Genomic DNA, 53,607 nt, shown 5'->3' with positions numbered 1-53,607 from the left:
GAAGAACACCGCCAGGCTCGGCCACTTCAGCCGGCTCAGCGCCGCCGCCGGGGCCAGCAGCAGCGGGAAGACGGGCAGCAGATACCGGCCCGTGTTGCCGAACATCTGCTGGGTGCCCAGGACCGTCATGACCGACGCCAGCGCATAGGCGACCAGCACCAGCGGCGGCCTCTTGCGCAGCATCAGCGCGATGAGGAAGGGCAGGGCCAGCACGATCTGCACACAGAGCAGATCGGGGACCGAGAAGGCGAACAGGTAGTTGTTGTGCCCGACCGCCGTGTTGCCGAGCACGTCCAGGGTGTACTTGCCGAAGTCGAAGTAGTGCGCCCAGCCCTCGCGCTGGAGCGTGAAGTAGGCGGTCACGTCGCCCATGCTCAGCCCGACCCAGGCGATGTAGGTGAGCAGTCCCAGCGGCGCGGCGACCATCGCGTACACCGGACCGGCGATCCCGTGCTCCCGCCTGCTCTCCCGCCGGGCCAGCGTCACGATCGCGGCGAGGCCCACGGCCCCTATCAGCGCGGCGGACGTCGGCCGGTTCAGTCCGGCGAGGAAGGCCAGCAGCCCGGCCGCCACCCACCGCTTCCGCATCACGCAGTAGCAGCACCAGGCCGCGATCGCGACGAACACGGACTCCGAGTAGACCGCCCACTCCACGCCCGCGCCCGGCACCACGGCCCACAGCCCGGCCGCGATCGTGCCCGCCCGCACGCCCGCGAGGGCCGCGACCACGGCGTAGATCCCGGCCGCCGCCACGAAGGACGCCACGACGGACACGAGGATCGCGGAGCCGTACAGACCGAGGCCCGTGCCCTCCGAGACGCCCCTGATCAGCCCGGGGTAGAGGGGGAAGAACGCCACCGAGTTCTGCTGGACGGTGAACAGCCCGCCCGGCGCGAGCGGCTCCAGCGGCCGGGGGTCGTACCCCTTCTCGGCGACCTGGAGGTACCACCAGCCGTCCCAGGTGGCCAGGACGTCCCACCAGTGGGCGCCGCCGCCGAAGCGCGGGTTCTTCTTCTGGTAGTCGTCGGCCCACTCCAGCAGCCAGGCGAAGACGGTCAGCCCGACCAGCTTCGTCACGCCGTACAGGAGCAGCGGGGAGAGGTACGGTCGTAGACCGTCCGGCAGCGCGAGCCGACGGCTCCCCGGCGGCCGCTCCCGCCCCTGGTCGGGCGTGGCCGAGTCCGTCTCCGCGTCGCTGCGGGCCGTGCTCATGACTGGGGTCCCCCCTAGGACGATCGACGGACGGACGGACGGCCGGGTCGGGGCCGTGGGGCCGGACGATCGTGAAGCGTGGTCATAAGATCGCACCAGAGTCGCACATGTGCGTCACAGGTGAGGGAGAGGGCGCGTGACGGACGAGCCGGAGGCCGTGAGCGGTGCGACCGTGCTGTCGGTCGTCATACCCATGTACAACGAGGAAGAGGTCCTTCCGGCGCTGGTCAGCCGGTTGCGCCCGGTCCTCGCCGGTCTGGGCGAGGCCTACGAGGTCGTCGCCGTCGACGACGGGTCCACCGACCGCACCGCCGAACTCCTCGCCGCCTTCCGCCTCGGCTGGCCCGAACTGCGGATCATCGGCCTGCGCCGCAACTCCGGCCACCAGGCCGCCCTCACCGCCGGACTGGACCGCGCCCTCGGCGCCTACGTCGTCAGCATCGACGCCGACCTCCAGGACCCGCCGGAGAAGATCCCCGAGATGCTCGCCCTCGCACAGGGCGAAGGGCTGGACATCGTCTACGGCATCCGCGCCGACCGGGCCAGCGACACCGGCTTCAAGCGGTGGACGGCGGGGCTGTACTACCGGCTGGTGCGGCGGCTGGCCGGGCCGGCCGTGCCCGCCCAGGCCGGTGACTTCCGGCTGCTCGGCCGGGCCGCCGTGGACGCCCTCAAGGAGCTGCCCGACCAGCAGCGCGTCTACCGGCTCCTGGTGCCCTGGCTCGGCTTCCCCAGCGGGCAGGTGACGTACGAGCGCGCCCCGCGCCCGGCCGGGCAGAGCAAATACCCGCTGGGCCGGATGATCCGGCTCGCCGTCGACAGCGTCACCGGGTTCTCCGCGGCCCCGCTGCGCATCGCCACCTGGCTCGGCGGCTTCGCGTTCCTGGTCTGCATGGGGCTGATGGCGTACACCCTGAGCGCCCACTTCCTCGACCACACGGTCCCGGGCTGGACCTCCCTGTTCACCGGCGTGCTGTTCATCGGCGCGGTCCAGCTGATCTGCGTGGGCCTGCTCGGCGAGTACGTGGGCCGCATCTATACGGCCGTACAGAACCGTCCGACGTATTTCGTCGGGCATGACACGGCCAGGGAAGCGGAGGGCCGGGAAACTCCGCTACCACAACAGCGATCGGGTTCGCAAACGTAAGCGCCGTGTGTCAGGCGTACGGGTTCTGTTTTGACCGGAGTGATTGCGCTGGGTACGCTCAGACCTTGTGCCTGGGGTGTGCCCTGGCCCTCGTGCGTGCCATCACACCGCATCGGGGCCGAGAGCGGCCACCGTAATCCGAGCTTTCCGCTGCCTCGCGGCGGAAGTCCGCGGGATTCGACACACCCGACCGCGTGGGTCGGAGAAGTTCCAGGTTAGTTGTACCCATCGGCACACAGAAACCGGAGAAGTAGTGCCTACGATCCAGCAGCTGGTCCGCAAGGGCCGGCAGGACAAGGTCGAGAAGAACAAGACGCCCGCACTCGAGGGTTCCCCTCAGCGTCGCGGCGTCTGCACGCGTGTGTTCACGACCACCCCGAAGAAGCCGAACTCGGCCCTGCGTAAGGTCGCGCGTGTGCGTCTGACCAGCGGGATCGAGGTCACCGCTTACATTCCGGGTGAGGGACACAACCTGCAGGAGCACTCCATCGTGCTCGTGCGCGGTGGCCGTGTGAAGGACCTGCCGGGTGTTCGCTACAAGATCATCCGCGGTTCCCTCGACACCCAGGGTGTCAAGAACCGCAAGCAGGCCCGCAGCCGCTACGGCGCCAAGAAGGAGAAGTAAGAAATGCCTCGTAAGGGCCCCGCCCCGAAGCGCCCGGTCATCATCGACCCGGTCTACGGTTCTCCTCTTGTCACGTCGCTCATCAACAAGGTGCTGCTGAACGGCAAGCGCTCCACCGCCGAGCGCATCGTCTACGGCGCCATGGAGGGCCTGCGCGAGAAGACCGGCAACGACCCGGTCATCACGCTGAAGCGCGCTCTCGAGAACATCAAGCCGACCATCGAGGTCAAGTCCCGCCGTGTCGGTGGCGCGACCTACCAGGTCCCGGTCGAGGTCAAGCCCGGCCGCGCGAGCACCCTGGCGCTGCGCTGGCTCGTCGGCTACTCCCGCGCCCGTCGCGAGAAGACCATGACCGAGCGCCTGCTCAACGAGCTTCTCGACGCGTCCAACGGCCTTGGTGCCGCTGTGAAGAAGCGCGAGGACACCCACAAGATGGCCGAGTCCAACAAGGCCTTCGCGCACTACCGCTGGTAGTCGCTACCCACATCGAGACCGAGAGAAGACTGAAGCCTTATGGCTACCACTTCACTTGACCTGGCCAAGGTCCGCAACATCGGGATCATGGCCCACATCGACGCGGGCAAGACGACCACCACCGAGCGGATCCTGTTCTACACCGGCGTTTCGTACAAGATCGGTGAGGTCCACGACGGCGCTGCCACCATGGACTGGATGGAGCAGGAGCAGGAGCGTGGCATCACGATCACCTCTGCTGCCACCACCTGTCACTGGCCGCTCGAGGACGTCGACCACACGATCAACATCATCGACACGCCGGGCCACGTCGACTTCACCGTCGAGGTGGAGCGTTCGCTCCGCGTGCTCGACGGTGCCGTGACGGTGTTCGACGGCGTCGCCGGCGTCGAGCCGCAGTCCGAGACCGTGTGGCGTCAGGCCGACCGCTACGGCGTCCCGCGCATCTGCTTCGTCAACAAGCTCGACCGCACCGGTGCCGAGTTCCACCGCTGCGTCGACATGATCAGCGACCGCCTGGGCGCTCAGCCGCTCGTCATGCAGCTGCCGATCGGTGCCGAGGCCGACTTCAAGGGCGTCGTCGACCTGGTCACGATGAAGGCGTTCGTGTGGTCCGCCGAGGCCACCAAGGGCGAGATGTACGACATCGTCGACATCCCGGACACCCACGCCGAGGCTGCCGAGGAGTACCGGGGCAAGCTGGTCGAGGCCGTCGCCGAGAACGACGAAGAGATCATGGAGCTGTACCTGGAGGGCGAGGAGCCTTCCGTGGAGCAGCTGTACGCCGCGATCCGTCGTATCACCATCGCGTCCGGCAAGTCCAAGGACACCACGGTCACCCCGGTGTTCTGCGGTACCGCGTTCAAGAACAAGGGTGTTCAGCCCCTGCTCGACGCGGTCGTGCGCTACCTGCCCTCCCCGCTCGACGTCGAGGCCATCGAGGGCCACGCCGTGAACGACGCGGAAGAGGTCGTCAAGCGCAAGCCGTCCGAGGACGAGCCGCTGGCCGCCCTCGCGTTCAAGATCATGAGCGACCCGCACCTCGGCAAGCTCACCTTCGTCCGGGTCTACTCGGGCCGCCTGGAGTCCGGCACCGCCGTGCTGAACTCCGTCAAGGGCAAGAAGGAGCGCATCGGCAAGATCTACCGCATGCACGCCAACAAGCGTGAGGAGATCGCCGCGGTCGGCGCCGGCGACATCGTCGCCGTCATGGGCCTGAAGCAGACCACCACCGGTGAGACGCTGTGCGACGACAAGGCCCCGGTGATCCTGGAGTCCATGGACTTCCCGGCGCCGGTCATCCAGGTCGCCATCGAGCCCAAGTCGAAGGGCGACCAGGAGAAGCTGGGCATCGCGATCCAGCGCCTGGCCGAGGAGGACCCGTCGTTCCAGGTCCACTCGGACGAGGAGACCGGCCAGACCATCATCGGTGGTATGGGCGAGCTGCACCTCGAGGTGCTGGTCGACCGTATGCGCCGTGAGTTCAAGGTCGAGGCCAACGTCGGCAAGCCGCAGGTCGCCTACCGCGAGACCATCCGCAAGGCGGTCGACCGGGTCGACTACACGCACAAGAAGCAGACCGGTGGTACCGGCCAGTTCGCCAAGGTGCAGATCGCGATCGAGCCCATCGAGGGCGGCGACGCGTCGTACGAGTTCGTGAACAAGGTCACCGGTGGCCGTATCCCGAAGGAGTACATCCCTTCGGTGGACGCCGGTGCGCAGGAGGCCATGCAGTTCGGCATCCTCGCGGGCTACGAGATGACGGGCGTCCGCGTCACGCTTCTCGACGGTGGCTACCACGAGGTCGACTCCTCCGAGCTCGCCTTCAAGATCGCCGGTTCGCAGGCCTTCAAGGAGGCCGCGCGCAAGGCCAGCCCCGTGCTGCTCGAGCCGATGATGGCCGTCGAGGTCACCACGCCCGAGGACTACATGGGTGAGGTCATCGGCGACATCAACTCCCGCCGTGGTCAGATCCAGGCCATGGAGGAGCGTGCGGGTGCCCGCGTCGTGAAGGGCCTCGTGCCCCTGTCGGAGATGTTCGGCTACGTCGGCGACCTCCGCAGCAAGACGTCGGGTCGCGCAAGCTACTCGATGCAGTTCGACTCCTACGCCGAGGTTCCGCGGAACGTCGCCGAGGAGATCATCGCGAAGGCCAAGGGCGAGTAACGCACCGCGTTTAACGCACCGCGCGCTCACGCTTTAGGCTTGACCCCGGAGCCTCGCGGGTCGTTCCTCCGCATTCGTGGCGGAATGACCCGGGGCCCGGGACTTAACAGCAAAGATCACCTGGCGCCGATGAACCAAGGCGTACAGCACACTCCACAGGAGGACCCCAGTGGCGAAGGCGAAGTTCGAGCGGACTAAGCCGCACGTCAACATCGGCACCATCGGTCACATCGACCACGGTAAGACGACCCTCACGGCCGCCATTACCAAGGTGCTGCACGACGCGTACCCGGACCTGAACGAGGCCACCGCGTTCGACAACATCGACAAGGCGCCCGAAGAGCGTCAGCGCGGTATCACCATCTCCATCGCGCACGTCGAGTACCAGACGGAGACCCGTCACTACGCCCACGTCGACTGCCCGGGTCACGCGGACTACATCAAGAACATGATCACCGGTGCCGCGCAGATGGACGGCGCGATCCTCGTGGTCGCCGCCACCGACGGCCCGATGCCGCAGACCAAGGAGCACGTGCTCCTGGCCCGCCAGGTCGGCGTTCCGTACATCGTGGTCGCCCTGAACAAGGCCGACATGGTGGACGACGAGGAGATCCTGGAGCTCGTCGAGCTCGAGGTCCGTGAGCTCCTCTCCGAGTACGAGTTCCCGGGCGACGACCTGCCGGTCGTCCGCGTCTCCGCGCTGAAGGCGCTCGAGGGCGACTCCGAGTGGACGAACTCCGTCCTCGACCTGATGAAGGCCGTCGACGAGTCCATCCCGCAGCCCGAGCGTGACGTCGACAAGGCGTTCCTCATGCCGATCGAGGACGTCTTCACGATCACCGGTCGCGGTACGGTCGTCACCGGCCGTATCGAGCGTGGTGTCCTGAAGGTCAACGAGACCGTCGACATCATCGGCATCAAGACCGAGAAGACCACCACCACGGTCACCGGTATCGAGATGTTCCGCAAGCTGCTCGACGAGGGCCAGGCCGGTGAGAACGTCGGTCTGCTCCTCCGTGGCATCAAGCGCGAGGACGTCGAGCGCGGCCAGGTCATCATCAAGCCCGGTTCGGTCACCCCGCACACCGAGTTCGAGGCCCAGGCCTACATCCTGTCGAAGGACGAGGGTGGCCGCCACACCCCGTTCTTCAACAACTACCGTCCGCAGTTCTACTTCCGTACGACGGACGTGACCGGCGTCGTGACCCTCCCCGAGGGCACCGAGATGGTCATGCCGGGTGACAACACCGAGATGAAGGTGGAGCTCATCCAGCCCGTCGCCATGGAAGAGGGCCTGAAGTTCGCCATCCGTGAGGGTGGCCGGACGGTCGGCGCCGGCCAGGTCACCAAGATCAACAAGTGATCTTGCGCCTGATCGGTGGCACAGCCTGAGCTGAGCCTCTGAAGGGGCCCGTACGACTCCGGTCGTACGGGCCCTTTCGCGTGGTCGGTCGCGTGGCTCGTCGCGCTGTTTGTCGTACGGGTGTGCGGGGGGTGAATCGTGGACGAACGTTGCCCGGTGTCACCCGTGAGGCGGCTGTGAGCGACCTAGCCTGACGACGATGTCTGCCCTGCCTCTCATACGACCCGCGAAGCCGCAGCCCGCGCCCGCCGCCGCGTCCCCGTCGCCCAGCCGCCGGCACCCGCGTCTCCACGCCCTCGACGGCATCCGGCTCCTCGCCGCGCTGATGGTCGCGGTCCACCACTACGCCGGCACCCGCCGGGTGAACCAGCCCGGCAACGCGATCTGGGGCCGCCCCGTCTCGGACATCATGCCGTCGGTGTTCCATGTGGCGGCGTACGGCTGGATCGGCGTCGAGATCTTCTTCGTGATCAGCGGCTTCGTGATCTGCATGTCCTGCTGGGGCCGTACCCCGCGCCAGTTCTTCGTCTCCCGCGTGATCCGCCTGTACCCGGCGTACTGGTTCGCGGTCCTCTTCACGACGGCCGTCCTCACCGCCGTACCCGGCGTGTGGGAACGCCTCGCCCCGAGGGACGTCCTGCTCAACCTGACCATGCTCCAGTCGGGTTCGGGCGTGCAGAACGTGGACGGCGTGTACTGGACGCTGTGGTCCGAACTCCGCTTCTACCTCCTCTTCCTCGCGGTGGTGTGGGCCGGCCTCACCTACCGCCGTGTGGTGCTGTTCTGCTGCGTCTGGGGCGCGGCGGCGATGCTGGCCCCGGTCGCGCACCTGCCCCTCCTCGAACTGATCGCCGACCCCGAGGCGTCCTGGTACTTCATCGCTGGCCTGGCCCTGTACCTCATGCACCGCTTCGGCCAGGACCTGCTCCTGTGGGGCATCCTCGCGATGGCCTGGCTCATGGGCCAGAAGGAACTGGGCCAGCGGATCGACGAGGTCGAACACGTGGGCAGCTGGCGGGGCGCGGTCGTCGTCTTCACCGTGTTCCTGCTGCTCATGGTCGCCGTGGCCCTCGGCTTCACCGACCGCGTCCAGTGGCGCTGGCTGGTGACGGCGGGCAGCCTGACCTACCCCCTCTACCTGATCCACTACGCGGCCGGCACGACCCTGATCAACCGCCTGCGCGACACGATGGACGCACGGCTGCTGGTGGCGGTGGTGCTGGCGGGGTTCCTGGTGCTCAGCTGGGCGGTGCACCGGTGGGTGGAACGGCCGGTGGCGGGCGCGGTGAAGAAGGGCCTGGACGCGGCGTTCGTGAGGGTGCGCGCACGGGGCTGAGGGTGGGACTCCTCATCCAGCCGGGCAGCGCGTGACCTCCGGCGGCACCGGCGCCCTGAAGGCCACGGTCACCGCCTGAGTCGACGGCCCCTTCCGTTGCGCGACCACGGGCGCGGCCGACGCCATCGACGTGCGCTGACGGGCTCCGGCACCGCTCACACGGGCGTCGGGGTCCGCTCCGGACGCGGGGCCGGGACGGCCGGCTCGGGGGCGACCGGGCGGCGGGTGTCGTGCGCGGCGACCGCCGCCCGCACCCGCCGCAGCAGGGCACCCCGCCCCGTGCCCAGCTCGGGAGCGCGCCCGCCGGGGGCGTCCGCGAGGGCGGCCTCGATCGCGAGGCGCGTCCGCGCGGGGTCACGGCGGTAGCGGACGCCCGAGACGCCGGAGCGATTGCCCACCCGCATCAACGTGGTGTCCTCGCCCAGGTGTCGGACGTGCTCCAGCTTCGAGAAGAGCCATTCGCGCCGCTTCCTGCCGCAGAACAGCACCCGCTGCGCGGTGATCACCAGCGTCCCCGAGTCGCGGACGTCGACCCCCTGGCCGGTGGCGTCGGGCTGCACCAGGTCCGCGTCGGTCACCCACCACACCGACTCGTCCCGCCTGCGCCTGCCCCACTCGGCGAGCCAGCGCCCGGAGGACTCCTCCTCTTCCCCCAACTCCGCCGCGAACTCGGCGAGTTCGACGAGCCGCTCCCGCTCCTGCTCCCAGTCGCGCAGCAGGCCCTCGTAGGCCGCGGCCGCCCGCGCGGCCCGGCGCGCCTCCCGGGCCGGACGGCCGCGGCGGTGGACCCACGCGGCCCCCACCAGGAGGAGGAGCAGGAGGACGGCCTTCAGCAGCAGGGCGAGCCAGTCACCGGCCGTCCAGCGGTCGTCCACGGCGACGGTGAGCCGCCGGGAGGTCGTGTTGCCGTACGCGTCCTCGGCGACGACCGTGACCGTGTAGCTGCCCGGCTCCAGGGCCCGGGTCACGGAGCCCGGCTTCCCGGTGGAGGTGAAGGCCTTGCGGGCGGCGGCCGAGCCGTAGGCCACCCGCACCTCGGCGCCGGCCTCGGTGGTGACCGCCAGGGCCAGCTCCCCGTGGGAGGCGCGCTCGCCGTCGGAGACGACCTTCAGCGCGGGGGCGACCGTGTCGACGGTCAGGGCCTCGCCCGTGGCGCGGCCGGTGCGCCCGTAGGTGTCGGTGACGGTGACGACGGGGGCCGGGTGGTGCCCGTCCGTCAGCCGCAGGTCCACCGTGGCCAGGCCCCCGTCGTCCGCGGTGAAGGCGTGCGCCGTGCCGTCGTCGGCGGTGAGGGTGCCCTTGGCGTGCGGGGGAGCGGTGATCGTGTACCGGACGTCGCCCGAGCCGCGCCGGTGCTCGGCGCCGATCCGGGGGGCCAGCTCGGCCAGCTCCACGTGGAGCTTCCGCTCCGCCCGGCCGACGTTGCCCGTCTCGTCCGTCACCGTCAGCCGGACCGTGTAGTCGCCGTCCGGGAGGGTGAGCAGGGTGTCCGCGCCGTCCCCGACGGTGCCGGTGAACGCCTCCTCGCGGCCGACGACGGTGAGCTCGTACGCCGCTCCGTCCTCCGAGGTGAAGGCCACCGCGGAGCTCGCGGTCGCCGCGTCGGCCGCGCCCACGGTGAAGCCGCTGACCGCCGGTGCCTCCGCGTCCACCTCCAGCGTGAACGCGTCGACCGGGTCACTGGTGTTCTCGGCGGCGTCGGTCGTCGTGACGGTGTAGGTGTGCGAGCCGCTCTCGGCGGTGAAGGCGACGGTCTGGGCGCCGCCGGTCGCGGTGGCCTTCGCGACGACCTCGCCCGGGTCGCCGTACTCGTCGGTCTCGGCGACCTCGATGCGGGACCCCCGCTCCGCCGTGACGGTCAGGCCGACCTTGCCGCCCCGGCCCGCGTGCGGCCGTACGACCTTCGGGCGGCGCGGCGCGGTGACGTCCAGGGACGCGGACGACGACGTACCGCTCTCGCCCGACCCACCGCAGTAGGTGTCATAACCGAGATCGCCGCAGACGTACGAATTCGTGTCCGACGGGCACGAGTGCCAGCGGTGGCAGCCGTCCCGGTGGGCCTGGGCGGGCACCGGCACGAGGGCCAGCAGCAGGGTCGCCGCACCGGCGACCACGGCGGCCCGCGCGGCCCGTCTGCGGGTTCTCCGCGAGGGTGATGTCGAGGTCGATGTCATGATCCAGCCCCCCTGGTCAGAATGTGAGGGGAGTGTAAGGACATCGCCGGGGCTGTCGGCCCGCTTGGTTTGACCTGCGTCACGCTCGGGGTATTCTCTCCGGCTCGATTGGCGGAGGCCCTGCCCCGTATGGCAGACTAGCGGGGTTGCTCGGTCGAGTGTTGATGCTGTGCGCCTCCCGCCGGGAGGACCGGAAGCGAGTCCCACAGTACTCGTCGCCCTAACTGCCTCACGGCAGCGCTGGGGCGGACGTACGGGAATCTTTCGGGAAGCGCGGTGCGGCAGCGGCCAGGCGCCCGGTGGGCCTTTCGCCCCCGGCCTGCGGTACCGGAAGGGCCGTGTGCATTCCCGTAGGGATGTTCGAACAAGGGACATTTTTGTCAGCGGGAGCGCGACACGCCCGACCGCGTGGGTCGGAGGAAAGGGAAGCCGGCGGGCTCCAGAGCGAAGAAGACAAAGGACTACTGAGTAGCCATGGCGGGACAGAAGATCCGCATCCGGCTCAAGGCCTACGACCACGAGGTCATCGACTCCTCGGCGAAGAAGATCGTCGAGACGGTGACCCGCACTGGTGCGTCGGTCGCGGGCCCGGTGCCGCTGCCCACTGAGAAGAACGTGTACTGCGTCATCAAGTCGCCGCACAAGTACAAGGACTCGCGCGAGCACTTCGAGATGCGCACGCACAAGCGCCTGATCGACATCCTCGACCCGACGCCCAAGACCGTTGACTCTCTGATGCGACTCGACCTCCCGGCCGGTGTCGACATCGAGATCAAGCTCTAGGGGCCGGTGATCTGAGAATGGCTAAGCAGATCAAGGGCATCCTGGGCGAGAAGCTCGGCATGACGCAGGTGTGGGACGAGAACAACCGCGTTGTTCCGGTCACCGTCGTCAAGGCCGGCCCCAACGTCGTGACCCAGGTCCGTACGAACGACGTCGACGGCTACGAGTCCGTCCAGATCGCGTTCGGCGAGATCGACCCGCGCAAGGTGAACAAGCCCCTCAAGGGCCACTTCGCCAAGGCCGACGTCACTCCCCGCCGCCACCTCGTCGAGATCCGTACCGCTGACGCCAGCGAGTACACCCTCGGCCAGGAGATCACCGCCGAGGTGTTCGAGGCCGGCATCAAGGTCGACGTGACCGGCAAGAGCAAGGGCAAGGGCTTCGCCGGTGTCATGAAGCGTCACAACTTCAAGGGCCTCGGCGCCGGTCACGGCACCCAGCGCAAGCACCGCTCGCCCGGTTCCATCGGTGGCTGCGCCACCCCGGGCCGCGTGTTCAAGGGCCTCCGCATGGCGGGTCGCATGGGCAACGAGCGTGTCACCACCCAGAACCTGACCGTCCACGCCGTTGACGCGGAGAAGGGTCTGCTGCTCATCAAGGGCGCCGTCCCCGGTCCGAACGGCGGCCTCGTCCTGGTCCGCACCGCGGCCAAGGGGGCCTGAGGTAACCGATGAGCACTGTTGACATCCTTTCGCCTGCCGGCGAGAAGACCGGTAGCGTCGAGCTCCCCGCGGAGATCTTCGGCGTGGAGAAGGTCAGCATCCCGCTGATCCACCAGGTCGTCGTCGCGCAGAACGCGGCTGCCCGCCAGGGCACGCACAAGACCAAGACCCGTGGCGAAGTCCGTGGTGGTGGCAAGAAGCCTTACCGCCAGAAGGGCACCGGCCGCGCCCGTCAGGGCTCGACCCGCGCGCCGCAGTTCGCCGGCGGTGGCGTCGTGCACGGCCCCCAGCCGCGTGACTACTCGCAGCGGACCCCCAAGAAGATGAAGGCTGCCGCCCTGCGTCACGCCCTCACCGACCGGGCCCGCCACAACCGCATCCACGTCGTCACCGGCGTGGTCGACGGCGACATCTCCACCAAGGCCGCGAAGACGCTGTTCGGCAAGATCAGCGAGCGCAAGAACCTGCTGCTCGTCGTCGAGCGCAGCGACGAGGCCGCGTGGCTGTCCGCCCGCAACCTGCCCCAGGTGCACATCCTGGAGCCGGGCCAGCTGAACACGTACGACGTGATCGTCTCGGACGACGTGGTCTTCACCCAGGCCGCTCTCGAGTCCTTCGTCGCCGGCCCGAAGGCCAACGACACCGAAGGGACTGAGGTCTGATGGCCACCCGTCACCCCTCCATCGCCTCGAAGGCCGCCAAGGCCGCGAAGGCCGCGCGCGTCGCCAAGGCGCGCCGCCACGAGGCCGAGGGCAAGAACACCGTCGTCACCGCGCCCAGCAAGGCGTACACGGACCCCCGTGACGTGCTGCTGAAGCCGGTCGTGTCGGAGAAGAGCTACGCGCTCCTCGACGAGAACAAGTACACGTTCATCGTCGACCCGAACGCCAACAAGACCCAGATCAAGCAGGCCGTCCAGGCGGTCTTCTCGGTCAAGGTCACCGGGGTCAACACGATCAACCGCATCGGCAAGCGCAAGCGCACCAAGACCGGCTTCGGTCAGCGCGCCGCCACCAAGCGCGCGATCGTGACCCTTGCCGAGGGCGACCGTATCGACATCTTCGGCGGTCCGACCGCGTAAGCGGGTCGGATCGTCCGATATCGGACGAGGACTGAAAAATGGGAATCCGCAAGTACAAGCCGACTACGCCGGGCCGTCGTGGCTCCAGCGTCGCCGACTTCGTCGAGGTCACGCGGTCCACGCCGGAGAAGTCGCTGGTCCGCCCCCTGCACAGCAAGGGCGGCCGTAACAACGCCGGTCGTGTGACCGTTCGCCACCAGGGTGGCGGACACAAGCGCGCCTACCGCGTGATCGACTTCCGTCGTCACGACAAGGACGGCGTGCCGGCGAAGGTCGCGCACATCGAGTACGACCCCAACCGCACCGCGCGCATCGCGCTGCTGCACTACGCCGACGGCGAGAAGCGCTACATCCTCGCCCCGCGCAACCTGCAGCAGGGTGACCGCGTCGAGAACGGTCCCGGGGCCGACATCAAGCCGGGCAACAACCTGGCGCTCCGCAACATCCCGGTCGGTACCACGATCCACGCGATCGAGATCCGTCCCGGTGGCGGCGCCAAGTTCGCCCGCTCCGCCGGTGCCTCGGTGCAGCTGCTCGCGAAGGAGGGCACCATGGCCCACCTCCGCATGCCTTCCGGTGAGATCCGCCTGGTCGACCAGCGCTGCCGCGCCACGGTCGGCGAGGTCGGCAACGCCGAGCAGAGCAACATCAACTGGGGCAAGGCCGGCCGCAAGCGCTGGCTGGGCGTCCGTCCGACCGTTCGCGGTGTGGCGATGAACCCGGTTGACCACCCGCACGGTGGTGGTGAGGGCAAGACCTCCGGTGGTCGCCACCCGGTCTCGCCGTGGGGTCAGAAGGAGGGTCGTACTCGTTCGCCGAAGAAGGCTTCGAACAAGTACATCGTCCGCCGCCGCAAGACGAACAAGAAGCGCTAGGAGCGGGTTTAGATGCCGCGCAGTCTCAAGAAGGGGCCCTTCGTCGACGACCACCTGATCAAGAAGGTGGACGCCCAGAACGAAGCAGGCACCAAGAACGTCATCAAGACCTGGTCCCGTCGCTCCATGATCGTGCCGGCCATGCTCGGCCACACGCTCGCGGTGCACAACGGCAAGACCCACATCCCGGTGTTCGTCACCGAGTCGATGGTCGGTCACAAGCTCGGCGAGTTCTCGCCGACGCGTACCTTCCGGGGTCACGTCAAGGACGACCGGAAGTCGAAGCGCCGCTAGTAGCGGATCGCATTCAGACACGTAAGTAACTGAGAGGGACAACCATGGAAGCCAGGGCCCAGGCGCGGTACATCCGCGTCACGCCCATGAAGGCCCGCCGCGTGGTGGACCTGATCCGTGGCATGGACGCCACGGAGGCTCAGGCTGTTCTGCGATTCGCTCCGCAGGCAGCCTCCGTGCCCGTCGGCAAGGTGCTCGACAGCGCCATCGCCAACGCCGCGCACAACTACGACCACACGGACGCCACCTCGCTGGTCATCAGCGAGGCGTACGTCGACGAGGGCCCGACCCTGAAGCGGTTCCGGCCGCGCGCCCAGGGCCGTGCCTACCGGATCCGCAAGCGGACCAGCCACATCACCGTGGTCGTCAGCAGCAAGGAAGGGACCCGGTAATGGGCCAGAAGGTTAACCCGCATGGGTTCCGGCTCGGTATCACCACGGACTTCAAGTCCCGCTGGTACGCCGACAAGTCGTACAAGGAGTACGTCGGGGAAGACGTCGCCATCCGTCGGATGATGACGTCCGGCATGGAGCGCGCCGGCATCTCGAAGGTGGAGATCGAGCGCACCCGTGACCGTGTCCGCGTCGACATCCACACCGCCCGGCCGGGCATCGTCATCGGCCGTCGCGGCGCGGAGGCCGACCGTATCCGCGGCGACCTGGAGAAGCTGACCAAGAAGCAGGTCCAGCTCAACATCCTCGAGGTCAAGAGCCCCGAGACGGACGCTCAGCTGGTGGCCCAGGCCGTCGCCGAGCAGCTCTCCTCCCGTGTCTCCTTCCGTCGCGCCATGCGTAAGAGCATGCAGGGCACGATGAAGGCCGGCGCCAAGGGCATCAAGATCCAGTGCGGTGGCCGTCTCGGCGGCGCCGAGATGTCCCGCTCGGAGTTCTACCGCGAGGGCCGTGTGCCCCTGCACACGCTCCGCGCGAACGTGGACTACGGCTTCTTCGAGGCCAAGACGACCTTCGGCCGCATCGGTGTGAAGGTCTGGATCTACAAGGGCGACGTCAAGAACATCGCCGAGGTCCGCGCCGAGAACGCCGCTGCCCGCGCCGGCAACCGCCCGGCCCGTGGCGGCGCCGACCGTCCCGCCGGCCGTGGTGGCCGCGGTGGCGAGCGTGGCGGTCGCGGTCGTAAGCCGCAGCAGGCTCCCGCTGCCGAGGCCCCCAAGGCCGAGGCTCCGGCGGCTGCCGCTCCGGCTGAGAGCACCGGAACGGAGGCCTGACCGACATGCTGATCCCCCGTAGGGTCAAGCACCGCAAGCAGCACCACCCGAAGCGTCGCGGTGAGGCCAAGGGCGGTACGACGGTCGCGTTCGGCGAGTACGGCATCCAGGCCCTCACGCCGGCGTACGTGACCAACCGCCAGATCGAGGCGGCCCGTATCGCGATGACCCGCCACATCAAGCGTGGCGGCAAGGTCTGGATCAACATCTACCCGGACCGTCCCCTCACCAAGAAGCCTGCCGAGACCCGCATGGGTTCCGGTAAGGGTTCTCCGGAGTGGTGGATCGCGAACGTGCACCCGGGCCGGGTCATGTTCGAGCTGTCCTACCCCAACGAGAAGATCGCCCGTGAGGCCCTGACTCGCGCAGCCCACAAGCTGCCGATGAAGTGCCGGATCGTCAAGCGCGAGGCAGGTGAAGCGTGATGTCGGTCGGTACCAAGGCGTCCGAGCTGCGCGAACTGGGTGACGAGGAGCTGCTCAACAAGCTCCGCGAAGCCAAGGAAGAGCTGTTCAACCTCCGCTTCCAGGCGGCGACGGGTCAGCTCGAGAACCACGGTCGGCTCAAGGCCGTCCGTAAGGACATCGCGCGGATCTACACCCTGATGCGTGAGCGCGAGCTGGGCATCGAGACGGTGGAGAGCGCCTGATGAGTGAGAGCAACGTGACTGAGCAGACTGCAGAAGCCCGCGGCTTCCGCAAGACCCGTGAGGGTCTCGTCGTCAGCGACAAGATGGACAAGACCGTCGTCGTCGCCGTCGAGGACCGCGTCAAGCACGCGCTGTACGGCAAGGTCATCCGCCGTACGAACAAGCTCAAGGCGCACGACGAGCAGAACGCCGCGGGTGTCGGCGACCGCGTCCTCCTGATGGAGACCCGGCCGCTGTCCGCGACGAAGCGCTGGCGCGTCGTCGAGATCCTCGAGAAGGCCAAGTAATCTCCTGCGGGCATCCCCGCAGGACAGTTCCGCCAGGCTCGGCAGGGGTTCCGTAACAGAACCCCTGCCGGGAACCGGCAGACAAACAGGAGATAGACGTGATCCAGCAGGAGTCGCGACTGCGTGTCGCCGACAACACTGGTGCGAAGGAGATCCTTTGCATCCGTGTGCTCGGTGGCTCCGGTCGCCGCTACGCGGGCATCGGTGACGTCATCGTCGCCACCGTCAAGGACGCGATCCCCGGTGGCAACGTGAAGAAGGGTGACGTCGTCAAGGCGGTCATCGTTCGCACCGTCAAGGAGCGCCGCCGTCCGGACGGCTCGTACATCCGCTTCGACGAGAACGCCGCCGTCATTCTGAAGAACGACGGCGACCCTCGCGGCACCCGCATCTTCGGCCCGGTCGGCCGTGAGCTGCGCGAGAAGAAGTTCATGAAGATCATCTCGCTCGCGCCGGAGGTGCTGTAAGCATGAAGATCAAGAAGGGCGACCTGGTCCAGGTCATCACCGGTAAGGACAAGGGCAAGCAGGGCAAGGTCATCGCGGCCTTCCCCCGCGAGGACCGCGTCCTGGTCGAGGGTGTCAACCGGGTCAAGAAGCACACCAAGGCCGGCCCGACCGCCAAGGGCTCGCAGGCCGGTGGCATCGTCACGACCGAGGCCCCGATCCACGTCTCCAACGTCCAGCTGGTCGTGGAGAAGGACGGCAACAAGGTCGTCACGCGTGTCGGTTACCGCTTCGACGACGAGGGCAACAAGATCCGCGTTGCCAAGCGGACGGGTGAGGACATCTGATGGCTACCACCACCACTCCGCGTCTCAAGACGAAGTACCGCGAGGAGATCGCGGGCAAGCTGCGTGACGAGTTCAAGTACGAGAACGTCATGCAGATCCCCGGCCTCGTCAAGATCGTGGTCAACATGGGTGTCGGCGACGCCGCCCGTGACTCGAAGCTGATCGAGGGCGCGATCCGCGACCTGACCCAGATCACCGGTCAGAAGCCGGCCGTCACCAAGGCCCGCAAGTCCATCGCGCAGTTCAAGCTGCGTGAGGGTCAGCCGATCGGTGCCCACGTCACGCTTCGTGGCGACCGCATGTGGGAGTTCCTGGACCGCACCCTGTCGCTCGCGCTGCCGCGCATCCGCGACTTCCGTGGTCTGTCCCCCAAGCAGTTCGACGGCCGTGGCAACTACACCTTCGGTCTCACGGAGCAGGTCATGTTCCACGAGATCGACCAGGACAAGATCGACCGTACCCGGGGTATGGACATCACCGTGGTCACCACGGCGACCAACGACGCTGAGGGCCGCGCCCTCCTTCGTCACCTCGGCTTCCCCTTCAAGGAGGCGTGAGCGAGATGGCGAAGAAGGCTCTGATCGCTAAGGCTGCTCGCAAGCCCAAGTTCGGTGTGCGCGCGTACACCCGCTGCCAGCGCTGCGGCCGTCCGCACTCCGTGTACCGCAAGTTCGGCCTCTGCCGCGTGTGCCTTCGTGAGATGGCTCACCGTGGCGAGCTGCCGGGCGTGACCAAGAGCTCCTGGTAATCCCCTTATTTAGGGGTTCCAGAGGCTCTCGGTAAGCAATGGGCGTGTCAGGCGCCCACCTCTTCATGGCTTAGGCTTGGAGGGTTGGGCGCCTGACGGTCGCCCGTACGACTTACTACGCCGTAGGTCCACCGCGCCGCACCCGTCCCGTCTCGGATCGGGGAGAGGGATGGCGCACCAGGAAACCCCGGCGAGAGAGGCCACAGGCCAATTCATGACCATGACTGATCCGATCGCAGACATGCTGACGCGTCTGCGGAACGCGAACTCGGCGTACCACGACTCCGTGACGATGCCGGCGTCCAAGATCAAGTCTCACATCGCGGAGATCCTCCAGCAGGAGGGCTTCATCACCGGCTGGAGCGTCGAGGACGCCGAGGTCGGCAAGAACCTCACCCTCGAGCTGAAGTTCGGCCCGAACCGTGAGCGCTCCATCGCGGGCATCAAGCGGATCTCCAAGCCCGGTCTCCGGGTGTACGCGAAGTCCACCTCCCTGCCGAAGGTGCTGGGCGGCCTCGGCGTGGCGATCATCTCCACGTCGCACGGGCTCCTCACCGACAAGCAGGCCGGCAAGAAGGGCGTGGGTGGGGAAGTCCTCGCCTACGTCTGGTAGCAGAAGGGAACGGAGGAAACAGCTATGTCGCGCATCGGCAAGCTCCCCATCGCGGTTCCCGCCGGCGTGGACGTCACCATCGACGGCCGGACCGTGTCGGTCAAGGGCCCCAAGGGTTCGCTGACTCACACCGTCGTGGCTCCGATCGACATCGCCAAGGGCGAGGACGGCACTCTCCAGGTGACCCGCCCCAACGACGAGCGTCAGAGCAAGGCCCTGCACGGCCTGTCCCGCACGCTGGTGGCGAACATGATCACCGGCGTGACCCAGGGTTACGTGAAGAAGCTCGAGATCAGCGGTGTCGGTTACCGCGTGACCGCCAAGGGCTCGAACCTCGAGTTCGCGCTCGGTTACAGCCACCCGATCCTGGTCGAGGCCCCCGAGGGCATCACCTTCAAGGTCGAGGCTCCGACCCGTTTCTCGGTCGAGGGCATCGACAAGCAGAAGGTCGGCGAGGTCGCGGCCAACATCCGCAAGCTGCGCAAGCCCGACCCGTACAAGGCCAAGGGCGTCAAGTACGAGGGCGAAGTCATCCGCCGCAAGGTCGGAAAGGCGGGTAAGTAAGCCATGGCATACGGGCAGAAGATCCTGAAGGGCGACGCCTACAAGCGCGCCGCGATCAAGCGCCGTCACATCCGGATCCGCAAGCGGATCTCCGGTACGGCGGAGCGTCCCCGTCTGGTCGTTACCCGCTCGAACCGCCACATCGTGGCCCAGGTGATCGACGACATCAAGGGTCACACCCTGGCGTCGGCGTCCACCCTGGACACGTCGGTCCGCGGCGGCGAGGGCGACAAGTCCGCGCAGGCCAAGCAGGTCGGCGCCCTGGTCGCCGAGCGTGCCAAGGCCGCCGGTGTCGAGGCTGTCGTATTCGACCGTGGTGGCAACCAGTACGCCGGGCGCATCGCCGCCCTGGCGGACGCCGCCCGCGAAGCCGGGCTCAAGTTCTGAGCCTGCCGTAGCTAGCGGAAACAGAGAGAGGTAATTCCAATGGCTGGACCCCAGCGCCGCGGTGGCGGTGCCGGTGGCGGCGAGCGGCGGGACCGGAAGGGCCGTGACGGCGGCGCTGCTGCCGCCGAGAAGACCGCGTACGTTGAGCGCGTTGTCGCGATCAACCGCGTCGCCAAGGTTGTGAAGGGTGGTCGTCGCTTCAGCTTCACCGCGCTGGTCGTGGTGGGCGACGGTGACGGCACCGTGGGTGTCGGTTACGGCAAGGCCAAGGAGGTGCCGGCCGCCATCGCCAAGGGCGTTGAGGAGGCCAAGAAGCACTTCTTCAAGGTCCCCCGTATCCAGGGCACCATCCCGCACCCGATCACGGGTGAGAAGGCTGCCGGCGTCGTGCTGCTCAAGCCCGCGTCCCCCGGTACCGGCGTTATCGCCGGTGGTCCGGTGCGCGCCGTGCTCGAGTGCGCCGGTATCCACGACGTGCTGTCGAAGTCGCTCGGCTCGTCCAACGCGATCAACATCGTGCACGCGACCGTGGAGGCCCTCAAGGGCCTGCAGCGTCCCGAGGAGATCGCGGCCCGCCGCGGTCTGCCGCTCGAGGACGTCGCCCCCGCGGCTCTGCTTCGTGCGCGTGCCGGGGCGGGTGTGTAATGGCCCGCCTCAAGATCACGCAGACGAAGTCGTACATCGGCAGCAAGCAGAACCACCGTGAGACCCTGCGTTCGCTCGGGCTGAAGCGCCTGAACGATGTGGTCGTCAAGGAGGACCGCCCCGAGTTCCGCGGCATGGTGCACACCGTCCGCCACCTCGTGACGGTCGAGGAGGTCGACTGATCATGGCGGAGAACAACCCGCTCAAGATCCACAACCTCCGTCCCGCCCCGGGCGCCAAGACCGCCAAGACCCGTGTCGGTCGTGGTGAGGCGTCGAAGGGTAAGACGGCCGGTCGTGGTACCAAGGGCACGAAGGCCCGTTACCAGGTTCCGGAGCGCTTCGAGGGTGGCCAGATGCCGCTCCACATGCGTCTCCCGAAGCTGAAGGGCTTCAAGAACCCGTTCAAGACCGAGTTCCAGGTCGTGAACCTCGACAAGCTGGCCGCGCTGTACCCGGAGGGTGGCGAGGTCACCGTCGAGGGTCTCGTCGCCAAGGGTGCCGTTCGCAAGAACAGCCTCGTCAAGGTGCTCGGCCAGGGCGAGATCTCCGTGGCGCTGCAGGTGACGGTCGACGCCGTCTCCGGCTCCGCCAAGGAGAAGATCACCGCCGCCGGCGGTACCGTCACCGAGCTCGTCTGACCACATCAGGCGTCTCGATGACTTGAGCGATCCCGACCGGGGATACCCCACAAATGGGGTATCCCCGGTTGGTCGTTCCTAGGGCGGCTGTGTCGCGGGTAAGGTGACCAGCACTGCCCACTTTTCACAAGGTTCTCCCAAGGGGGCACCTTGAGCGGCAGTCGGCCGTTACTCATGTCGTTGTCGTTTGTCGTTGTTCTTATTCGACCTTCAAGACCGTCACCCTTGACGCAGATGCGCGGGGGTCGCAGGAGGCACCGTGCTCACCGCGTTCGCCCGGGCGTTCAGGACGCCCGACCTGCGCAAGAAGCTGCTCTTCACGCTCGCCATCATCGTGGTCTACCGGGTCGGTACGCACATTCCGATCCCCGGCGTGGACTACACGTCCGTTCAGCGCTGCGTCGACGAGGCGTCCGGCAACCAGGGCCTGTTCGGTCTGGTGAACATGTTCAGCGGCGGTGCGCTGCTGCAGATCACGGTCTTCGCCCTCGGCATCATGCCGTACATCACGGCGAGCATCATTCTTCAGCTGCTGACCGTGGTCATCCCGCGCCTGGAAGCCCTCAAGAAGGAGGGCTCGGCCGGTACGGCGAAGATCACGCAGTACACGCGTTACCTGACCGTGGCGCTGGCCATCCTCCAGGGCACCGGCCTGGTGGCCACCGCCCGCAGCGGCGCCCTCTTCTCCGGCTGCACCGTCGCCAGCCAGATCGTCCCGGACCGTGCGATCTTCACCACCGTCACCATGGTGATCTGCATGACCGCCGGTACGGCCGTCGTCATGTGGCTCGGTGAGCTCATCACCGACCGCGGCATCGGCAACGGCATGTCGATCCTGATGTTCATCTCGATCGCCGCGACCTTCCCCTCCGCGCTGTGGTCCATCAAGAAGTCGGGCACCCTGGCCGACGGCTGGATCGAGTTCGGCACGGTCATCGCGGTCGGCCTGGTGATGGTCGCCCTGGTCGTCTTCGTCGAGCAGGCCCAGCGTCGGATCCCCGTGCAGTACGCCAAGCGCATGATCGGCCGCCGGTCCTACGGCGGTACCTCGACGTACATCCCGCTCAAGGTGAACCAGGCCGGTGTGATCCCGGTCATCTTCGCCTCGTCGCTGCTCTACATCCCGGCCCTCGTCGCTCAGTTCTCCAGCGGGACCTCCAGCTGGAAGACCTGGATCGAGACGAACCTGACCAAGGGTGACCACCCGATCTACATCAGCGTGTACTTCCTGCTGATCGTTTTCTTCGCCTTCTTCTATGTCGCGATCTCCTTCAACCCCGAGGAAGTCGCCGACAACATGAAGAAGTATGGTGGCTTCATCCCGGGCATCCGGGCTGGCCGACCGACCGCTGAGTACCTGTCCTACGTGCTCAACCGGATCACCTGGCCGGGTTCGCTGTATCTGGGCCTGATCGCTCTCGTCCCGACGATGGCGTTGGTTGGTTTCAATGCAAACCAGAACTTCCCGTTCGGCGGGACCAGCATCCTGATCATCGTGGGTGTCGGACTCGAGACGGTGAAGCAGATCGAGAGCCAGCTCCAGCAGCGCAATTACGAAGGGTTCCTCCGCTGATGCGAATCGTCCTCGTTGGGCCGCCGGGCGCCGGCAAGGGAACGCAGGCCGCGTTCCTGGCCAAGAACCTGTCGATCCCGCACATCTCCACGGGCGACCTGTTCCGCGCCAACATCAGCCGGCAGACGGAGCTCGGAAAGCTCGCGAAGTCCTACATGGACGCGGGCAACCTGGTGCCGGACGAGGTCACGATCGGCATGGCCAAGGACCGCATGGAGCAGCCGGACGCCGAGGGCGGTTTCCTGCTGGACGGCTTCCCCCGCAACGTGTCCCAGGCCGAGGCGCTCGACGAGGTGCTCCAGGCCGAGAGCATGAAGCTGGACGCGGTCCTGGACCTCGAGGTCCCGGAGGAAGAGGTCGTCAAGCGGATCGCCGGGCGGCGGATCTGCCGCAAGGACTCCAGTCACGTCTTCCACGTCACGTACAGCGCGCCGCAGCAGGAGGGCGTCTGCGACGTCTGCGGCGGCGAGCTGTACCAGCGGGACGACGACTCCGAGGAGACCGTCCGCAAGCGGCTCGAGGTCTACCACACTCAGACCGAACCGATCATCGACTACTACAAGGCGCAGGGGCTGGTCGTCACCATCTCCGCGCTGGGCAAGGTCGAAGAGGTCACGGGGCGCGCCATGGGCGCGCTGCAGCGTGACGAGGACGGTCGGTAGAGCCGTTCGAAGTCTCCGGGAAGCCCCCGTCGTCCACCTGGGACGACGGGGGCTTCTCCGTGTCGGGCGGGATGCCACGGCCGTCTCGGCGTACGTCTGTGCGTACGCGTATCCTGGAGCGCCGCGATACCAGTGGCCAGGAGGCGCAACCCATCATGGTGCAGATCAAGACCCCCGAGCAGATCGCGAAGATGCGGGCGGCGGGGTTGGTCGTCGCCGCCATCCACGCGGCGACGCGGGAAGCGGCGGTGCCGGGGGCGACCACCAAGGACCTGGACGAGGTGGCGCGCAAGGTGCTCGCCGAGCACGGGGCGAAGTCGAACTTCCTCGGATACGGCGGTTTCCCCGCGACGATCTGCACCTCGGCGAACGACGTGGTCGTGCATGGCATCCCGTCCGACGAGGTGGTCCTCAAGGACGGCGACATCATCTCGATCGACTGCGGCGCGATCGTGGACGGCTGGCACGGCGACGCGGCGTACACCGCGTTTGTGGGCTCCGGTCACGCCCCGGAGCTGATCGAGCTCTCCCGGGTGACGGAGGAGTCGATGTGGGCCGGCATCGCCGCGATGAAGCTCGGCAACCGGCTCGTCGACGTCTCCCGCGCCATCGAGACGTACATCCGCCGTCAGCCCAAGCCGGGTGGCGGCCGCTACGGCATCATCGAGGACTACGGCGGCCACGGCATCGGCACCGAGATGCACATGGACCCGCATCTGCTGAACTACGTCGACCGGCGCCGCGGCAAGGGACCCAAGCTGGTGCCCGGCTTCTGCCTCGCGATCGAGCCGATGGTGTCCCTGGGCACGCCCCGCACCGAGGTCCTCGAGGACGACTGGACGGTCATCACGACCGACGGCACGTGGTCCTCGCACTGGGAGCACTCCGTCGCCCTGACGGAGGAGGGCCCGCTGGTGCTCACCGCCCCGGACGGCGGCAAGGCAAAGCTGGCCGAGCACGGGGTCGTGGCCGCGCCGGATCCGTTGGGGTGAGGGTGTCGGGTGGCTGTCCTTTGCGGATGTTTGAAGCTTACGGATCTTTCGGGTGGGGCAGACTCTCTCGATTCGTGTTTCTCGGGGCGCTGACGTAGACTGACTCGTCGGCTCTCGTGTACCCGCATGTCCGCATGCAAGCACACAGAGTCGATCAAGGTAGTCGATTCGAAGGGCGAAGCGTGGCCAAGAAGCAAGGTGCCATCGAGATCGAGGGCACTGTCGTCGAGTCTCTGCCGAACGCCATGTTCAAGGTCGAGCTCCAGAACGGCCACCAGGTCCTGGCACACATCAGCGGCAAGATGCGTATGCACTACATCCGCATCCTCCCTGACGACCGGGTCGTGGTGGAGCTGTCTCCGTACGACCTGACGCGTGGCCGGATCGTCTACCGGTACAAGTAGATCTTGCCCACGTCCCGCGTGAGCGGGGCTGCCGGCAACTGACCCGGAGAACCTCACATCCCATGAAGGTCAAGCCGAGCGTCAAGAAGATCTGCGACAAGTGCAGGGTGATCCGCCGTCACGGTCGGGTCATGATCATTTGCGAGAACCCGCGCCACAAGCAGCGCCAGGGCTGATCGCAGCCGATCTCACCCTCTGCATCGAAATCGCAGAGACTTCGCGCGACGCGAGCTGAATATGTTCATACGCAGGACCCAGGCGGGGGTTTTCTCTTGCCTGACACCCCCGGTTCGGAGGCCGGGGACTCAGTTCGTACCTGGTACGGCGGCTGGGATCCGGTTCTGTGGAAGACCTCCGAAGATCACCAGGAGCCATTGAATGGCACGCGTTTCCGGTGTTGACATCCCGCGCGACAAGCGCGTGGAGGTCGCCCTCACCTACGTGTTCGGCATCGGCCGGACCCTCTCGCAGGAGACGCTGGCTGCGACCGGCGTCGACCCGAACACCCGTGTTCGCGATCTGACCGAAGAGCAGCTGGTCGCCATCCGCGAGTACGTGGACAACAACATCAAGACCGAGGGTGACCTCCGTCGTGAGATCCAGGCCGACATCCGCCGCAAGGTCGAGATCGGCTGCTACCAGGGTCTCCGTCACCGTCGTGGTCTGCCCGTCCGCGGTCAGCGCACCAGCACGAACGCTCGTACCCGCAAGGGCCCGCGTCGCGCCATCGCCGGCAAGAAGAAGCCGGGCAAGAAGTAGTCCGCAGCGGACTCGCCGTCCAGCGGTCTTCGCTGTAGGACCGACCACCTCCCGTAGGAGTAATAGATGCCCCCCAAGGGTCGTCAGGGCGCTGCCAAGAAGGTGCGCCGCAAGGAAAAGAAGAACGTCGCCCACGGCCAGGCGCACATCAAGAGCACGTTCAACAACACGATCGTGTCCATCACGGACCCGGCCGGCAACGTGATCTCCTGGGCCTCCGCCGGCCACGTCGGCTTCAAGGGCTCGCGCAAGTCCACGCCGTTCGCCGCGCAGATGGCCGCCGAGTCGGCTGCCCGTCGCGCGCAGGAGCACGGCATGCGCAAGGTCGACGTCTTCGTCAAGGGCCCGGGCGCCGGTCGTGAGACCGCGATCCGTTCCCTGCAGGCCACGGGCCTCGAGGTCGGCTCCATCCAGGACGTCACCCCGACCCCGCACAACGGCTGCCGTCCGCCGAAGCGTCGCCGCGTCTGACGCACGGTTGTTTTCAGGCTACGGGCGGTACGGCTCCCTCAACGGGTCGTATCGCCCGTACCCTTGCAGTACAGAGTCGGGCGTCAAATAGCGGGCGCCCCTGACTGAAGGAACACAACATGCTGATCGCTCAGCGTCCCTCGTTGACCGAAGAGGTCGTCGACGAGTTCCGCTCCCGGTTCGTGATCGAGCCGCTGGAGCCGGGCTTCGGCTACACCCTCGGCAACTCCCTGCGCCGTACGCTCCTGTCGTCGATCCCGGGTGCGGCGGTCACGTCGATCCGTATCGACGGTGTCCTGCACGAGTTCACCACCGTGCCGGGCGTCAAGGAGGACGTCACCGACCTGATCCTCAACATCAAGCAGCTGGTCGTGTCCTCCGAGCACGACGAGCCCGTGGTGATGTACCTGCGCAAGCAGGGCCCGGGTCTGGTCACCGCCGCCGACATCGCGCCCCCGGCCGGTGTCGAGGTGCACAACCCCGACCTCGTCCTCGCCACGCTCAACGGCAAGGGCAAGCTGGAGATGGAGCTGACGGTCGAGCGCGGCCGCGGTTATGTCTCCGCCGTGCAGAACAAGCAGGTGGGCCAGGAGATCGGCCGGATCCCGGTCGACTCGATCTACTCGCCGGTTCTGAAGGTCACGTACAAGGTTGAGGCCACCCGTGTCGAGCAGCGCACCGACTTCGACAAGCTGATCGTCGACGTCGAGACCAAGCAGGCGATGCGTCCCCGTGACGCCATGGCCTCCGCCGGTAAGACCCTGGTCGAGCTGTTCGGTCTCGCCCGCGAGCTGAACATCGACGCCGAGGGCATCGACATGGGTCCGTCCCCGACGGACGCGGCGCTGGCGGCCGATCTCGCGCTTCCGATCGAGGAGCTCGAGCTCACCGTCCGTTCCTACAACTGCCTCAAGCGCGAGGGCATCCACTCCGTGGGTGAGCTCGTCGCCCGTTCCGAGGCGGACCTCCTCGACATCCGCAACTTCGGTGCGAAGTCGATCGACGAGGTCAAGGCGAAGCTGGCCGGCATGGGCCTGGCCCTGAAGGACAGCCCGCCCGGATTCGACCCCACGGCCGCCGCCGACGCCTTCGGCGCCGACGACGACGCGGACGCGGGTTTCGTGGAGACCGAGCAGTACTGATCAGTACGTGATCGGTCGTTGCCGGTGAGCATCCGCTCATCGGGTTCCTGACCCCGGTACCTGACACGGCCGGGGCAGACACACAGGAGAAGAAGATGCCGAAGCCCACCAAGGGTGCCCGTCTGGGCGGCAGTGCCGCGCACGAGAAGCTGCTCCTCGCGAACCTCGCGAAGGCGCTCTTCGAGCACGGCCGTATCACCACCACCGAGGCGAAGGCCCGTCGGCTGCGGCCGTACGCCGAGCGTCTGGTGACCAAGGCGAAGAAGGGCGACCTTCACAACCGCCGTCAGGTGCTCCAGGTCATCACGGACAAGAGCGTCGTCCACACGCTCTTCACCGAGATCGGCCCGCGCTACGAGAACCGCCCGGGTGGCTACACCCGTATCACCAAGATCGGTAACCGCCGTGGCGACAACGCGCCCATGGCTGTCATCGAGCTGGTCGAGGCGCTGACCGTGGCGCAGCAGGCGACCGGTGAGGCCGAGGCCGCGACGAAGCGTGCGGTCAAGGAGGCCGAGGAGGCCAAGGTCGAGGAGACCAAGGCCGACGAGGTCGTCGAGGACGCCGCGCCGGAGTCCGAGGAGTCGAAGGAGGCGTAAGCCGTCCTTGGGCTGCCGGTCCGTTATGGCTGGTCGCGCAGTTCCCCGCACCCCTCTGGGGCGCGTCAGTGGGTCCGTTCCTTTCGAGGGACGGGCCCGCTTTTTTGTGTTGCTGAGAGGATCTCTGTGTGAGTGACGAAGTGCAGCCCGGTTACGTCCGTGTCCGTCTTGATCTGTCCTACGACGGGAGCGAGTTCTCCGGGTGGGCCAAGCAGGCCGGGGGGCGGCGGACCGTGCAGGGGGAGATCGAGGACGCCCTGCGGACCGTCACGCGGTCCCGGGAGACCTATGAGCTGACCGTGGCCGGGCGGACCGATGCCGGGGTGCACGCGCGGGGGCAGGTGGCTCATGTCGATCTGCCGGAGGGGGTCTGGCGTGAGCATCACGAGAAGCTGCTGAAGCGGCTTGCCGGACGGCTGCCGAGGGATGTGCGGGTGTGGGCGCTCAGGGAGGCCCCCCATGGCTTCAACGCCCGGTTCTCGGCCGTCTGGCGGCGGTACGCGTACCGGGTGACGGACAATCCGGGGGGCGTGGACCCGCTGCTGCGGAACCATGTGCTCTGGCACGACTGGCCGCTAGACGTCGACGCCATGAACGAGGCCGCTCGGCGGCTGCTCGGGGAGCATGACTTCGCCGCCTACTGCAAGCGGCGGGAGGGGGCCACCACGATTCGGACCCTTCAGGAGCTGAGTCTGGTGAAGGGCGATGACGGGATCATCACGGCGACCGTGCGGGCCGATGCGTTCTGTCACAACATGGTGCGGTCGCTCATCGGGGCGCTGTTGTTCGTGGGGGACGGGCATCGGGGGGCCGAGTGGCCGGGGAAGGTGCTGGCCGCGGGGGTGCGGGATTCTGCCGTGCATGTGGTGCGGCCGCACGGGCTGACGTTGGAGGAGGTGGGGTATCCGGCCGACGAGTTGCTCGCTGCGCGGAGCAAGGAGGCGCGGAACAAGAGGGTTTTGCCGTCTGCCGGGTGCTGTTGAGTTTTCGGTGCGGGGCCGTTGGGGCTGGTCGCGCAGTTCCTCGCGCCCCTTTGGGGGCGCTGTGGTTTACGCCGGTTCCATGATCAGCCAGGCCACCGTGGAGGCGTCCCCGGCCATACCCTTCACGGTGAACGACGTGCCAGGGGTGCGGGAGGCGACGTAGGCCACGCCTGAGGGGGTCCCGGCGGGGGACTGGACGGTCAGGAAGATGCGGCTGGCGGCGGTGACGGCGGTGGTGGGGACCGTCACCGGGGTCGTGCCGTTCAGGGTGACCGTGCCCATCTTGGCGTTGCTGCCCTCCTTGACCTTGATGCCCTTTCCGGCCCGTCCCACGACGAGGTCGGCGTCGGCGGTGCCGATCTGGGCGGTGCCGAGGCGGCCCCAGCTGGTGTCCCGGGCCGTGCCGTCGCCGGGGCCGAAGGTCTGGGTGCCGTCGATCTCCATCGCGAAGCGGTTGACGGAGTCGCCGCTCACCCGGGACTGGAAGGCGCGGGCGGCCGGGTCGGCGCCGGTGACCGCGTAGCCCCGGCCGGCCGACCGGTGCTGGACGAGGTGGACGCCGGGGCCGGCGCCGGCGTTGACCGTCACCCCGGGGGTGGTGAGGGAGACGCGGCCGCTGGTGCGGCTGACGGTGAGGGGGGTGTCGAGGACGGTGCCGTCGTCGGCGTGCCGGACCAGGGCGAAGTCGGAGCCGTCGCCGGTGCCGGACTCGGCGGCGTCCGTGGCGCGCAGGGTCCACCGGCGGGCCTTGCCGCGGGACCAGAACTCCAGGTCACGGCGGGTTCCGGCGGCCCCGGAGATCATGTGGACGTCATGTGTGTCCCACTCGACGCCGGTGGCCCGGTGGGTGCCGGAGATCACGCCGCTGTGGCGGACGACGACCGCTCCGAGGTCCTGGAAGGGGGCCGTCGTGCCGAGGTACTCGCCGCCGATCACCGAGACGTTGCTCACGGGGTTCAGGGCGGAGGTGGTGATGCCGTACGCGGGGGAGGGGACGTCGGCGGTGTCGGTCGTGTCGTCGGCGCGGCCGGTGGAGGTGGAGCAGCCGGTGAGGACGACGCCCTCGGCGGCCTCGCCGGTGACGGTGAAGCCGGAGTAGGGGATGAGGGAGGTCGCGCTCTCCCTGCCGTCCTGCCGGGCGAGGCAGCCGAGGAGCTGGAGGAAGCGGCCGCCGGCGGAGGTGGCGAGGTGGAAGCCGTCCCGGCCGTTGCGGTCGGTGGTGCAGCCGATCATCACCATCGCGTGGTTGACGCCGGTGATGTGGTAGCCGTGCCGGGTGTTCGCCTCCGAGCGGCAGTCGACCATGGTGACGGCGTCGGGGTTGAGGATGTCGTAGCCGTGTCCCCGGTTGCCCTGGGCGTGGCACTGGAACAGGTCGGCGTCGACCAGGCCGCCGCCGGTGCCCGCCGCGTCGCCCCAGGTGAAGCCGTGGCCGTCGTTGCCGACGGCGTGGACCTGGCTGAGCTGGAAGGCGGTGGCGTTCTGGGCGTTGAGGCCGTGGCCGGTGAAGCGCCAGACGGTCACCTGGTCCATGCCGATGTCCTGGACGCCGGGGGTGATCCGGATGCCGTCGATCGCGGTGCCGGTGGTGTCCTTCTGGCCGCGGCCGTCGAGGGCCAGGCCGTACAGGCGCGGGCCGCCGCCGTACGCCGGGTCGTGGGACGTCCCCCGTGCCGGGGCGGGGTCGACGACGATCAGGGCCTCGCCGGTGAAGGAGCCGGTGCCGGGGTGCAGGGAGGAGGCGGTCATGCCGGTGCGGGCCGGGAGGCGCGGGTTCCAGTCGCCGCGCAGGGTGACGCCCAGCGTGAGGCGGAGCGGGGAGGCGAGCCGGTAGGCGCCGGGCGGGAGGTAGACCGTGCCGCCCTGGCCGGCTTCGTCGATCGCCTTCTGGATGGCGGGCGCGTCGTCGGTCTTGTCGTCGCCGAGGGCCCCGTACGCCGTGTCCTTCACGTTCAGCCAGCCCGCGCCGGTGTCGGCGGCGGAGGCCCTCTGGGCGATGACGACCGAGGTGGCGAGGGCGGCGCCGGTGAGACCGGCGGCGCCGGCGAGGAGGCTGCGGCGGGTCGTGGCGCTCATGGCGTGGTCCCCCCAGGGATCCGTGACCGGATGATCAGATGATCACTTGGGGGGAGTGTCGCACGTCCGTTTGGCCCGTTTGACGGCCGGCCGGGTCAGCCCTCGGCCGCCGCCGAGGCCTGGGCCTGGCCGCGGCGGTTGATCTGCTGGAAGGCGAAGTCGGCGAGGTCGTCACCCATGGTGAAGACCGCCGTGTCCTTCGTGGTCACGTCCTTGCCGTTGGTGAAGCCCGAGATCGTGAAGTAGGCGTACCGGCCGTAGGAGTTGGTCGTCGAGCGGCAGATCGCGGCGTTGCAGAAGGCCTTCACGCCCTTGCCGGTGAGCGCCTTGACGATGCTCTTGCTGTCGGCCTGGCTCTTGACCTTCAGGGCCTGCGCCTCGGTGTCGAAGACGGCCACACCGACGGTCACCGCGGCATCGCCCTTGGTGTACGTCACCCGCATCAGCCGTGTGCAGCCGTTGGCGGCGAGGACCTTGGGCAACGTGCCCTGGACGCCCGTGGCGCAGTCGGTGCTGTCGGCCGTCGGGCCCTTCTTGTAGACGTTGGAGCCCATGGTCAGCTGGGTTCCGGGGAACATCAGCTCCGGGCTGTTCTCCGCCTTGTCCTTGGCCTTGCTGGAGACGAACTCCTTGGGGTTCAGCGCCGGCGGCGCGCTGGTCGGCGCGAAGGACGGGGTGCCGGACGCGCTCGGCAGGCCGGCGGTGGCGGGCAGCGAGGACGTGGGCCGGTTGGCCTCGTCGCTCCCGCCCGTGTTCACCACGGCCATCGTCACGGCGGCACCGACGCCGACCGTGGCCAGCGCGCCCCCCACTATGAAGAACACCTTGCGGCGCCTGTTGCGCTTCTCGGACGCGTCCGCGAGTGCGGCCCAGTCCGGGGACGGGCCGTCACTGCCGCCGGTCCACGGCTGCTGGGAGTTCGGTTTCCACGGATCCCACTGGGACTGAGGTCCCCCCTGCCCATAGCTCATGGGCCGCATCTTAGACGCCGGGACACGCCGTTGTTCCGCCCCAACTGCCTTTGAAACCTTCTCACCCGGAGATGTCGTGTTTGCCGCGTGACCCTCTCGCCCCGGCCTCGTTTTGACCCCACCCTGGCGACGCGGGTATCCTGCATCTTCGTTGTGTATTGGCTTGCTCATTCTCACGGGACGGGCCCTTACACCGGTCCACCGGGCCGATGACCAGCGACCAGCACGCGGTTTGCGTCACCGCAGTGCAGTCAGGGCTGTCGTGATCGTCTTCGGTGACCTTGTCAGGACCACTCACTCGAAGCGAAGGCTACGAACCGTGCGTACGTACAGCCCCAAGCCCGGCGATGTGACGCGCCAGTGGCACGTCATCGACGCTCAGGACATCGTCCTGGGCCGTCTCGCCAGCACCGCCGCCTCCATCCTGCGCGGCAAGCACAAGCCGATCTACGCCCCTCACGTCGACACCGGTGACTTCGTCATCATCATCAACGCCGACAAGGTGCACCTGTCCGGCAACAAGCGGACCCAGAAGATGGCGTACCGCCACTCCGGCTACCCGGGTGGTCTGCGCTCCGTCCGCTACGACGAGCTGCTGGACAAGAACCCGGAGAAGGCCATCGAGAAGGCCGTCAAGGGCATGCTCCCGAAGAACACGCTGGGCCGTCAGATGCTCTCGAAGCTGAAGGTCTACAAGGGTGACCAGCACCCGCACGGCGCGCAGCAGCCGCAGCCGTTCGAGATCACCCAGGTCGCGCAGTAACACCGGCCGCCAGACCACCCCAAGCCAAGAGAATCTGAGGAATCACCGTGGCCGAGACCACTCCCGAGCAGCCGCTCGAAGAGACCGAGCTCGTCGACATCGACAGCTACACCACTGAGTCCGAGGTGCCCGTCGAGGGCGAGTACACCTCGGAGTCCCTCGCCTCCCGCTTCGGCGACCCGCAGCCGGCCGCCGGCCTGGGCCGTCGCAAGAACGCCATCGCCCGCGTCCGGATCGTCCCGGGCTCCGGCAAGTGGAAGATCAACGGTCGCACCCTCGAGGACTACTTCCCGAACAAGGTGCACCAGCAGGAAGTCAACGAGCCGTTCAAGGTGCTCGAGCTCGAGGGCCGTTACGACATCATCGCCCGCATCGCCGGCGGCGGTGTCTCCGGTCAGGCCGGTGCGCTCCGTCTCGGTGTCGCCCGTGCGCTGAACGAGGCGGACGTCGACAACAACCGCGGCGCGCTCAAGAAGGCCGGCTTCCTGACCCGTGACGACCGCGCGGTCGAGCGGAAGAAGGCCGGTCTGAAGAAGGCCCGCAAGGCTCCGCAGTACAGCAAGCGTTAATCGCTCGCTGCCTGCACACCGCACGCCCCGGCGGCACGCCACAGTGCTGTCGGGGCGTTCGTTTTATCACTGCCAGGGGCGTATAACGGCACAAGATGCTCAAAGGCTTGTGTGACGGATGCCGCTATCCGGTGTAATTGCCCCTTCGGTCATTGACGCTTCCTCAGGAGGACAAGTGGGACGACTCTTCGGCACGGACGGCGTGCGCGGTGTCGCCAACGCGGATCTGACGGCCGAGATGGCGCTCGGTCTGTCCGTCGCGGCTGCGCATGTGCTGGCCGAGGCGGGCACCTTCGAGGGGCACCGGCCGGTGGCCGTCGTGGGACGCGACCCGCGTGCGTCCGGGGAGTTCCTGGAGGCCGCCGTGGTGGCGGGTCTCGCGAGTGCCGGTGTGGACGTGCTGAAGGTCGGTGTGCTGCCGACGCCCGCCGTCGCCTACCTGACCGGCGTCCTCGGCGCCGACCTGGGCGTGATGCTCTCCGCCAGCCACAACGCCATGCCCGACAACGGCGTCAAGTTCTTCGCGCGCGGTGGCCACAAGCTCGCCGACGAGCTCGAGGACAAGATCGAGGCCGTGTACGAGTCCCACACGCACGGTGAGCCGTGGGAGCGGCCCACGGGCGCGGGCGTCGGACGCGTACGCACCTACGACGAGGGCTTCGACCGGTACGTCGCGCACCTCATCGCCGTCCTCCCCAACCGGCTCGACGGGCTGAAGATCGTCCTCGACGAGGCGCACGGCGCGGCGGCGCGGGTGTCGCCGGAGGCGTTCACCCGGGCCGGGGCCGAGATCGTGACGATCGGGGCCGAGCCGGATGGGCTCAACATCAACGACGGGTGCGGGTCGACGCACCTGGACAAGCTGAAGGCCGCGGTCGTCGAGCACGGGGCCGACTTCGGCATCGCGCACGACGGGGACGCGGACCGGTGCCTCGCCGTGGACCACACGGGCGAGGAGGTCGACGGCGACCAGATCCTCGCCGTCCTGGCGCTTTCCATGCGGGAGCGGGGCGTGCTGCGGTCGGACACCGTCGTCGCCACCGTGATGTCCAACCTCGGGTTCAAGCTCGCCATGGAGCGGGAGGGGATCCACCTCGTCCAGGCGGCGGTCGGCGACCGGTACGTCCTGGAGGAGATGAAGGAGCACGGGTACGCGCTCGGCGGCGAGCAGTCCGGGCATGTGATCATCCTCGACCACGCGACGACCGGGGACGGCACGCTGACCGGGCTGATGCTCGCGGCGCGGCTCGCCGAGACCGGGAAGCCGCTGCGCGAGCTGGCCTCCGTGATGGAGCGGCTGCCGCAGGTGCTGGTCAATGTGCCGGACGTGGACAGGTCCCGGGTCGGGGACTCGGCCGAGCTGTCGACGGCCGTCGCCGAGGCCGAGCGGGAGCTGGGGACGACCGGACGGGTGCTGCTGCGGCCCTCCGGGACCGAGCCGCTGGTGCGGGTGATGGTCGAGGCCGCCGATATCGAGCAGGCTCGGTCTGTCGCGGGGCGGCTGGCCGATGTGGTGAAGTCCGCGCTGGGGTAGCCGGCCGGGCGGGTTCGGGGCGGGGGGTGCGGTGCCGTGCGGTGCGGTGCCGTGCGGTGCGGTGCCGTGCGGTGCGGTGCGGTGCGGGCCGCGGGTTCGTCGTGGCTTGTCGCGCAGTTCCCCGCGCCCCTTCGGGGGCTTCCGGGTGGGGACGGCCGCGGGTTCGTCGTGGCTTGTCGCGCAGTTCCCCGCGCCCCTTCGAGCGCCCTCGCGGGCGCCCCTTCGAGCGGTCCGGTCATGAGTTGGCCCGGCGTCCGGATACGTGATCCGGGGGAGATCCCTCAGCGGCGGTTCCTTGACCTCCACCACCCTTGTTGGGCCAGCAGGGTCAGGGTTCCCGCGAGGACGATGCCCAGGAGGTTCAGCAGGAGCTGCTCCGTCGAACCCCACGTCTGTTCCATGTCGCCGTAGCTGAGGGCGACCGCCGCGTTGGCCGCCGCCGGGACCGTGGTGACGGAGATGGCCACGCCGACCAGGGCGCCGGACTTGGCCGAGGTGAGGGAGAGGGTGCCGGCCGCCCCGGCCAGGACGGCGACGATGAAGGAGAAGGCGTCGGGGGCGTAGACGAAGCCGGTCTGGGGGCGGTCGGCGTCGAGCTGGGCCCGGCTGAAGAGGTCCAGGGCGTCCATGAAGAGACTGAAGACGACCGTGGCGGCCATGGCGATCGCGAAGCCGACCAGCAGGGCGTTCAGGGAACGCAGGGCGAGGCGGGGGCGGCGGCGCACGATCGACGTGGAGATCCCGGCGAGCGGGCCGAACTCCGGGCCCACGGCCATCGCGCCGACGATCAGGACCGCGTTGTCCAGCACCACACCACAGGCCGCGATCATCGTGGCCAGCGTGATGAACGCGAGGTAGGTGACGGAGAGGGTCGACTCCTCGTGGGTGGCGTCGGTGAGGTGCTCCCACAGCACCGCGTCCGCACCCTCGCCCGGCGCCTCGGCCTCGGCCTTCTCGGCGCGCAGCGACAGGGACAGGTCGATGTTCTCGACGGCGATCGAGCCGGTCCGCTCCAGGCCCAGCTCCTGGAGCCCGGTGAGGAGTGCGTCGCCGGCCTCGCGGGCCACGTCGCAGGTGACGACGTCCCCGGCGGGATTGCGGGCGGCGCCCTGCAGTACCACGAGGTGCGTGGTGCCGACGGTGTTCTCGATCAGGCGGAGCACGTCGTCGGTCTTCTCCGGCGGGGTGATCAGGCGCAGATGCAGCACGCAGGAAGGCTAGCGGGGAGGTCTGTCCCGCCCACCCCTGCCCCCTGTGACGGGGATCACGCCCCGGTGAAAACCTGTGGCCCGGCGCGGGCGTCTAGCGGGTGTGAGATCAGTCAGGGCGGCAGCACTGCACGAGGTGGACGAGGAGCGTCTCCTCCGCCTCGTGGCCAAGGGCGACCGTGCCGCGTTCGAGGAGTTGTACCGGCGTACGTCGCCGTGGATGGCGGTGCGGTTGCGCCGCCGGTGCGGGGACGAGCAGATCGTCGCGGAGGTCATGCAGGAGACCTATCTGTCGGTGTGGCGCGCGGCGAGCGCGTTCGCCGGGGCCGCGGCCGGCGGCTCGGCCACCGGCTGGCTGTGGACGATCGCGGCGCGCCGTCTGGCCGACGCGTTCCGGCGCAGGGCCCACCACGCGGAGCCGCCGCCGGCCGCCGCGCCGCCCGGAGCGGCGCCCGCCGCCGAGGAGGAGGCACTCGCGGCGACCGTCGGCGGTGAGGTCGGGGACGCGCTGCGCCACCTCGCGCCGGAACTGCGACAGGTACTGCAGGCCCTGGTGCTCGACGGACTGTCCGTCCGGGAGACCGCGGTCCTGCTCGGGCTGCCCGAGGGCACGGTCAAGACCCGTGCCCGCCGGGCCAGGATCCAGATGCGGAGGGCGCTGGCATGAGTGCGGAACACGCGTCGGAGCGGATCATCGAGGGGTACGCGCGCGGCGGCACGGACCTCGCCGCCGACGAGGTGTGGGCCGTGGAGGCCCATCTGGAGGGGTGCCGGGTGTGCCGCGACCGGCTGGCGGCCGCCGTCGCCGCCGGGGTGCCCGCCGTGGCGTCGCTGGTGGACTCCGTGTGGACCGGCCTCGAACCCGAACTGGCGGTCACCGCCCCGATGCCGCGCCGACGGTTTCGGACGGCCCGGCTGTCGGGGTGGCTGACACCCGCGATGGTGCCGTGGCTGGCCATGGTCGTCGGCGTGACGCTGCCGGCCCTGCTGCTCGACCGGGCCGGCACCGGCGTCGGCCTCGGCTCCGGCCGGGTGTCGCTGGTGCTGCTGTTCGCGCCGGTGCTGCCCGTGCTCGGGGTCGCGGCGTCCTGGTCGCGCGGTCTGGACCCGGCGTACGAACTGACGGCCTCGGCGCCCCGGGCCGGGCTCCCCCTGGTGCTGCGGCGCACCGCGTCCGTGCTCGGCGTGGTCGTCCCCGTGCTGCTGGTGGGCGGGTGGGCCACCGGGGTGATGGTGGCTCAGTGGCTGCTGCCCTGCCTGGCGTTCACGGCGGCGACGCTGGCGCTCGGCGGGGTCGTCGGGGTGACCCGGGCCGCCGTCGCGACGGCCGCCGTGTGGGCCGCCGTGATCGTGGCGCCGACCCTGGCCGCCGGCGGCCGTACAGCCTTCGCCCTGCGGACGGGCGGACTGCCCGTGTGGGGGCTGATCCTCGCTCTCGGCATCGGTGTCGTGATCGCCCGCAGGGGCGCGTACTCCGTGCTGGGAGCCCATCGATGACCACCGGAAAGGAACACCCCATGACGTCCGCGGTGAGCGAGGCCGACCTCGCACCGACGCCCTACGCCTGGGAGATCCGGGCCACCGGGCTGAAGGTCAGGGTCGGCCGGAAACGGATGGCCGTCGACGGCCTCGATCTGTCCCTGGGCACCGGCGTGCACGGCCTCCTCGGCCCCAACGGGGCGGGCAAGACCACCCTCATCCGCACGCTGGCCACCGTGCTGCGCCCCACCGAGGGCGCCCTGGAGCTGCTCGGCGAGTCCGTGGGCGGCACGGGCGAACTGCGGGCGCTGCGCCACCGGATCGGCTATCTGCCGCAGGAGTTCGGCTACTACAAGCGGTTCACGGTGCGCGAGTTCGTCGAGTACATGGCGTGGCTGAAGGAGGTGCCCAAGGCGGACATCCCCGGGGCGGTGCAGCGCGCCGTGGAGCGGGTCGGCCTGGCGGACCGCGCCGACGACAGGATGAAGGCCCTCTCGGGGGGCATGGTGCGCCGGGTCGGCATCGCCCAGGCCATCGTCAACGACCCGGCGATCCTGCTGCTGGACGAGCCGACGGTCGGCCTGGACCCGACGCAGCGGCTGCGCTTCCGCGAACTGCTCCAGGAGCTGGGTACGGACACCTGTGTGCTCGTCTCCACCCATCTGGTGGAGGACGTGGCCGCCGCCTGCACCGACGTGGTGCTCTTCGCCGAAGGCCGCCTGGTCTTCCAGGGCACCCCGGACGACCTGGCCGCGGCGGGCGGCCCCGAGGACGTGGGCGACAGCCCCCTGGAGCGCGGCTACTCGGCGCTGCTGCAGGGCCCCGAGCAGGGAAGGGGCGCCTGGTGAACACACGCGTCCTGCGCATCGAGCTGAAGCGCTCGGTCGCCCCGTGGGCCGGTGCCGTGGTCCTGACGACGGCACTCGCGTTCCTGTTCCTGCTGAAGGGCACGTTCGACCGGGGCACCACGGCCTGGACGGCCCAGTGGACGAGCATGGCCCTGTGGATCCGCGGCCTGCTGTTCTACCTGTGGCCGCTCGCCGTCGGGTTCGGCGCGCTCCAGGGACTGCGCGACCGCCGCTCGAAGATGTCCGAGCTGCTGACCACCACCTCGCGCCCCGCCTGGCAGCGCGCCGCCGCACCAGCCGGCACGACGGCGATCACGCTGGCCTCGGCCTTCGCGCTGCTCGTCCTCGTGGGCGGGGTCCAGGTGCTCGCCAACACCGCGTACACGCACCTCGGGTGGCTGCCGATCTCGCTGGTGGGGGCGCTCGCGCTGGTCGCGGGAGCGCTGCTGGGCATGGGGGTCGGCAAGGCCCTGCCGAGCGTGCTCACCCCGCCGCTGCTGGCCGTCGCCGCCTTCGCGTTCACGGCCCTGATGCAGACGTCGCTGGGCCGGACCGAGCGGGAGACGGCGCCCGGGTTCACGGCCATGGAGCCGAACCGGCTCTCGCTGCTGTCACCGGCGGTGCAGGAGGTCCGCGACACGCTCGTCACGTTCTCCGCCTCCGTGCACCTGGGGCAGACGATCTGGCTGCTGGGCATGGCCGCGACGGGCTTCGGGCTGCTGGTCGCCGCGCGGCCGCGCACCCGGCTGCTCGCCCTGACGCCCGTCCTCGCGGGCGCGGCGCTCGCCCTGCTCGTCCTGCCCTCCGACCCGAACCGGATGTACGTCGTCGACAAGACCGCCGCCGAACTGGTGTGCGACGGCCCGGTGTGTGTGACCAGGATGCAGGAGGCACGGCTCGCCGGCCTCGCGGCGCCCGGCAAGGAGGCGCTGCGCCTGCTGCACGGCGCTCTGGGCGGCCAGGCGCCGGTCTCGGTCCGGGAGGACACCAGCGTCCTGCCGGAGGGCTCCACGCCGAAGTGGTCCCGTACGACGGTGCTCCTCGACTTCGACGACGACCTCATCGTGTCGGCGAAGGGCGAGGAGCGGACCCGGGCCCTGGTCGGCAAGGGCCTGGTGCCGGGATGCTCGCCCGTCGGCTGGAGCGGCGCGGGCCCGGAGGACATCGCGCGGACCGCCGCGACGGCCTGGGTCCTCGGAAAGTTCGAGCCGCTGCCCCGCGCGCTCCCGTCCGACCTGCTCCGTGAGATGGACACCGAGGCCCGCGCGGTGTGGAAGAAGCTCGAGGCGCTGCCCGCGCCCCAGCAGCGCGCGCGGATCGACGCGATGCGCACCGCCGCGCTGTCCTGCGGTGAGCGGGACGCCCTCGACGCGCTGACCGGCGGTGCGTCCCGGTGAGATGGCTGATGCTGTACGCCCGCTCACGTCAGGTCCCCGCCTCGCTCGCCGCGCTGCTGATCGCCGCGGGGGCGGTGTGGGCCCTCGCCCGGGACGGCGGCGCGGGGCCCGCCGATCCGCGGCTGCCCGTGCTGCTGCTCGCCACCGGGGCGATGGCGGCCTCGACCGGGCTCGGCGGGCAGGACCTCGCGCTGGACCGGACGGCCGCGATCCGCTGGGCGCCGCGCCGGGCGGCGCACGTGCTGCTGGCCGGGGCGGTCGTCGCCGCGGTGCCGCTGCTCGCGCGGACGGCGGGGAGCGACATGGCCGGGGCGGCGTTCCTCGTCCGCGACAGCGCGGGCCTGATGGGCCTGGGCGCCCTGGGCGCGGCGCTGTGGGGCGGCTCGTACGCGTGGACGCTGCCGTTCGCCTGGCTGTCGTACGCGTTCCTCGCGCCGCTCCCGACGGGGGTGCCGACGCGGGTGGCGAGCTGGATGCTGCTGCCGGCCGGCACTCCGGCGGCCACCTGGACGGCCGTGGCCCTCACGGTCACCGGCACCGCGGCCTACGCGCTGGCGGGCCCGAGACGCTGACCGGACCGGGTGCCCCCGTCCGTCACAGCTTGCGCAGACTCAGCCGCTGGACCTTGTGGTCGGAGCCCTTGCGGACGACGAGGGTGGCGCGGCCCCGGGTGGGGGCGATGTTCTCGACCAGGTTGGGCTTGTTGATGGTGCGCCAGAGGCCGCGGGCGTAGTCGAGGGCGTCGTCCTCGGAGACCTGGGTGTACTTCCTGAAGTACGAGTCCGGGTTCTGGAAGGCGGTGGCGCGCAGCTTGCGGAACCGGTTGAGGTACCAGCGCTCGATGTCCTCGGTGCTCGCGTCGACGTACACGCTGAAGTCGAAGTAGTCGGCGAGACCGACGCGGGTGCGGCCGTCCTTGCCGGGGAGGGCGGGCTGGAGGACGTTGAGCCCCTCGACGATGAGGATGTCGGGGCGGCGGACGGTCAGCCGCCGGTCGGGGACGATGTCGTAGATCAGGTGGGAGTAGACGGGGGCGGTGACCTCGTCCTTGCCCGCCTTGATGTCGGCGACGAACCGGGTCAGGGCACGGCGGTCGTACGACTCCGGGAAGCCCTTGCGCGACATCAGGCCGCGGGCCTCCAGCTCCCGGGTGGGCAGCAGGAAGCCGTCGGTGGTCACCAGTTCCACGCGCGGGTGTTCGGGCCACCGGGAGAGGAGCGCCTGCAACAGCCGGGCGACGGTCGACTTGCCGACGGCCACCGACCCCGCGACGCCTATGACGAACGGGGTGCCGGACTGGGAGCCCTGCTCACCGAGGAAGGTGTTCAGGGCGCCGCGCAGCCCGTCGGTGGCGCCGATGTAGAGATTGAGCAGCCGGGACAGCGGCAGATAGATGTCCCGCACCTCGTCGAGGTCGATGACGTCGCCGAGGCCACGCAGCTTCTCGACCTCCTCGGCGGTCAGCGGCAGCGGCGTCTTGTCGCGCAGCGCGCTCCACTCGCGGCGGGTGAGATCGACGTAGGGAGTCGCCTCCGGCCTGTGCCGGTGGGCGCTCCGGGGCATCGCGGAGACCGGTGAGATCACAGTCCATTGTTAACGGAGTTTGAACGGGACGGCGGGTGGGGTGTGTCACGCCGATCGTGCGGTCCGGCGTTCTCGCTCGCTCGTACCCCCGGTGGAATATCCGGAATCGGGCACGCGGAGGCGTGTTTGGCGCGCTCTTCGACTCTAGGCTGCCGCGCATGTGCGGAATCGTGGGATACGTGGGGTCTCAGTCGGCGCTCGAGGTCGTCATGGCCGGGCTGAAGCGGCTGGAGTACCGGGGATACGACTCGGCCGGTGTGGCCGTGCTCGCCGACGGAGGGCTGGCCGCCGCGAAGAAGGCGGGCAAGCTCGTGAATCTGGAGAAGGAACTCGGGGCCCGGCCGCTGCCGACCGGCCCGACCGGCATCGGACACACCCGCTGGGCCACGCACGGCGGGCCCACCGACGCCAACGCCCATCCTCATCTCGACAACGCCGGACGCGTCGCCGTCGTGCACAACGGGATCATCGAGAACTTCGCCGTCCTGCGCTCCGAACTGGCCGACCGGGGCCACGAACTGTCCTCCGAGACCGACACCGAGGTGGTCGCCCACCTCCTCGCCGAGGAGTTCTCCGGCACCGCCGACCTCGCCGAGGCCATGCGGCTCGTGTGCCGCCGCCTGGAGGGGGCGTTCACCCTCGTCGCCGTCCACGCGGACGAGCCGGACGTCGTCGTCGGCGCCCGCCGCAACTCGCCCCTCGTCGTGGGGATCGGCGAGGGCGAGGCCTTCCTCGCCTCCGACGTCGCCGCCTTCATCGCCCACACCCGCTCGGCCGTCGAACTCGGCCAGGACCAGGTCGTCGAGCTGCGCCGGGACGGCGTCACCGTCACCGGCTTCGACGGGCAGCCGGCCGACGTCCGCTCCTACCACGTCGACTGGGACGCCTCCGCCGCCGAGAAGGGCGGCTACGACTACTTCATGCTCAAGGAGATCGCCGAGCAGCCCAAGGCCGTCGCCGACACCCTGCTCGGCCGGATCGACGCGAGCGGCTCGCTCACCCTCGACGAGGTCCGCATCGGCGCCTCCGAGCTGCGCGAGGTCGACAAGGTCGTCATCGTCGCCTGCGGTACGGCCTTCCACGCCGGCCTCATCGCCAAGTACGCCATCGAGCACTGGACCCGTATCCCCTGCGAGGTCGAACTCGCCAGCGAGTTCCGCTACCGGGACCCCATCCTCGGCCCGCGCTCCCTCGTCATCGCCATCTCCCAGTCCGGGGAGACGATGGACACGCTCATGGCGCTACGGCATGCGAGGGAGCAGGGCTCGAAGGTGTTGGCCATCTGCAACACCAACGGCTCGACCATCCCCCGCGAATCCGACGCCGTCCTCTACACCCACGCCGGGCCCGAGGTCGCCGTCGCCTCGACGAAGGCCTTCCTCACGCAGCTCGTCGCCTGTTACCTGGTGGCGCTCTACCTCGGCCAGGTCCGCGGCACCAAGTGGGCCGACGAGATCCGCGCCGTCATCCGCGACCTCGCCCAGATCTCCGGCCAGGTCGAACGCGTCCTGGAGACCATGGAGCCGGTACGGGCCCTCGCCCGCTCCCTCGCCGACAAGAGGACGGTGCTGTTCCTCGGGCGGCACGTCGGCTATCCGGTCGCCCTCGAAGGAGCCCTGAAGCTCAAGGAACTCGCCTACATGCACGCGGAGGGCTTCGCCGCCGGTGAGCTGAAGCACGGGCCGATCGCCCTCATCGAGGAGGACCTGCCCGTCGTCGTGGTCGTCCCCTCGCCCCGCGGCCGGTCCGTGCTCCACGACAAGATCGTCTCCAACATCCAGGAGATCCGGGCCCGTGGTGCGCGGACCATCGTCATCGCGGAGGAGGGCGACGAGGCGGTCGCCCCGTACGCCGACCATCTCGTACGGATCCCCGCGACGCCGACGCTGTTGCAACCGCTGGTCGCCACGGTGCCGTTGCAGGTCTTCGCCTGCGAGCTGGCGACCGCCCGGGGCAACGAGGTGGACCAGCCACGCAACCTAGCGAAGTCCGTCACCGTGGAGTAGGCCGGCGAGGAAGACGTCGAAAGCCTCGGCAGGGAAGGTGAGAGTGCCTCCGGCCGGGGCTTTTGAGTCCCGTACGGAGGTGTGGGTGGGGGTGGTGGCGATTTCGACGCACTCGTTTCCATCGTCGGGGCCCGAGTAGGACGACTTCCGCCAGTTGTCCATGGGTGCCTCACAGCTCTTTCGCCAGTCGGTTGATGAAGTCGCGTGACTGTGCAGGGTCGAGTGATACGGCTTCCACTTTACGGAAGCGCGTTCGAAAGGCGCTGAGCTGTGATTCGGAGTCGATGAAGGCTGAGCCGTGGGGTACGTCCCTTACGACTGTGTCGAGTTTGGGGACGGGGCCACCGACGTACGTCATCGTGCTGGCGGCTCTGCCGAAGCCGTCGAGGTCGAACGGGATGATACGGACGGTGATGTTGTCCGATTCGGAGAGCTTCAGGAGTTTCACGAGTTGGGCTCGGGAGGCGCCGCGGTCGCTGACCCTGATGCGCAGCGCGGCCTCATGGATCACCAGCTCGTAGGGAATGACGATCTCCTGGCCTGCCATGCGGTGACGGACACGCACCTCGAGTTCCTCGGAGGTGAGTTCGGGAACCCTCGCGGAGAAGACGGCGCGGGCGTAGTCCTCCGTCTGCAACAGGCCCGGTACGTAGAGGACCGCGACATCGCGTCGGTGCGAGGCGTGGTGGTTCAGCTCGGAGATGTCCAGGAACGAGGTCGGCAGCAGCCCCCGGTACTCCTCCCACCAGCCGCGCGTTCGATCGGTGGCCATCACTGCGAGGGCCTCAATGAACTCCTGGTCCGTGCAGGCGTAATGGGATGCGAGGCGACGCAACCGTTCCTCGCTCACGCCTGTCAGCCCGGATTCGATGTGGCTGATCTGGACCCGGTTCGCCCCGAGGAGCGCCGCTGCCTGGACCGCGGTGAGCCCTGCGTCTTCACGGAGCCTGCGCAGTTCGGTCCCCAGGCGCATCTGACGTGCCGTTGGTTCGCGCCTCTGAACCATGGGTTGCCCTCCTCTTTCGGGGGTGGATCTCGCGATCGGCTTGCCGCGGGTAACACGTTACCCCTACCGTCGGTGACGCAGCGCACACCCTACGGAACCAAGTTGGAGCCCCCATGCCCGAACCCTGGGAGTACTCCCTCTACATCCCCAACGACCCCCGAGCTGTCACCGTTTCTCGGCACACCCTCCGGGTGATCCTCACCCTTCACGGCCTCGCCGCCCACCTCGACACCGCGGAGCTCCTCGCCGCCGAGCTGGTCTCCAATGCCGTACGGCATCAGAAGGGGCCCGCCGCCCTGAGGGTGCGGTGGAAGGAAGGGGTGTTGCAGATCGGGGCCTGGGACGCGGACCCTGAGCCGCCCGAACCGCCCGTCGGGCTGGACGAGTGGGACGAGGAGGCCGAGAGCGGACGCGGCCTCGCGCTGATCCGGGCCTGCTCGGACCTCTGGCACTGGCAGCCCATGTCCAGATTCGGCAGCCGGGGCAAGTACGTGTGGTGCGAGCTGAACTCTGCGGCTTGAAGGGGGATTACCCAGATGGTCACCTCAACCCACGAGACATCGCACCGGATCTTCCAGGATCATCCGGAGGTCCTCGCCCCCGTCTTCGAGGCGCTGGGGCTGCCGCCGCCCGTGAAGGCGGCCATCGAGGCGATCACGCCCGACGCGACGGAGATCAAGCCGCTGGAACGCCGTGTGGACACGGTGTTGAAGATCGAGCCGTCCGACGGGGACGGCTTCCTGCTCGCCATCGAGGCGCAGACCAGGAAGGCTCCCGACAAGGGAGTCAACTGGGCCTACTACGTGAGCTATCTGCAGGCGAAGTTCAACCTGCCGGTGCTGCTCGTGGCCGTCTGTCGCAACCGGTCCACGGCGGCCTGGGCTGCCGGACCCTTCGAGTGTCGTGTCGGCCCCTGGAAGACGCAGGTCACCCAGCCCTTCGTGCTGGGTCCGGACACGGTCGCGCGGATCACCGACGAGTCGGAGGTCGCGCGGCAGCCGGCGCTGGCGACGCTCAGCGTCATCGTGCACAGCGAGAGCCGGGACATCGCGGTCATACTGGAACTGCTGGCCCTCGGGATGCGGTCGTTCGACAAAGCCACGGCGAAGTACTGGTCGGAGCTGGTGGAGATCGGCCTGGAGGACACTCCGGCCCGTGAGACGTGGAGGGAATTGGAGAAGATGGTCATCACTTACTTCCCGGGCCGGGGCACGGTCTTCGAAGAGGCTTACCTGGACGGTGAGGCGAAGGGCGAGGCGAAGGGGAGGGCGGAGGGTGTTCTGCGGGTGCTGGAAGTGCGCGGCATCCCCGTCTCCGACGACCTGCGCGAGCGCATCACCGCCTGCACCGACCTCGCCCGGCTCGACGACTTGCTCGGCCGGGCCGTGACGGTCGAGCGCGCGCAGGAACTCTTCGGCGACGAGGACGGTGAGACTCCGGACCCGGAGTGAGGGCTGCGGCCCAGGCACTCGTCAGCCCCACCCACCGCACCGCCAAAAGCGCTTTCCCCCCGCTTTTGAAACCGCTGTAGGATCAGCCGACTTGCGAGGCGGGTGTGAAGGCCGGGGGGTCACAGGCGCCGGGTCGGCGTCCCACCCGTCTCCGCTACGGGGAGGGACTCTCATGGCTCGTCACGTCCACGCACGCCTGCGCCTAGTCGCCGCCTGCGCCGTCCTCGCGGCCGGGCTCAGCCCGCTGCTGCCGTCCGTGGCGGTCGCCGACACGGCTCAGGAAACCGTCGTGCCGGCGGCGATGCGCGCCACCTACACCTCCGGCGCGCTCTACGGCGGGTCCTCGTACAACGGGCATGACGGCGCCGGAGCCCAGGGCGTCTTCCACAGTCTGGAGGGCTCCGGGCTCGTCTGGACGCGATACGCCGACGGCATTTCCACGAAGGTGGTCCATCCGGAGGGCTACACCAGCTACAACACGGCCGGCGGCGACGTCCTCGCCTACCGCTACGCCGACGGCCGCGTCGACCTGTGGAACGCGGCCGACGGCACGACCCGTACGATCCGCACGCCCGAAGGCCTGACGTACATGACGGCCTACGGCGATCTCGCGGTCGCCTACCGGCAGTGGAAGGACGACAGCGGGACGAACCACCGGGACATACACCTGCTGTTCCCGGACGCGGACGGCACCACGCGGGACGTGCCGGTGACCGGGGTCCCCGAGGGATACATCCTCGCAACCCCCAAGGGCGGGGACGCCGACAGGCTGCTGTTCTACGCTCTGCACGGCGAGAAGTACCTGTCGGTCATGGTCGACCGTCACACGGGCCAGGTGCAGCAGTGGACCCCGACACGGGACGAGATCCGCCCCCGCGCGCAGGTCACCGCCGACCACGTGGTCCTCTTCAGCGTCAGCGACCCCGTCGTCGAGGTCTACTCCCGCGCCGACCTGTCCGCCGCCCCGGTCGAGGTCACGCTCCCCGGCGGCGGTACGAACCCGACGCAGGACCTCGCGGTCGTCGGTGACTGGCTGATCACCCGGCCCGGCACCGCGGTGATCGCCACCCCCCTCGCGGGCGGCCCGTCGAAGACCCTGCTGCCGGCGTCGAACCCGGCGGTCGCGGCCGGCACCGACGGCAGCGCGCTGGCCGTCGGCCGCACCGCCGCCGCCGAGGACGACTGGGGTGTCCAGCGCATCCAGGAGGGCCCGGACGGCAACCCGGTCGTCACCCAGGTCAAGGCCCTGCCGAAACCGACATACCGGATCCAGGGCCTGTCGCTGAACCAGGGGCGGCTCGTCGTCGCCGACGACCGGAACAGCACCTTGCGCGCCAACTTCGTCCGGACCGTCGCCCCGTCCGGTACACCCACGTTCGGCGAGAGCTCCCCGTTCCTCCACCCGTCCGCCCGCATCGATCCCTGCCCGGCCGGGGACACCGGATGCTCCGGGTTGCACGGCCTCGGCGACGGTCAGATCGCCTGGATCAACCGGAACACGGCCGACGGGGCGACGATGGACGCGCTCAGGATGTCCGGGGAGGACCTGTTCGACGGCGACACCGTCACCGTGCCCGCAGGCGGGCGCATTGCCGACGCCTCCGGGGAGTACGTCCTCTACAGCACCGCGACCGAGCAGTACGTCTACCGGCCGAGCGGGACCGGTACCCCGGTCGTGACCCGCCCCGCCGGTGCCGCCGCGCTCTCCGGGAACGTCCTGTGGACCGCCGGGACCACGACGGGCAGTGTCGTCCCGTACGACCTGACGACCCAGAAGACCGGCACGCCGGTCACCACCGACGCCGGGTGCACGCCCACCGAACTCCAGGCGCTCGGCCGCTGGCTCTACTGGAACTGCGGCGACACGGCCGGGGTCTACGACCGTACGGCGGGCAGGTCCGTGCCCGTCCCGGCCGACGAGGCCGAGCTCGGCGACGGCTTCGTGGTCACGCACGACAAGTCGGCGGGCAAGCTGGTCCTCACGACGGTCGCGGACGGCACCCCGCGCGAGCGGGTCGTGGGCGACCTGCCGGACACCGGCGTCTCCCAGCGGGACGTGCGCTGGTCGATCGACGAGTCCGGCCCGAACCTCGCCTACGTCGACGCCAAGGAGCGGGTGCACCTCGTCCCCTCGGGAGTCCCGCAGGGGCCGTTGCGCCTTCTGCAACCGGCGGAGACCGCGGACGAGGTCTACCGGGACGAGGAGTACCCGGACGTCCACCCCCTCACGGCCGTGCTGCTGTCGAAGCCCGCCAGGAGCTGGAAACTGACCGTGCGGGACAAGGCGAGCGGCAAGGTCGTCGACGTCCGTTCGGGCGGCGCCGTACGCGGCAGCCTGCGCATCCCCTGGCAAGGCGTCACCGCCGCCGACGTCGAGCTGCCCAACGGCGTCTACGACTGGACGCTCTCCGTGGTGCCCGCCGACGGCGTGGGAACCCCGCTGGAAGTCAAGCACACCACACGGCTCCTGCACGCCGGCGCGGCGCCCCACGACTATCTGGGCGGACCGGACCCGCTGTCCCCGGACGGCGTCGGTGACCTCCTCACCCTCACCTCCTCGGGCGCGCTGACGTTCCACCAGGGCACGCGCCAGGGCACGTTCTCCGGGAAACTCACCGGCTCCGGCTGGTCGACCGGTGTCCGCCCGGTGGCGTTCGGCGATCTGAGCGGCGACCGCTGCAACGACGTCCTGATCCGGCTGAGCAGCGGATCCCTGCGTCTCTACAAGCCCGGCTGCAACAAGGCGCTCAAGCCGTCGACTCCGTACACCACCCTTGGCACGAGCGGCTGGAACCAGTACGACGTCCTCGCCTCGGTCGGTGACGTCACCAAGGACGGGTCCCCGGACCTGCTCGCCCGCAACGCCAAGACCGGCACGGTGTACCTGTACGAGGGCAGAACCACCCTCGGTAAGCTGTCGGGGCGGACTGCCCGGTACGCCGACTGGAAGACGTACAAGAAGATCGTCGGCGCCGGGGACCTCAACGGCGACGGCATCGGCGACCTCGTCACCCAGGACAAGTCCAACAACCTGTTCCGCTACTACGGCAAGGGCAACGGCACCTTCTCCGCCCGCGTGAAGCTGTTCTCCACCTGGGGGGCCTCGTACAACGCGGTCGTGGGCGTCGGCGACATCACCGGGGACGGCAAGCCCGACCTCGTCGCGCGCGACACGGCGGGGGTGCTGTACCGGCTGCCCGGCAACGGCAAGGGGTCCTTCGGCAGCCGGGTGAAGATCTCCACGGGCTGGCAGGGCTACCAGGGTATCTTCTAGCGCGGGGAGTTCTGATGGGCGAGGGCATCGAGCGGCAGTACCGCAGACAGCGGGCGGTGCCGCTGGTTTATCTGTCTCTGGTGGCCGCGACGGTGGTCGTCGGCATCAACGTGCTGGACATGGTGACCCTGGACGGGCCGACGGGCCGGCACCTGCTGCCCCTGGCGATCTGGCTGGGCCTCGGCGCCCGCGTCGCGCTGGAGCACTGGCGGGCGCGGACATCCGTCACCGCCCAGGGGGTCACCGTACGGGGGCCGCTGCGGACGCGCACGCGGGCCTGGTCCGAGATCTACGGCATCCGGGTCGAGGGCGCGAAGCGGGGCGGCAGCCCGCGCTGGCCGGCGTACCTGTACGACACCGACGGGCGCCGCATCCGTCTCTTCCAGGTCGACGAACAGCAGCTGGGCGACCCGGTCGGCGAGGTCGCCGACCTGTCCGCCACCGCCGTACGGCTCGGGTTCCTGGCCCCGGAGACACGGCCCGAGCTGGAGGAGGCGATCCAGCGCGGGGCGCGGCGGCGTACGGCGTGGCAGCGGGCGGTCATCGGCTGCCTGGTCGTCATGGTCGCCGCGTTCGTCCTCTTCGCCTGGCTGGTCTTCACCGACCGGCCGACGTACACCTGGCTGCTCCTGCTGGGCCTGCCGCTGCTCTGTCTTCCCGTCTTCTTCCTGGTCCTGGACCGGATCGGCGAGGTCCGCGCCGCCGCCCGGCGCTGACGCGCTCACGGGACCGGGACGACCTGGTCACGAGATGGCTCTGAGGTGGCCGCGGGAGCGGTCGGCGAGGCGGGCGAGCGCCCGTGCCGTGTCCTCGTCCGCGGGGAGGAAGACCGTCAGCTGCTGCGCGTCCGAGGAGACCTCCAGCGTCTCGCGGCGTAGGCGGAGCTGCGGGCCGGCGGGGTGGTTGAGGTGGAGGGTGCCGCGGGGCGGGACCCGGTGGTGGTTCAGACGGCGGGTGAACTCCGGGCCCGCCAGCGGGGCCAGTTCCGTGGCGAACCACTCGGTGTTCTCCACGGACGGGCCGAGCCACAGGTCGAAGGCCACTTCGTCCGCGACGGCGTCCCAGTCGGCGAAGAAGTCCCGGGCGCGGGGGTCCGTGAAGACATAACGGGTGAGGTTCGGGGATCCGGTGTCGAGCAGGCCCGTTCCGCCGGTCAGCGTCTCGAAGCCGCTGGTGTGGGCGAGGAGGTCGCCCAGTCGGTTGGTCACGACGGCGATGCCCGGTTCGAGGAGGCGGAGGGTGTCCAGGACCGAGGGGCGGACCGTGCGGGGCGCGGGTGCGGGGCGGGTGTGGGACTGGCAGGCCCCGCCGGTGATCTTGGCCAGATAGCGCAGGTGCTCGCGTTCGGAGGCGGCAAGGCCCAGGCCGTCGGCGAGCGCGTTCACCACGGCCGGCGAGGGGTTGCGGTCACGGCCCTGTTCCAGGCGGGTCAGGTACTCGATGCTGATGCCGGCGCGGGCGGCCAGGTCCGAGCGTCGCAGTCCCGGGGAACGGCGGCGGCCGTGGTCCGGCAGTCCCAGCGACTCCGGCTGGGTGGTGTCGCGTCTGGTCCGGATGAAGTCCCCCAGTGGTGTCCCCATGCCGCGAGCCTACGGGCCCGTCCCCTCGGCCGTGGAGTGCTCAGCCTGGCCCTGCGGGGGCCAGCTTGGGCGCGGTCTGGCTGTCCCCGGGGGGACCGCCGATCGTGGTGGGCATGGAGAACAACGAGAGCAGGCACAGGCTGGTGGTCCTCGTCGGAAGCGTGCGGGAGGGGCGGTTCGGGCCGGTCGTGGGGTCCTGGGTCGCCGAACAGGCCCGGACCCACGGCGGGTTCGAGGTCGATGTCGTCGATCTGGCCGAGATCGACGTCCCGTTGGCGCTTCCCGCCGCATCGCCCAGGTTCGCCGGCGAGGACTACCCCCGCCCGGCCGGGATGGCCGCCCTGACCGCGGCGCTGGAGGGCGCCGACGCGTTCGTCGTCGTCACGCCGGAGTACAACCACAGCTACCCCGCGTCCCTGAAGGCGGCCATCGACTGGCACTTCACCCAGTGGACGGCCAAGCCCGTCGCCTTCGTCAGCTACGGTGGCGCGGCGGGCGGCCGGCACGCCGTGCTGCATCTGGAGAACGTGCTGACCGAGCTGCACGCGGTGACGATCCGCGACGGCCTCGCCTTCCCGAACTACTTCACCGCGTGGGAGGACGGCCGGCCGCTCGACCCGCAGGCCGCCGGGTACGCCAAGACCCTCCTCGACCAGCTGGCCTGGTGGGCCCTCGCGCTCAGGACGGCCCGCGAGGCCGTTCCCTATCCGGCGTGAGGGCGCCCTCCCTCAGGCGCGTCGGCCGCGACGGTCCGTCCAGAGCTTCCAGGCCCCCCAGGCGCCCACCCCCCAGGTCGCCCACAGGCCGATGAGCAGCCCCCACTGCGGGTTCCTTCTTGTGAGGAGCCCCAGGGCTTCAGCCCTGGGAGGGGGGCATCCTCGTAGTCGCGGCGCGGAGCGCCGCGATATCACGTGTGGGTGCTCGGCCGCGAAGCGGCCGGGGTTCGTGTCCGGCGGAGCCGGTGCTGCGTCGACGCGGTGGCGTGTTCACTCGGTTAGTTGACGAAGGTGGTTCTCGGGCCGATCGAGAAGGCGAAGGCGAACGCGTTGTGCGCGCCGACCGAGTTCCAGTCGGGGCGGTGGTCCGGGTGCAGGACGGAGATCTGCGCCGCGTTGCGGAGGTCGTCGCGGACCGGTATGCCGCGCATGTAGGCGGTGGCTTCGGGGCCGTTCAGTTCGAGCCAGTGCTCGATGTGGGCGAGCGCGACCAGCGCGCCGGAGTTCGAGCCGTCGGGGGAGGCGGTCGCGCACTCCCGGGCGAAGCCGTGCGCGGCCTCCCAGGAGCCGCTCCACTTCGGGCACACCTGCTGGAGCAGTTGGACCTGGGCGCGGTAGTGGTGCGGGTGGTGGGCGGAGAGGCGGTCGTAGCGGCGGCGGGCCTCGGTGCGGCCCAACTGGAGTCCGCGCGCGGTCATCAGACGGGCCGTCCAGGCGGGGGCGTACGACGGCTGTTCGGCGCAGACCTCGATCAGGATCTGCTCGGCCTTGCGCAGCCAGCCGTGGAACCGGTCGAACTGGTCGGCGGAGACGTGCTGGGCGCGGGCCGTGCTGCGGATCGCCCACCCGATCCGGACGTACCGTTCGGCGAGGGCGGCGCGCGGCAGCGGGTCACCGGGGTGGTCGGCGACCGCCCGCTCCAGGAGGAACTCGGCCCCGTCGATACCGGCGAGGACCGCGACGGCGGAGGAGACCTTGTCGACCGAGTCCAGGCCCGAGACATACGCCCGCACGGCGTTCCAGTCCTCTGACCGGACGGCTGTACGCAGGGGGATCAGCTCGGGGGTGTTGTCGAACAGGTCGAAGGTCGGCCCGTTCGAGGGCTTGGCTCTGCCGCTGGTACCGCTCATCTCTCCGCCCCCTGGTGGTGATCAAGTCGCCGCAGGCTAGCAGCAGGCCGAGAGAGGAGGGAGAGCCGTGGCGCCCGGCCTTAAGGTGCTCGGCATGAGCATCATCGGGGTCGGTATCGACGTGGCCGAGATCGAGCGGTTCGCGGCGTCGCTGGAGCGGACGCCCGCGCTCGCCCAGCGGCTCTTCGTCGAGAGCGAGTTGCTGCTGCCGAGCGGGGAGCGGCGGGGGGTCGCCTCGCTGGCGGCACGGTTCGCGGCGAAGGAGGCGCTGGCCAAGGCGCTGGGGGCGCCGCCGGGGCTGCTGTGGACGGACGCGGAGGTGTTCGTGGAGGTGAGCGGGCAGCCTCGGCTGCGGGTGCGCGGGAGTGTGGCGGCGCGGGCGGCGGAGCTGGGGGTGCGGGGGTGGCATGTGTCGTTGAGTCATGACGCGGGGGTGGCTTCGGCGGTGGTGATCGCGGAGGGGTAGTGGGGCGGGCGGCGCGGGTGGTGCGGGGAGCGCGGGCAACACGGTTGGCGCGGGGAGCGCGGCGGACCGCCATGGCGGGCCTTCACCATGGCGGTCGCGTTCGGGCGTCATGCGGTCACTTCTGGAGTCATGGCGGTCACTTCATTTGCCATGACGGTCACTTCGGGTCGGCGTTGAACTTCGAGGTCGACCAGAAGTAGCCGAGCACCGCGAGGCCCACGCACCAGCCGACGGCGAGCCAGCCGTTGTTCCCGATCCCGGTGCCGAGCAGCAGGCCCCGCAGGGTCTCGATGGCCGGGGTGAACGGCTGGTACTCGGCGATCGGCTGGAACCAGCCGGGCATGGTGTCGGCCGGGATGAAGGCGCTGGAGATGAGCGGCAGGAGGATCAGCGGCTGGGCGCTGTTGGCGGCGGCCTCGGCGTTCGGGCTGACCAGCCCCATGCCGACCGCGATCCAGGTCAGCGCCAGGGAGAAGAGGGCGAGCAGCCCGAACGCCGCGAGCCACTCCAGGGCGGTGGCGTCGGTGGAGCGGAAGCCGATGGCCACGGCGACGGCGCCGACGAGGACCACGCTGGCGACGCACTGGAGCACGCTGCCCACGACGTGCCCGACGAGCACGGAGCCGCGGTGGATGGCCATGGTGCGGAAGCGGGCGATGATGCCCTCGTTCATGTCGGTGGAGACGGATACCGCGGTCCCGACGACGGTGCCGCCGATGGTCATCATCAGGATGCCCGGGACGATGTAGGCGATGTAGTCGGAGCGGTCGCTGCCGCCGATGCCCGCGCTCATCACGTCGCCGAAGATGTACACGAAGAGCAGCAGCAGCATGATCGGCGTGAGCAGCAGGTTCAGGGTGAGGGACGGGTAGCGCCGGGCGTGCAGGAGGTTGCGGCGCAGCATGGTCGCGGAGTCGCGTGCGGCGAGGGACAGGGCGCTCATCGGGTGCTCTCCTTGGACTGGGCGGGGATGCCGGCGGGGCCGGTCAGGGCGAAGAAGACGTCGTCGAGGTCGGGGGTGTGGACCGTCAGCTCGTCGGCCTCGATGCCGGCCGTGTCGAGGCGGTCGAGGACGGCCCGCAGGGCGCGCTGGCTGCCGTCGCTGGGGAGTTGGAGGGCGAGGGCGTCGTCGTCCCGGGTGACCTCGCGCAGCTCGGCGGCGGCGCGCCGGTACACGGCGGGGTCGGTGAAGCGGAGGCGGACGTGTCCGCCGGGGACGAT

63 protein-coding genes and 1 pseudogene (1 of these 64 only partly in view) are annotated in these 53,607 nt (G+C 69.3%); 52 read left to right on the top strand and 12 right to left on the bottom strand.

Annotation, left to right across the window (positions count from 1 at the left end):
- Positions 1-1,212: the 5' portion of a hypothetical protein gene (locus tag ABZ464_RS06050; protein WP_359271563.1), read on the bottom strand. 66 nt of this gene lie to the left of the window's left edge; only the first 1,212 of its 1,278 coding nucleotides appear in the window; it begins with the start codon at positions 1,210-1,212; its stop codon lies off the left edge, out of view.
- A gap of 136 nt (positions 1,213-1,348) precedes the next feature.
- Between ABZ464_RS06050 and ABZ464_RS06045 the strand changes: the two genes are divergently transcribed.
- The 6 genes from ABZ464_RS06045 to ABZ464_RS06020 all read left to right on the top strand — a co-directional run bounded on the left by ABZ464_RS06045 (position 1,349) and on the right by ABZ464_RS06020 (position 8,323).
- Complete coding sequence (locus tag ABZ464_RS06045; RefSeq protein WP_359271560.1) at positions 1,349-2,359, top strand: glycosyltransferase family 2 protein; 1,011 nt, start codon at positions 1,349-1,351, stop codon at positions 2,357-2,359.
- A gap of 253 nt (positions 2,360-2,612) precedes the next feature.
- The gene (rpsL, locus tag ABZ464_RS06040) at positions 2,613-2,984 is read left to right on the top strand and encodes a 30S ribosomal protein S12 (protein ID WP_003948652.1); all 372 of its coding nucleotides are present in this window, start codon (positions 2,613-2,615) and stop codon (positions 2,982-2,984) included.
- A gap of 3 nt (positions 2,985-2,987) precedes the next feature.
- Positions 2,988-3,458, top strand: coding sequence for a 30S ribosomal protein S7 (gene rpsG / locus ABZ464_RS06035; RefSeq protein WP_030788318.1), 471 nt, complete (start codon positions 2,988-2,990; stop codon positions 3,456-3,458).
- 39 nt (positions 3,459-3,497) lie between these two features.
- Positions 3,498-5,624, top strand: coding sequence for an elongation factor G (gene fusA / locus ABZ464_RS06030; protein WP_359271556.1), 2,127 nt, complete (start codon positions 3,498-3,500; stop codon positions 5,622-5,624).
- A 169-nt stretch (positions 5,625-5,793) separates the two neighbouring features.
- The gene (gene tuf / locus ABZ464_RS06025) at positions 5,794-6,987 is read left to right on the top strand and encodes an elongation factor Tu (RefSeq protein ID WP_055632341.1); all 1,194 of its coding nucleotides are present in this window, start codon (positions 5,794-5,796) and stop codon (positions 6,985-6,987) included.
- A 199-nt stretch (positions 6,988-7,186) separates the two neighbouring features.
- Positions 7,187-8,323 (top strand): acyltransferase, encoded by a 1,137-nt coding sequence (locus tag ABZ464_RS06020; RefSeq protein ID WP_359271553.1) that lies wholly within the window; start codon positions 7,187-7,189, stop codon positions 8,321-8,323.
- Positions 8,324-8,478: 155 nt separating this feature from the next.
- Here the strand turns inward: ABZ464_RS06020 and ABZ464_RS06015 are convergent, their stop codons facing one another.
- The gene (locus ABZ464_RS06015; protein ID WP_359271550.1) at positions 8,479-10,497 is read right to left on the bottom strand and encodes a hypothetical protein; all 2,019 of its coding nucleotides are present in this window, start codon (positions 10,495-10,497) and stop codon (positions 8,479-8,481) included.
- A 474-nt stretch (positions 10,498-10,971) separates the two neighbouring features.
- On the opposite strand from ABZ464_RS06015, the gene rpsJ reads away from it, so the two are divergent.
- From rpsJ to truA, 31 genes are all read left to right on the top strand, one after another.
- Positions 10,972-11,280: a 30S ribosomal protein S10 gene (gene rpsJ / locus ABZ464_RS06010; RefSeq protein WP_003948644.1), complete on the top strand. Its 309-nt coding sequence runs from the start codon at positions 10,972-10,974 to the stop codon at positions 11,278-11,280.
- 17 nt (positions 11,281-11,297) lie between these two features.
- Positions 11,298-11,942 (top strand): 50S ribosomal protein L3, encoded by a 645-nt coding sequence (gene rplC, locus ABZ464_RS06005; RefSeq protein ID WP_020135811.1) that lies wholly within the window; start codon positions 11,298-11,300, stop codon positions 11,940-11,942.
- Positions 11,943-11,950: 8 nt separating this feature from the next.
- On the top strand, positions 11,951-12,604 hold the full coding sequence (gene rplD, locus ABZ464_RS06000) for a 50S ribosomal protein L4 (RefSeq protein WP_055632344.1): 654 nt from the start codon (positions 11,951-11,953) through the stop codon (positions 12,602-12,604).
- The gene (gene rplW, locus ABZ464_RS05995) at positions 12,604-13,023 is read left to right on the top strand and encodes a 50S ribosomal protein L23 (RefSeq protein ID WP_359271548.1); all 420 of its coding nucleotides are present in this window, start codon (positions 12,604-12,606) and stop codon (positions 13,021-13,023) included. The genes rplD and rplW overlap by 1 nt, the downstream gene beginning before the upstream one ends.
- Positions 13,024-13,061: 38 nt before the next feature.
- The gene (rplB, locus tag ABZ464_RS05990; protein ID WP_030039757.1) at positions 13,062-13,898 is read left to right on the top strand and encodes a 50S ribosomal protein L2; all 837 of its coding nucleotides are present in this window, start codon (positions 13,062-13,064) and stop codon (positions 13,896-13,898) included.
- A 12-nt stretch (positions 13,899-13,910) separates the two neighbouring features.
- The gene (gene rpsS / locus ABZ464_RS05985; RefSeq protein ID WP_003992359.1) at positions 13,911-14,192 is read left to right on the top strand and encodes a 30S ribosomal protein S19; all 282 of its coding nucleotides are present in this window, start codon (positions 13,911-13,913) and stop codon (positions 14,190-14,192) included.
- A gap of 44 nt (positions 14,193-14,236) precedes the next feature.
- Positions 14,237-14,584, top strand: a complete 348-nt coding sequence (rplV, locus tag ABZ464_RS05980; protein WP_307128872.1) for a 50S ribosomal protein L22 — start codon at positions 14,237-14,239, stop codon at positions 14,582-14,584.
- A complete protein-coding gene (gene rpsC, locus ABZ464_RS05975) occupies positions 14,584-15,417 on the top strand; it encodes a 30S ribosomal protein S3 (RefSeq protein WP_359271545.1) in 834 nt (277 codons plus the stop codon). The genes rplV and rpsC overlap by 1 nt, the downstream gene beginning before the upstream one ends.
- 5 nt (positions 15,418-15,422) lie before the next feature.
- Positions 15,423-15,842, top strand: a complete 420-nt coding sequence (rplP, locus tag ABZ464_RS05970) for a 50S ribosomal protein L16 (RefSeq protein WP_030788270.1) — start codon at positions 15,423-15,425, stop codon at positions 15,840-15,842.
- Positions 15,842-16,066: a 50S ribosomal protein L29 gene (gene rpmC / locus ABZ464_RS05965; protein ID WP_280878457.1), complete on the top strand. Its 225-nt coding sequence runs from the start codon at positions 15,842-15,844 to the stop codon at positions 16,064-16,066. Before rplP ends, rpmC begins: the two co-directional genes overlap by 1 nt.
- Positions 16,066-16,353 (top strand): 30S ribosomal protein S17, encoded by a 288-nt coding sequence (gene rpsQ, locus ABZ464_RS05960; RefSeq protein WP_003992363.1) that lies wholly within the window; start codon positions 16,066-16,068, stop codon positions 16,351-16,353. Before rpmC ends, rpsQ begins: the two co-directional genes overlap by 1 nt.
- Before the next feature lie 98 nt (positions 16,354-16,451).
- The gene (gene rplN, locus ABZ464_RS05955; protein ID WP_003998823.1) at positions 16,452-16,820 is read left to right on the top strand and encodes a 50S ribosomal protein L14; all 369 of its coding nucleotides are present in this window, start codon (positions 16,452-16,454) and stop codon (positions 16,818-16,820) included.
- A 2-nt stretch (positions 16,821-16,822) separates the two neighbouring features.
- The gene (gene rplX, locus ABZ464_RS05950; RefSeq protein WP_030039760.1) at positions 16,823-17,146 is read left to right on the top strand and encodes a 50S ribosomal protein L24; all 324 of its coding nucleotides are present in this window, start codon (positions 16,823-16,825) and stop codon (positions 17,144-17,146) included.
- A complete protein-coding gene (gene rplE / locus ABZ464_RS05945; RefSeq protein ID WP_359271541.1) occupies positions 17,146-17,703 on the top strand; it encodes a 50S ribosomal protein L5 in 558 nt (185 codons plus the stop codon). The genes rplX and rplE overlap by 1 nt, the downstream gene beginning before the upstream one ends.
- Positions 17,704-17,708: 5 nt before the next feature.
- Positions 17,709-17,894, top strand: a complete 186-nt coding sequence (locus tag ABZ464_RS05940) for a type Z 30S ribosomal protein S14 (protein WP_003956452.1) — start codon at positions 17,709-17,711, stop codon at positions 17,892-17,894.
- Between the two features lie 214 nt (positions 17,895-18,108).
- Positions 18,109-18,507 (top strand): 30S ribosomal protein S8, encoded by a 399-nt coding sequence (gene rpsH, locus ABZ464_RS05935; RefSeq protein WP_358990596.1) that lies wholly within the window; start codon positions 18,109-18,111, stop codon positions 18,505-18,507.
- A 24-nt stretch (positions 18,508-18,531) separates the two neighbouring features.
- The gene (rplF, locus tag ABZ464_RS05930; protein WP_358990599.1) at positions 18,532-19,071 is read left to right on the top strand and encodes a 50S ribosomal protein L6; all 540 of its coding nucleotides are present in this window, start codon (positions 18,532-18,534) and stop codon (positions 19,069-19,071) included.
- A gap of 3 nt (positions 19,072-19,074) precedes the next feature.
- A complete protein-coding gene (gene rplR / locus ABZ464_RS05925; RefSeq protein ID WP_055632352.1) occupies positions 19,075-19,458 on the top strand; it encodes a 50S ribosomal protein L18 in 384 nt (127 codons plus the stop codon).
- Positions 19,459-19,497: 39 nt separating this feature from the next.
- On the top strand, positions 19,498-20,103 hold the full coding sequence (rpsE, locus tag ABZ464_RS05920) for a 30S ribosomal protein S5 (RefSeq protein ID WP_359271538.1): 606 nt from the start codon (positions 19,498-19,500) through the stop codon (positions 20,101-20,103).
- Positions 20,103-20,285, top strand: a complete 183-nt coding sequence (gene rpmD, locus ABZ464_RS05915; protein ID WP_055632353.1) for a 50S ribosomal protein L30 — start codon at positions 20,103-20,105, stop codon at positions 20,283-20,285. Before rpsE ends, rpmD begins: the two co-directional genes overlap by 1 nt.
- A 2-nt stretch (positions 20,286-20,287) precedes the next feature.
- Positions 20,288-20,743: a 50S ribosomal protein L15 gene (gene rplO, locus ABZ464_RS05910; protein ID WP_003974249.1), complete on the top strand. Its 456-nt coding sequence runs from the start codon at positions 20,288-20,290 to the stop codon at positions 20,741-20,743.
- Positions 20,744-21,002: 259 nt separating this feature from the next.
- Positions 21,003-22,316, top strand: coding sequence for a preprotein translocase subunit SecY (secY, locus tag ABZ464_RS05905; RefSeq protein ID WP_359271535.1), 1,314 nt, complete (start codon positions 21,003-21,005; stop codon positions 22,314-22,316).
- Positions 22,316-22,978 carry an adenylate kinase gene (locus tag ABZ464_RS05900; RefSeq protein ID WP_359271532.1) on the top strand — a complete coding sequence of 221 codons (663 nt, stop codon included), beginning with the start codon at positions 22,316-22,318 and terminating at the stop codon, positions 22,976-22,978. The genes secY and ABZ464_RS05900 overlap by 1 nt, the downstream gene beginning before the upstream one ends.
- A 155-nt stretch (positions 22,979-23,133) precedes the next feature.
- On the top strand, positions 23,134-23,970 hold the full coding sequence (gene map / locus ABZ464_RS05895; RefSeq protein WP_359271529.1) for a type I methionyl aminopeptidase: 837 nt from the start codon (positions 23,134-23,136) through the stop codon (positions 23,968-23,970).
- 182 nt (positions 23,971-24,152) lie between these two features.
- Positions 24,153-24,374: a translation initiation factor IF-1 gene (gene infA, locus ABZ464_RS05890; RefSeq protein ID WP_003948620.1), complete on the top strand. Its 222-nt coding sequence runs from the start codon at positions 24,153-24,155 to the stop codon at positions 24,372-24,374.
- A 62-nt stretch (positions 24,375-24,436) separates the two neighbouring features.
- The gene (rpmJ, locus tag ABZ464_RS05885) at positions 24,437-24,550 is read left to right on the top strand and encodes a 50S ribosomal protein L36 (protein WP_004984509.1); all 114 of its coding nucleotides are present in this window, start codon (positions 24,437-24,439) and stop codon (positions 24,548-24,550) included.
- A gap of 202 nt (positions 24,551-24,752) precedes the next feature.
- Positions 24,753-25,133, top strand: coding sequence for a 30S ribosomal protein S13 (gene rpsM / locus ABZ464_RS05880; protein ID WP_055632357.1), 381 nt, complete (start codon positions 24,753-24,755; stop codon positions 25,131-25,133).
- 66 nt (positions 25,134-25,199) lie between these two features.
- Positions 25,200-25,604, top strand: coding sequence for a 30S ribosomal protein S11 (gene rpsK / locus ABZ464_RS05875; RefSeq protein ID WP_010354218.1), 405 nt, complete (start codon positions 25,200-25,202; stop codon positions 25,602-25,604).
- Positions 25,605-25,723: 119 nt separating this feature from the next.
- On the top strand, positions 25,724-26,746 hold the full coding sequence (locus ABZ464_RS05870; protein WP_003966937.1) for a DNA-directed RNA polymerase subunit alpha: 1,023 nt from the start codon (positions 25,724-25,726) through the stop codon (positions 26,744-26,746).
- 95 nt (positions 26,747-26,841) lie between these two features.
- Positions 26,842-27,345 carry a 50S ribosomal protein L17 gene (gene rplQ, locus ABZ464_RS05865; RefSeq protein ID WP_359271526.1) on the top strand — a complete coding sequence of 168 codons (504 nt, stop codon included), beginning with the start codon at positions 26,842-26,844 and terminating at the stop codon, positions 27,343-27,345.
- A 128-nt stretch (positions 27,346-27,473) separates the two neighbouring features.
- On the top strand, positions 27,474-28,328 hold the full coding sequence (gene truA, locus ABZ464_RS05860; protein WP_359271523.1) for a tRNA pseudouridine(38-40) synthase TruA: 855 nt from the start codon (positions 27,474-27,476) through the stop codon (positions 28,326-28,328).
- Positions 28,329-28,394: 66 nt separating this feature from the next.
- Here the strand turns inward: truA and ABZ464_RS05855 are convergent, their stop codons facing one another.
- The gene (locus ABZ464_RS05855) at positions 28,395-30,404 is read right to left on the bottom strand and encodes a glycosyl hydrolase family 28-related protein (RefSeq protein WP_359271521.1); all 2,010 of its coding nucleotides are present in this window, start codon (positions 30,402-30,404) and stop codon (positions 28,395-28,397) included.
- A gap of 95 nt (positions 30,405-30,499) precedes the next feature.
- Entirely contained in the window at positions 30,500-31,375 is an 876-nt protein-coding gene (locus ABZ464_RS05850) for a hypothetical protein (RefSeq protein WP_359271518.1), read from the bottom strand.
- Between the two features lie 319 nt (positions 31,376-31,694).
- On the opposite strand from ABZ464_RS05850, the gene rplM reads away from it, so the two are divergent.
- The 3 genes from rplM (at position 31,695) to glmM (ending at position 34,241) form a co-directional block, all read left to right on the top strand.
- Positions 31,695-32,138: a 50S ribosomal protein L13 gene (rplM, locus tag ABZ464_RS05845; protein ID WP_189718044.1), complete on the top strand. Its 444-nt coding sequence runs from the start codon at positions 31,695-31,697 to the stop codon at positions 32,136-32,138.
- A 47-nt stretch (positions 32,139-32,185) separates the two neighbouring features.
- Positions 32,186-32,707 (top strand): 30S ribosomal protein S9, encoded by a 522-nt coding sequence (gene rpsI / locus ABZ464_RS05840; RefSeq protein ID WP_359271515.1) that lies wholly within the window; start codon positions 32,186-32,188, stop codon positions 32,705-32,707.
- A gap of 175 nt (positions 32,708-32,882) precedes the next feature.
- On the top strand, positions 32,883-34,241 hold the full coding sequence (glmM, locus tag ABZ464_RS05835) for a phosphoglucosamine mutase (protein ID WP_359271513.1): 1,359 nt from the start codon (positions 32,883-32,885) through the stop codon (positions 34,239-34,241).
- A gap of 281 nt (positions 34,242-34,522) precedes the next feature.
- Here glmM and ABZ464_RS05830 read toward each other — a convergent pair whose 3' ends face one another.
- Entirely contained in the window at positions 34,523-35,449 is a 927-nt protein-coding gene (locus ABZ464_RS05830; protein WP_359271511.1) for a DUF389 domain-containing protein, read from the bottom strand.
- A gap of 103 nt (positions 35,450-35,552) precedes the next feature.
- On the opposite strand from ABZ464_RS05830, the gene ABZ464_RS05825 reads away from it, so the two are divergent.
- The 5 genes from ABZ464_RS05825 to ABZ464_RS05805 are packed head-to-tail and all read left to right on the top strand — an operon-like array spanning position 35,553 to position 39,745.
- Positions 35,553-36,116 (top strand): RNA polymerase sigma factor, encoded by a 564-nt coding sequence (locus ABZ464_RS05825; protein WP_359271508.1) that lies wholly within the window; start codon positions 35,553-35,555, stop codon positions 36,114-36,116.
- A complete protein-coding gene (locus ABZ464_RS05820; RefSeq protein WP_359271506.1) occupies positions 36,113-36,946 on the top strand; it encodes a zf-HC2 domain-containing protein in 834 nt (277 codons plus the stop codon). Before ABZ464_RS05825 ends, ABZ464_RS05820 begins: the two co-directional genes overlap by 4 nt.
- Positions 36,943-37,776, top strand: a complete 834-nt coding sequence (locus ABZ464_RS05815; protein ID WP_359271503.1) for an ABC transporter ATP-binding protein — start codon at positions 36,943-36,945, stop codon at positions 37,774-37,776. The genes ABZ464_RS05820 and ABZ464_RS05815 overlap by 4 nt, the downstream gene beginning before the upstream one ends.
- Positions 37,773-39,173, top strand: coding sequence for a hypothetical protein (locus tag ABZ464_RS05810; RefSeq protein ID WP_359271500.1), 1,401 nt, complete (start codon positions 37,773-37,775; stop codon positions 39,171-39,173). The genes ABZ464_RS05815 and ABZ464_RS05810 overlap by 4 nt, the downstream gene beginning before the upstream one ends.
- Positions 39,170-39,745, top strand: coding sequence for a hypothetical protein (locus tag ABZ464_RS05805; protein ID WP_359271498.1), 576 nt, complete (start codon positions 39,170-39,172; stop codon positions 39,743-39,745). The genes ABZ464_RS05810 and ABZ464_RS05805 overlap by 4 nt, the downstream gene beginning before the upstream one ends.
- Before the next feature lie 22 nt (positions 39,746-39,767).
- Here the strand turns inward: ABZ464_RS05805 and coaA are convergent, their stop codons facing one another.
- Positions 39,768-40,736, bottom strand: coding sequence for a type I pantothenate kinase (coaA, locus tag ABZ464_RS05800; protein ID WP_359272230.1), 969 nt, complete (start codon positions 40,734-40,736; stop codon positions 39,768-39,770).
- A 179-nt stretch (positions 40,737-40,915) separates the two neighbouring features.
- Here coaA and glmS point away from each other — a divergent pair, with 179 nt between their 5' ends.
- Positions 40,916-42,763, top strand: coding sequence for a glutamine--fructose-6-phosphate transaminase (isomerizing) (glmS, locus tag ABZ464_RS05795; protein ID WP_359271494.1), 1,848 nt, complete (start codon positions 40,916-40,918; stop codon positions 42,761-42,763).
- On the opposite strand, the gene ABZ464_RS05790 is transcribed toward glmS, so the two are convergent.
- Entirely contained in the window at positions 42,737-42,925 is a 189-nt protein-coding gene (locus ABZ464_RS05790) for a DUF397 domain-containing protein (RefSeq protein WP_359271492.1), read from the bottom strand. The genes glmS and ABZ464_RS05790 overlap by 27 nt on opposite strands.
- A gap of 7 nt (positions 42,926-42,932) precedes the next feature.
- Positions 42,933-43,769: a helix-turn-helix transcriptional regulator gene (locus ABZ464_RS05785; RefSeq protein WP_359271489.1), complete on the bottom strand. Its 837-nt coding sequence runs from the start codon at positions 43,767-43,769 to the stop codon at positions 42,933-42,935.
- A 113-nt stretch (positions 43,770-43,882) separates the two neighbouring features.
- Here ABZ464_RS05785 and ABZ464_RS05780 point away from each other — a divergent pair, with 113 nt between their 5' ends.
- The 4 genes from ABZ464_RS05780 to ABZ464_RS05765 all read left to right on the top strand — a co-directional run bounded on the left by ABZ464_RS05780 (position 43,883) and on the right by ABZ464_RS05765 (position 49,210).
- Positions 43,883-44,290: an ATP-binding protein gene (locus ABZ464_RS05780; protein ID WP_359271486.1), complete on the top strand. Its 408-nt coding sequence runs from the start codon at positions 43,883-43,885 to the stop codon at positions 44,288-44,290.
- Positions 44,291-44,305: 15 nt separating this feature from the next.
- Entirely contained in the window at positions 44,306-45,220 is a 915-nt protein-coding gene (locus tag ABZ464_RS05775) for a hypothetical protein (protein WP_359271483.1), read from the top strand.
- 172 nt (positions 45,221-45,392) lie between these two features.
- Positions 45,393-48,494: a VCBS repeat-containing protein gene (locus ABZ464_RS05770; RefSeq protein WP_359271482.1), complete on the top strand. Its 3,102-nt coding sequence runs from the start codon at positions 45,393-45,395 to the stop codon at positions 48,492-48,494.
- Positions 48,495-48,508: 14 nt separating this feature from the next.
- Positions 48,509-49,210 (top strand): PH domain-containing protein, encoded by a 702-nt coding sequence (locus tag ABZ464_RS05765; RefSeq protein ID WP_359271479.1) that lies wholly within the window; start codon positions 48,509-48,511, stop codon positions 49,208-49,210.
- A 27-nt stretch (positions 49,211-49,237) separates the two neighbouring features.
- Here ABZ464_RS05765 and ABZ464_RS05760 read toward each other — a convergent pair whose 3' ends face one another.
- On the bottom strand, positions 49,238-50,074 hold the full coding sequence (locus tag ABZ464_RS05760; protein ID WP_359271476.1) for a helix-turn-helix transcriptional regulator: 837 nt from the start codon (positions 50,072-50,074) through the stop codon (positions 49,238-49,240).
- A gap of 113 nt (positions 50,075-50,187) precedes the next feature.
- Here ABZ464_RS05760 and ABZ464_RS05755 point away from each other — a divergent pair, with 113 nt between their 5' ends.
- Positions 50,188-50,790 (top strand): NAD(P)H-dependent oxidoreductase, encoded by a 603-nt coding sequence (locus ABZ464_RS05755; RefSeq protein WP_359271473.1) that lies wholly within the window; start codon positions 50,188-50,190, stop codon positions 50,788-50,790.
- A gap of 278 nt (positions 50,791-51,068) precedes the next feature.
- On the opposite strand, the gene ABZ464_RS05750 is transcribed toward ABZ464_RS05755, so the two are convergent.
- Positions 51,069-51,920 (bottom strand): hypothetical protein, encoded by an 852-nt coding sequence (locus tag ABZ464_RS05750; RefSeq protein ID WP_359271470.1) that lies wholly within the window; start codon positions 51,918-51,920, stop codon positions 51,069-51,071.
- Positions 51,921-52,014: 94 nt separating this feature from the next.
- On the opposite strand from ABZ464_RS05750, the gene ABZ464_RS05745 reads away from it, so the two are divergent.
- Positions 52,015-52,386 carry a holo-ACP synthase gene (locus ABZ464_RS05745; protein ID WP_359271467.1) on the top strand — a complete coding sequence of 124 codons (372 nt, stop codon included), beginning with the start codon at positions 52,015-52,017 and terminating at the stop codon, positions 52,384-52,386.
- 157 nt (positions 52,387-52,543) lie between these two features.
- On the opposite strand, the gene ABZ464_RS05740 is transcribed toward ABZ464_RS05745, so the two are convergent.
- Positions 52,544-53,329, bottom strand: coding sequence for an ABC transporter permease (locus tag ABZ464_RS05740; protein ID WP_359271466.1), 786 nt, complete (start codon positions 53,327-53,329; stop codon positions 52,544-52,546).
- A pseudogene (locus ABZ464_RS05735) lies at positions 53,326-53,607 on the bottom strand (ABC transporter); the annotation flags it as partial. The pseudogene ABZ464_RS05735 and the gene ABZ464_RS05740, both read right to left, overlap by 4 nt.

It is taken from the genome of Streptomyces sp. NPDC005820 (genome assembly GCF_040630255.1).
GTDB lineage: Bacteria > Actinomycetota > Actinomycetes > Streptomycetales > Streptomycetaceae > Streptomyces.
This window is presented reverse-complemented; position numbering and strand designations above follow the sequence as displayed.

Excerpts from the sequence above, each read along its gene's own strand:
- rpsG (WP_030788318.1), top strand. The coding sequence starts at position 2,988 with ATGCCTCGTAAGGGCCCCGCCCCGAAGCGCCCGGTCATCATCGACCCG.
- fusA (WP_359271556.1), top strand. The coding sequence starts at position 3,498 with ATGGCTACCACTTCACTTGACCTGGCCAAGGTCCGCAACATCGGGATC.
- ABZ464_RS06020 (WP_359271553.1), top strand. The coding sequence starts at position 7,187 with ATGTCTGCCCTGCCTCTCATACGACCCGCGAAGCCGCAGCCCGCGCCC.
- ABZ464_RS06015 (WP_359271550.1), bottom strand. The coding sequence starts at position 10,497 with ATGACATCGACCTCGACATCACCCTCGCGGAGAACCCGCAGACGGGCC.
- rpsJ (WP_003948644.1), top strand. The coding sequence starts at position 10,972 with ATGGCGGGACAGAAGATCCGCATCCGGCTCAAGGCCTACGACCACGAG.
- rplC (WP_020135811.1), top strand. The coding sequence starts at position 11,298 with ATGGCTAAGCAGATCAAGGGCATCCTGGGCGAGAAGCTCGGCATGACG.
- rplD (WP_055632344.1), top strand. The coding sequence starts at position 11,951 with ATGAGCACTGTTGACATCCTTTCGCCTGCCGGCGAGAAGACCGGTAGC.
- rplW (WP_359271548.1), top strand. The coding sequence starts at position 12,604 with ATGGCCACCCGTCACCCCTCCATCGCCTCGAAGGCCGCCAAGGCCGCG.
- rplB (WP_030039757.1), top strand. The coding sequence starts at position 13,062 with ATGGGAATCCGCAAGTACAAGCCGACTACGCCGGGCCGTCGTGGCTCC.
- rpsS (WP_003992359.1), top strand. The coding sequence starts at position 13,911 with ATGCCGCGCAGTCTCAAGAAGGGGCCCTTCGTCGACGACCACCTGATC.
- rplV (WP_307128872.1), top strand. The coding sequence starts at position 14,237 with ATGGAAGCCAGGGCCCAGGCGCGGTACATCCGCGTCACGCCCATGAAG.
- rpsC (WP_359271545.1), top strand. The coding sequence starts at position 14,584 with ATGGGCCAGAAGGTTAACCCGCATGGGTTCCGGCTCGGTATCACCACG.
- rplP (WP_030788270.1), top strand. The coding sequence starts at position 15,423 with ATGCTGATCCCCCGTAGGGTCAAGCACCGCAAGCAGCACCACCCGAAG.
- rpmC (WP_280878457.1), top strand. The coding sequence starts at position 15,842 with ATGTCGGTCGGTACCAAGGCGTCCGAGCTGCGCGAACTGGGTGACGAG.
- rpsQ (WP_003992363.1), top strand. The coding sequence starts at position 16,066 with ATGAGTGAGAGCAACGTGACTGAGCAGACTGCAGAAGCCCGCGGCTTC.
- rplX (WP_030039760.1), top strand. The coding sequence starts at position 16,823 with ATGAAGATCAAGAAGGGCGACCTGGTCCAGGTCATCACCGGTAAGGAC.
- rplE (WP_359271541.1), top strand. The coding sequence starts at position 17,146 with ATGGCTACCACCACCACTCCGCGTCTCAAGACGAAGTACCGCGAGGAG.
- ABZ464_RS05940 (WP_003956452.1), top strand. The coding sequence starts at position 17,709 with ATGGCGAAGAAGGCTCTGATCGCTAAGGCTGCTCGCAAGCCCAAGTTC.
- rpsH (WP_358990596.1), top strand. The coding sequence starts at position 18,109 with ATGACCATGACTGATCCGATCGCAGACATGCTGACGCGTCTGCGGAAC.
- rplF (WP_358990599.1), top strand. The coding sequence starts at position 18,532 with ATGTCGCGCATCGGCAAGCTCCCCATCGCGGTTCCCGCCGGCGTGGAC.
- rplR (WP_055632352.1), top strand. The coding sequence starts at position 19,075 with ATGGCATACGGGCAGAAGATCCTGAAGGGCGACGCCTACAAGCGCGCC.
- rpsE (WP_359271538.1), top strand. The coding sequence starts at position 19,498 with ATGGCTGGACCCCAGCGCCGCGGTGGCGGTGCCGGTGGCGGCGAGCGG.
- rpmD (WP_055632353.1), top strand. The coding sequence starts at position 20,103 with ATGGCCCGCCTCAAGATCACGCAGACGAAGTCGTACATCGGCAGCAAG.
- rplO (WP_003974249.1), top strand. The coding sequence starts at position 20,288 with ATGGCGGAGAACAACCCGCTCAAGATCCACAACCTCCGTCCCGCCCCG.
- ABZ464_RS05900 (WP_359271532.1), top strand. The coding sequence starts at position 22,316 with ATGCGAATCGTCCTCGTTGGGCCGCCGGGCGCCGGCAAGGGAACGCAG.
- map (WP_359271529.1), top strand. The coding sequence starts at position 23,134 with ATGGTGCAGATCAAGACCCCCGAGCAGATCGCGAAGATGCGGGCGGCG.
- rpmJ (WP_004984509.1), top strand. The coding sequence starts at position 24,437 with ATGAAGGTCAAGCCGAGCGTCAAGAAGATCTGCGACAAGTGCAGGGTG.
- rpsM (WP_055632357.1), top strand. The coding sequence starts at position 24,753 with ATGGCACGCGTTTCCGGTGTTGACATCCCGCGCGACAAGCGCGTGGAG.
- rpsK (WP_010354218.1), top strand. The coding sequence starts at position 25,200 with ATGCCCCCCAAGGGTCGTCAGGGCGCTGCCAAGAAGGTGCGCCGCAAG.
- ABZ464_RS05870 (WP_003966937.1), top strand. The coding sequence starts at position 25,724 with ATGCTGATCGCTCAGCGTCCCTCGTTGACCGAAGAGGTCGTCGACGAG.
- rplQ (WP_359271526.1), top strand. The coding sequence starts at position 26,842 with ATGCCGAAGCCCACCAAGGGTGCCCGTCTGGGCGGCAGTGCCGCGCAC.
- ABZ464_RS05855 (WP_359271521.1), bottom strand. The coding sequence starts at position 30,404 with ATGAGCGCCACGACCCGCCGCAGCCTCCTCGCCGGCGCCGCCGGTCTC.
- ABZ464_RS05850 (WP_359271518.1), bottom strand. The coding sequence starts at position 31,375 with ATGAGCTATGGGCAGGGGGGACCTCAGTCCCAGTGGGATCCGTGGAAA.
- ABZ464_RS05820 (WP_359271506.1), top strand. The coding sequence starts at position 36,113 with ATGAGTGCGGAACACGCGTCGGAGCGGATCATCGAGGGGTACGCGCGC.
- ABZ464_RS05815 (WP_359271503.1), top strand. The coding sequence starts at position 36,943 with ATGACCACCGGAAAGGAACACCCCATGACGTCCGCGGTGAGCGAGGCC.
- coaA (WP_359272230.1), bottom strand. The coding sequence starts at position 40,736 with ATGCCCCGGAGCGCCCACCGGCACAGGCCGGAGGCGACTCCCTACGTC.
- glmS (WP_359271494.1), top strand. The coding sequence starts at position 40,916 with ATGTGCGGAATCGTGGGATACGTGGGGTCTCAGTCGGCGCTCGAGGTC.
- ABZ464_RS05790 (WP_359271492.1), bottom strand. The coding sequence starts at position 42,925 with ATGGACAACTGGCGGAAGTCGTCCTACTCGGGCCCCGACGATGGAAAC.
- ABZ464_RS05785 (WP_359271489.1), bottom strand. The coding sequence starts at position 43,769 with ATGGTTCAGAGGCGCGAACCAACGGCACGTCAGATGCGCCTGGGGACC.
- ABZ464_RS05780 (WP_359271486.1), top strand. The coding sequence starts at position 43,883 with ATGCCCGAACCCTGGGAGTACTCCCTCTACATCCCCAACGACCCCCGA.
- ABZ464_RS05775 (WP_359271483.1), top strand. The coding sequence starts at position 44,306 with ATGGTCACCTCAACCCACGAGACATCGCACCGGATCTTCCAGGATCAT.
- ABZ464_RS05770 (WP_359271482.1), top strand. The coding sequence starts at position 45,393 with ATGGCTCGTCACGTCCACGCACGCCTGCGCCTAGTCGCCGCCTGCGCC.
- ABZ464_RS05765 (WP_359271479.1), top strand. The coding sequence starts at position 48,509 with ATGGGCGAGGGCATCGAGCGGCAGTACCGCAGACAGCGGGCGGTGCCG.
- ABZ464_RS05760 (WP_359271476.1), bottom strand. The coding sequence starts at position 50,074 with ATGGGGACACCACTGGGGGACTTCATCCGGACCAGACGCGACACCACC.
- ABZ464_RS05755 (WP_359271473.1), top strand. The coding sequence starts at position 50,188 with ATGGAGAACAACGAGAGCAGGCACAGGCTGGTGGTCCTCGTCGGAAGC.
- ABZ464_RS05750 (WP_359271470.1), bottom strand. The coding sequence starts at position 51,920 with ATGAGCGGTACCAGCGGCAGAGCCAAGCCCTCGAACGGGCCGACCTTC.
- ABZ464_RS05745 (WP_359271467.1), top strand. The coding sequence starts at position 52,015 with ATGAGCATCATCGGGGTCGGTATCGACGTGGCCGAGATCGAGCGGTTC.
- ABZ464_RS05740 (WP_359271466.1), bottom strand. The coding sequence starts at position 53,329 with ATGAGCGCCCTGTCCCTCGCCGCACGCGACTCCGCGACCATGCTGCGC.